At 59.9% G+C, this 48,627-nt stretch carries 34 protein-coding genes; 17 read left to right on the forward strand and 17 right to left on the reverse strand.

From position 1 onward, the window contains the following. Positions 1 to 121: 121 nt before the first annotated feature. Positions 122 to 1,000: a hypothetical protein gene (locus E3374_RS13585; protein ID WP_136689499.1), complete on the reverse strand. Its 879-nt coding sequence runs from the start codon at positions 998 to 1,000 to the stop codon at positions 122 to 124. 193 nt (positions 1,001 to 1,193) lie between these two features. Here E3374_RS13585 and E3374_RS13590 point away from each other — a divergent pair, with 193 nt between their 5' ends. Then, entirely contained in the window at positions 1,194 to 2,354 is a 1,161-nt protein-coding gene (locus E3374_RS13590) for an ABC transporter substrate-binding protein (RefSeq protein WP_211194982.1), read from the forward strand. A gap of 409 nt (positions 2,355 to 2,763) precedes the next feature. On the opposite strand, the gene E3374_RS13595 is transcribed toward E3374_RS13590, so the two are convergent. Further along, the gene (locus tag E3374_RS13595; protein ID WP_136689501.1) at positions 2,764 to 5,439 is read right to left on the reverse strand and encodes a glycoside hydrolase family 2 protein; all 2,676 of its coding nucleotides are present in this window, start codon (positions 5,437 to 5,439) and stop codon (positions 2,764 to 2,766) included. Between the two features lie 155 nt (positions 5,440 to 5,594). Here E3374_RS13595 and E3374_RS13600 point away from each other — a divergent pair, with 155 nt between their 5' ends. Then, the gene (locus tag E3374_RS13600; protein ID WP_169051853.1) at positions 5,595 to 6,413 is read left to right on the forward strand and encodes an IclR family transcriptional regulator; all 819 of its coding nucleotides are present in this window, start codon (positions 5,595 to 5,597) and stop codon (positions 6,411 to 6,413) included. Between the two features lie 94 nt (positions 6,414 to 6,507). Here E3374_RS13600 and E3374_RS13605 read toward each other — a convergent pair whose 3' ends face one another. Beyond that, positions 6,508 to 7,677 carry an ABC transporter ATP-binding protein gene (locus E3374_RS13605; RefSeq protein WP_136689503.1) on the reverse strand — a complete coding sequence of 390 codons (1,170 nt, stop codon included), beginning with the start codon at positions 7,675 to 7,677 and terminating at the stop codon, positions 6,508 to 6,510. Positions 7,678 to 8,076: 399 nt separating this feature from the next. On the opposite strand from E3374_RS13605, the gene E3374_RS13610 reads away from it, so the two are divergent. Genes E3374_RS13610 through E3374_RS13625 form a run of 4 tightly spaced genes read left to right on the forward strand, consistent with a single transcriptional unit; the run spans position 8,077 to position 12,015 of the window. Then, positions 8,077 to 9,489, forward strand: a complete 1,413-nt coding sequence (locus tag E3374_RS13610) for an extracellular solute-binding protein (RefSeq protein WP_136689504.1) — start codon at positions 8,077 to 8,079, stop codon at positions 9,487 to 9,489. Between the two features lie 36 nt (positions 9,490 to 9,525). Beyond that, positions 9,526 to 10,464, forward strand: a complete 939-nt coding sequence (locus E3374_RS13615; protein ID WP_136689505.1) for a carbohydrate ABC transporter permease — start codon at positions 9,526 to 9,528, stop codon at positions 10,462 to 10,464. Further along, positions 10,457 to 11,341, forward strand: a complete 885-nt coding sequence (locus tag E3374_RS13620) for a carbohydrate ABC transporter permease (protein ID WP_136689506.1) — start codon at positions 10,457 to 10,459, stop codon at positions 11,339 to 11,341. The genes E3374_RS13615 and E3374_RS13620 overlap by 8 nt, the downstream gene beginning before the upstream one ends. Next, a complete protein-coding gene (locus tag E3374_RS13625) occupies positions 11,338 to 12,015 on the forward strand; it encodes a YesL family protein (protein ID WP_136689507.1) in 678 nt (225 codons plus the stop codon). Before E3374_RS13620 ends, E3374_RS13625 begins: the two co-directional genes overlap by 4 nt. A gap of 22 nt (positions 12,016 to 12,037) precedes the next feature. Here the strand turns inward: E3374_RS13625 and E3374_RS13630 are convergent, their stop codons facing one another. Beyond that, a complete protein-coding gene (locus tag E3374_RS13630; protein ID WP_211194983.1) occupies positions 12,038 to 14,656 on the reverse strand; it encodes a LamG-like jellyroll fold domain-containing protein in 2,619 nt (872 codons plus the stop codon). Positions 14,657 to 15,064: 408 nt separating this feature from the next. Here E3374_RS13630 and E3374_RS13635 point away from each other — a divergent pair, with 408 nt between their 5' ends. Next, entirely contained in the window at positions 15,065 to 17,764 is a 2,700-nt protein-coding gene (locus E3374_RS13635; RefSeq protein WP_136689508.1) for a glycoside hydrolase family 2 protein, read from the forward strand. Between the two features lie 93 nt (positions 17,765 to 17,857). Here the strand turns inward: E3374_RS13635 and E3374_RS13640 are convergent, their stop codons facing one another. After that, positions 17,858 to 18,937, reverse strand: a complete 1,080-nt coding sequence (locus E3374_RS13640) for a family 43 glycosylhydrolase (RefSeq protein ID WP_136689509.1) — start codon at positions 18,935 to 18,937, stop codon at positions 17,858 to 17,860. Between the two features lie 586 nt (positions 18,938 to 19,523). Between E3374_RS13640 and E3374_RS13645 the strand changes: the two genes are divergently transcribed. Next, entirely contained in the window at positions 19,524 to 20,339 is an 816-nt protein-coding gene (locus E3374_RS13645) for an IclR family transcriptional regulator (protein WP_136689510.1), read from the forward strand. Between the two features lie 16 nt (positions 20,340 to 20,355). Here E3374_RS13645 and E3374_RS13650 read toward each other — a convergent pair whose 3' ends face one another. Next, on the reverse strand, positions 20,356 to 22,302 hold the full coding sequence (locus E3374_RS13650; protein ID WP_211194984.1) for a glycoside hydrolase family 127 protein: 1,947 nt from the start codon (positions 22,300 to 22,302) through the stop codon (positions 20,356 to 20,358). A 1,791-nt stretch (positions 22,303 to 24,093) separates the two neighbouring features. Then, positions 24,094 to 26,010 carry a glycoside hydrolase family 127 protein gene (locus E3374_RS13655; RefSeq protein WP_136689512.1) on the reverse strand — a complete coding sequence of 639 codons (1,917 nt, stop codon included), beginning with the start codon at positions 26,008 to 26,010 and terminating at the stop codon, positions 24,094 to 24,096. Between the two features lie 78 nt (positions 26,011 to 26,088). Here E3374_RS13655 and E3374_RS18030 point away from each other — a divergent pair, with 78 nt between their 5' ends. From E3374_RS18030 to E3374_RS13690, 7 genes are all read left to right on the forward strand, one after another. Further along, complete coding sequence (locus E3374_RS18030; protein ID WP_136689513.1) at positions 26,089 to 26,697, forward strand: hypothetical protein; 609 nt, start codon at positions 26,089 to 26,091, stop codon at positions 26,695 to 26,697. Positions 26,698 to 26,880: 183 nt separating this feature from the next. Continuing rightward, entirely contained in the window at positions 26,881 to 28,347 is a 1,467-nt protein-coding gene (locus tag E3374_RS13665; RefSeq protein ID WP_169051855.1) for a glycoside hydrolase family protein, read from the forward strand. Positions 28,348 to 28,547: 200 nt separating this feature from the next. Next, on the forward strand, positions 28,548 to 29,918 hold the full coding sequence (locus E3374_RS13670) for an ABC transporter substrate-binding protein (protein WP_136689515.1): 1,371 nt from the start codon (positions 28,548 to 28,550) through the stop codon (positions 29,916 to 29,918). Between the two features lie 136 nt (positions 29,919 to 30,054). After that, entirely contained in the window at positions 30,055 to 30,876 is an 822-nt protein-coding gene (locus E3374_RS13675) for a carbohydrate ABC transporter permease (protein ID WP_169051856.1), read from the forward strand. Continuing rightward, entirely contained in the window at positions 30,873 to 31,745 is an 873-nt protein-coding gene (locus tag E3374_RS13680) for a carbohydrate ABC transporter permease (protein WP_136689517.1), read from the forward strand. The genes E3374_RS13675 and E3374_RS13680 overlap by 4 nt, the downstream gene beginning before the upstream one ends. A 13-nt stretch (positions 31,746 to 31,758) precedes the next feature. Next, complete coding sequence (locus tag E3374_RS13685) at positions 31,759 to 32,841, forward strand: ABC transporter ATP-binding protein (protein WP_136689518.1); 1,083 nt, start codon at positions 31,759 to 31,761, stop codon at positions 32,839 to 32,841. Between the two features lie 155 nt (positions 32,842 to 32,996). Continuing rightward, the gene (locus tag E3374_RS13690; RefSeq protein WP_136689519.1) at positions 32,997 to 33,884 is read left to right on the forward strand and encodes an NAD-dependent epimerase/dehydratase family protein; all 888 of its coding nucleotides are present in this window, start codon (positions 32,997 to 32,999) and stop codon (positions 33,882 to 33,884) included. A 52-nt stretch (positions 33,885 to 33,936) separates the two neighbouring features. On the opposite strand, the gene E3374_RS13695 is transcribed toward E3374_RS13690, so the two are convergent. Together E3374_RS13695 and E3374_RS13700 are read right to left on the reverse strand one after the other, a co-directional pair. Next, positions 33,937 to 35,475 carry an FGGY-family carbohydrate kinase gene (locus tag E3374_RS13695; RefSeq protein WP_136689520.1) on the reverse strand — a complete coding sequence of 513 codons (1,539 nt, stop codon included), beginning with the start codon at positions 35,473 to 35,475 and terminating at the stop codon, positions 33,937 to 33,939. A gap of 5 nt (positions 35,476 to 35,480) precedes the next feature. Further along, positions 35,481 to 36,128 (reverse strand): class II aldolase/adducin family protein, encoded by a 648-nt coding sequence (locus E3374_RS13700; protein WP_136689521.1) that lies wholly within the window; start codon positions 36,126 to 36,128, stop codon positions 35,481 to 35,483. A 705-nt stretch (positions 36,129 to 36,833) separates the two neighbouring features. On the opposite strand from E3374_RS13700, the gene E3374_RS13705 reads away from it, so the two are divergent. Then, positions 36,834 to 37,505: an HAD family hydrolase gene (locus E3374_RS13705; protein ID WP_136689522.1), complete on the forward strand. Its 672-nt coding sequence runs from the start codon at positions 36,834 to 36,836 to the stop codon at positions 37,503 to 37,505. 88 nt (positions 37,506 to 37,593) lie between these two features. Here the strand turns inward: E3374_RS13705 and E3374_RS13710 are convergent, their stop codons facing one another. The 4 genes from E3374_RS13710 to E3374_RS13725 form a co-directional block, all read right to left on the reverse strand. Continuing rightward, positions 37,594 to 38,619: an ABC transporter permease gene (locus tag E3374_RS13710; protein WP_136689523.1), complete on the reverse strand. Its 1,026-nt coding sequence runs from the start codon at positions 38,617 to 38,619 to the stop codon at positions 37,594 to 37,596. Further along, entirely contained in the window at positions 38,616 to 39,425 is an 810-nt protein-coding gene (locus E3374_RS13715) for an ATP-binding cassette domain-containing protein (RefSeq protein WP_136689524.1), read from the reverse strand. Before E3374_RS13715 ends, E3374_RS13710 begins: the two co-directional genes overlap by 4 nt. A gap of 28 nt (positions 39,426 to 39,453) precedes the next feature. Beyond that, entirely contained in the window at positions 39,454 to 40,626 is a 1,173-nt protein-coding gene (locus E3374_RS13720) for a substrate-binding domain-containing protein (RefSeq protein ID WP_136689525.1), read from the reverse strand. A 190-nt stretch (positions 40,627 to 40,816) separates the two neighbouring features. Next, positions 40,817 to 41,482 carry an Sjogren's syndrome/scleroderma autoantigen 1 family protein gene (locus E3374_RS13725; protein WP_136689526.1) on the reverse strand — a complete coding sequence of 222 codons (666 nt, stop codon included), beginning with the start codon at positions 41,480 to 41,482 and terminating at the stop codon, positions 40,817 to 40,819. A gap of 178 nt (positions 41,483 to 41,660) precedes the next feature. Between E3374_RS13725 and E3374_RS13730 the strand changes: the two genes are divergently transcribed. Continuing rightward, a complete protein-coding gene (locus tag E3374_RS13730) occupies positions 41,661 to 43,238 on the forward strand; it encodes a uracil-xanthine permease family protein (protein WP_136689527.1) in 1,578 nt (525 codons plus the stop codon). 9 nt (positions 43,239 to 43,247) lie between these two features. Here E3374_RS13730 and E3374_RS13735 read toward each other — a convergent pair whose 3' ends face one another. The 4 genes from E3374_RS13735 to E3374_RS13750 all read right to left on the reverse strand — a co-directional run bounded on the left by E3374_RS13735 (position 43,248) and on the right by E3374_RS13750 (position 48,400). Next, a complete protein-coding gene (locus E3374_RS13735; protein WP_136689528.1) occupies positions 43,248 to 44,636 on the reverse strand; it encodes a sugar porter family MFS transporter in 1,389 nt (462 codons plus the stop codon). Between the two features lie 394 nt (positions 44,637 to 45,030). Further along, positions 45,031 to 46,149 carry a DUF5305 domain-containing protein gene (locus tag E3374_RS13740; RefSeq protein WP_136689529.1) on the reverse strand — a complete coding sequence of 373 codons (1,119 nt, stop codon included), beginning with the start codon at positions 46,147 to 46,149 and terminating at the stop codon, positions 45,031 to 45,033. Between the two features lie 43 nt (positions 46,150 to 46,192). Next, positions 46,193 to 47,341, reverse strand: a complete 1,149-nt coding sequence (locus E3374_RS13745; RefSeq protein WP_136689530.1) for a signal peptidase I — start codon at positions 47,339 to 47,341, stop codon at positions 46,193 to 46,195. Between the two features lie 135 nt (positions 47,342 to 47,476). Then, positions 47,477 to 48,400: a hypothetical protein gene (locus E3374_RS13750; RefSeq protein WP_136689531.1), complete on the reverse strand. Its 924-nt coding sequence runs from the start codon at positions 48,398 to 48,400 to the stop codon at positions 47,477 to 47,479. Positions 48,401 to 48,627 lie beyond the last annotated feature (227 nt).

Genomic DNA, 48,627 nt, shown 5'->3' on the forward strand with positions numbered 1-48,627 from the left:
CCGCTCCGGAAGATCACGCATACTGGGACAGTTCGGAGATCGAAGACGGAGACGACGACATCCTTCGACAACGGCGATCGGCCTCCGGTCTTCCGTTACAGTCCCCGCCCCGGGAACGACGTCAGATCCCGTCGGGTTGGACGGTGGCGGCTTGCGCCGGGTCGTCGACGTCTTCGGCCAACGTCCACGTTTCGACGTGAGTGACGGTCTCATCGGGGTCGACTGTACGGAGCGGGCCGACCGTCTCCAGTTCCAGGATCTCCGAACTCGTGTACACCTGGGCGCCGCTATCGAGGTCGGGGTAGTTACCGCCGGGAACGTACTCGAAGTCCTTCCGGAAGACGTGGCCGTCGTTGACGTACGCGACCCAGCTGTCTCCCGCGGAGGTCCCGATCTTCAGTGGCCCGTCACACCCGGTGTCCTGGCTGACGTAGACGTTGTCCTCGCCATAGGAGAGGCGGTCATCGCCGGGCCGCGTGTACGGCCAGAAGGTGATCGACCGATCGGGCAACAGCGAGTCGGCTTCCGCCTGGGGCGTCAACGGCATGACGGCCGTTCCGTCGGGTTCGAGAACGCTGAGGGCCCAGGGGGCGAATTCGATGGGCCACACTCCACGGTTGGTGAGTTCGTGAGTGATCTCGACGGACGATCCGGACCCCGTACGGACCGTCACTGCCTTTTCGATACCCGTCCGCTCGTGGGTGGAGCGGCGGAGTTCGACGCCGTCTTCGAGAAGGTCGACCTCGACGGGATCGGTGTCGGGGATGTGGGTCCGGGACTCGTCCTCGGGGGAGTGCCAGAGCCGATGGCCGCCGATCAGCGGCCACTCCTCGCGTTGGTGATCGAACAGCCGGAACTCGTTGCGATCTCCCTCGAACCCGAAGTGGACGATCCGTGGTCCGATCGACGTCGGCGCGAGGAGCTCGATCGTCCCGTTGGCGACCCGGACCACGTCCTCCCACCGTTCGTCGGAGATACGTTCGACTGTCACTCCGCTCATGGCAGATCACTGTCCGGTTTGGATTGCTGCATGACGATCAGACGTTCTCACAGATACCGTAAAATGTTTGCGGGGGAGACACCCGGACAGTGGCGACGATCACTGCGGCCTCCGACATTTGCAAATATGATAAATTGAGGGATATTATTATACACGTTCCCCGTCTACCGGACCGGTAGAAATGGCACAAACGATGCGATCGATCGAGGTCATGCACGACTGGGAGGATGGCGACGGTCGGGCAGCAATCGATGGGTTATTGGACGTTTATCGCCGGAATAGCGGGGGATCGGCGGACGAACGGACGGCTGATAGCGTCCGCCTGTCAGCGAAGACGGGGTTGTTGCGCGAGGATCCACCCGACGTGTGGTTCGATTGGCCGGGGAAGAACCTCGAACCGTACCTCGAGGCGGACGTCCTGGCCGACCTCACGGACGTCTGGCAGGAACACGACCTCGAATCACGCTACATCTCCGGTGCTCGCGATGTCGCCCGCGACGAGGACCGTTACGTCGCCCTCCCCATGAACATCCACCGGCTCAACAACCTCTTCTATGACGTCGAGACCGTCGAATCGGCCGGCGTCGATCCCTCGGACGCTGGATCGCCACGCGAATTCCTCGAAGTCTTAGAGCAGGTCGTCGACGCGACCGACGCCGTCGGTCTGATCCAGCCCTGGAAGAACCCGGTCCCGGTCCTCCAGCTGTGGGAAACGACATTGATCGGGGAGTTCGGTGCCGATACTTACCGATCCATCGTTGACGGTGACGTGAGAGCCAATCGCGGACAGATCGAGGAAGCGCTCGAACTCGTCCGGGGGATCGCCGACTTCGTGCCCGAACGATCACTGTTCCTGGATATTGCGGAAGCGCCGGTCGAGTTCGTCTCCAGTAACGCCGCCTTCTACGTCCAGGGTGACTGGTCGACTTCGGTGTTCAATGCGGCCGAGGACTTCTCCTTCCGGGCGGACTGGGGACACGCCGCGTTCCCCGGGACCGAGGGCCTCTACCAGATGAACATGGATGCCACGCTCGTCCCGAAGATGATCGGACGAACGGACGCGATGGATGCGTTTCTGGCGACTGTTGGCTCGGTCGAGGGCCAGGTTGCGTTCAACGCCCAGAAGGGTTCGATCCCGCCGCGGACGGACGTCCCCGACGACGAGTTCTCGCCGTTCCAGCGGATGCAGATGGACGCCTTCGAACACTCACGCTCCCAGCCTGCGTCAGTCGCCCACGGGCTCGCAGTGCGACCCGACCGCTACATCGAACTACTGACTACGTTCGTCTCCTTTACGGAAACCTGGGATGTCGACGCGACGACGCGGGCCGTCGTCGACGTACTCGGTAACTGATCGGTCACAAGTACGGCATATCGTTTGTTGGTTGGGCGGACTCAGCTCGAATCTGATCCGGTTGCCGGCTGATTGAGACCTGAGTTTCTTGTGAAGAAATACACGTCCTGAAAACCTTCTACCAGTTACATCACTCGATAGAACGGCCGATCGTCAGGAATTCAATGATAAAACATCCACTTTAGTTCGTCTATTGGGCCGATATTGAGATAGGGATCCTTCTCGATGCCATGAGTAGTAATAAACGGGCGCCGAATTACCGCTATCGATTGATTACTACAATAGCGAGAATAGCGGAAATGAAGGTGAGATTATTTCCCAGAAAGATACACCTTACTTGAAATGATATTTTCATGCTGCCACATCGCGAGGGGTAACACATTCGATGTCGTAACTTCGAGAGTGTGTATTATTGACTCAGCTCGGCGAGTAGTCGATCCACCACGAGTGTCGCGACCGGATGGTCGGCGTAATGATCCCGCACGCGGAAGGTGAATGCTGTAACAGAGCCATCACCGTACGAGCGGGTGACGAGCGGGCTGGCCCAGTTGGCCAGCCATCCTTCGACGTAGCCCGCGTGGATCTTGTCTGTATTTGGATCGAGATCGGTCGCAACCGCGAAGGGGTAGACGTTTTCGAAAGCCCATCCGAGACGGGATCCCGGACACAGATCCTCGAAAATCGGCGAATCAGTGTAGAGGAAACTGGCACTTTCGGACCAACTTTCGTGTTCCGGCAGGTGGTGGTAGTCGAATGGACCCTCGTTGGCCATGCGTCCGTCACCGCTCGGGGCGTGGATTACCGCTCCGCCGGCATCGGCGAAGGACTCGACATCGTCGGTGATCTGTTCGACGATCGCCAGGTCTGCGTTCTCGAGGTCGTGGGTGACTGAGACGTTCCGTCGCGTGAGGCGGGACGCGAGTGTCCCCTCCGCGAACACCGTCGCGTCCGGCGTCGGTAACGCCTGGGCCGGCACAATCGTGATCGGTTCTGTCGTCGAGACGGTACTATCAGTAGAGTCGAACGTAGTCGAGAGCGTTTCACGAGTGACTGACTCCGCTTTTGGAGACTCGAGTGTGATCGCCTCGTCCAGCGAGGCGACGGCATGAGACGGGACCGACAGTGTTGCTGATCCCGAGCGATCGGAGAGCGACCACTCGACGGTCCCAGACAACTCCTCATCAGTGTCGTTGACGACTGTCACCCCGACCGAGAGCGCGTCCTCGTCGTAAACGACGTGACTATCGAGGTCAACGACGACAGCGATCGGCGCGTTGACCGCGGCGAACTCGTCGTGGAAGTTCTTCTGTTCGCGCCGGTAGTCGAGGATCCCGTTGAATTCCCACTCGATATCGGACAATTCGGTTAGGACGTACCCGGCAACCTCCTCGTGGGTACGCACTTCTTCAAGGATGTGCTTGAGGGAAACGTACTCGCGTTGCTGCCACGCGTCAGCGAGCGCCTCGTAGTCGTCAAACACTGCCGAGAGATCGGTGGACCGGAAGCGCTCGTCGACGCCGGCCGGCCGCTTGAATTCCTCCGTGAGGTATTCATGAGTGAACCAGGGTGGATCACCTCCATAGTGGGCGCGTAACGCGGGCACGTCACAGAATCCCCACGTTCCCAGCTCCGAGAGAACTATCGGCGCGCCCTTATCGTCGAACGCCCGCGTCGCGTAGTTATCATATGGGTGGTGACAGATATGATCGAGGTCGGTTGACCATTCTTCCGCCCGGTCGGGACTGACGAAGTAGCGGTGAAAGTCGTTGATATCTGTCCCAACGTGGGCCCACCCGGAGTTGTCACAGACTAGCCGAGTCGGATCTCGTTCCCTGAGATCGCGGTACTGATCGGCGAGATACTGTTGTTTGCTCTCGTCTGTCCATAGCGTCTCCTCGCCGTTGGCGTGACCGAAGCCCCACTCCTCATTGTAAATCGACCAGACGACGACGCTGGGGTGGTTGTAGTCCCGGTCGACCATCCCGAGGAGCTGCTCGCGGACGGCTGCTCGCGAGTTCTCAGTCGATAGCGTCGGGCTTGCGGGTTCCTCCCAGACAAGCATCCCCAGACGATCAGCCGCCTCGAGGAACTCGGGGTGGGCCGGCTTGATGTGCTTGCGGATGAGGTTGAATCCCAGTTCCTTCGCGATGGCGACCTCCTGCTCGAAGGTATCGGGATCGCCAGGTCGGTAGAGTGTGTCCGGATAGTACCCCTGTTCGAGAACCCCACGCATCGTGATCGGTTCCTCGTTAAGCAGGAACTGTCGGCCGTCAGTGTCGAAACTTCGGAGCCCGAAGGGCTCTGTCAGGCTGTCGAACGTCGTTCCGTCGACCAAAAGTTCGATCTCGAGTTCGTACAGCGTCGGGTCGTCGGGCGACCAGTAGTCCGGCGAATCGAACGAGAGGACCGCCTCGACGGGACTCGTCCCTCCGGTCGTCGCCTCGGCAACGGCTTTTCCATCCTGGTTGCGCGCACGCATATGAATATCAATGTCGGCACGGTCGTGGGGTCCAGGCTGAACGTCGACCTCCACGGTAGCGGTGTCGGTCGAGAGATCAGGTGTCACCCAAACGTCCGTGACCCGGGCCGGTGGACGCAGATCGAGCCCCACCGATTGCCAGATCCCGCTGACTCGAGTGTACCAGGGGTCACCCTGCTTGCCGTGGGGAATCTCCGAGACGTCGTCGGGATCGGTGACGGCGATGACGACCGTGTTCTCGCCCTCGGTAATAGCGTCGGTGACATCGAACTCGAACGGGAGGTATCCTCCTTCGTTGGTGCCCACTTTTCGGCTGTTGACCCAGACAACGCTCTTGTAGTCGACTGCGCCGAACCGGAGAATCGCGTCGCGGTCGCCCAGCGGAGTCTCGAGGGTGAACGTCCGCCGGTACCACGCCCGCCCGGTGTACTCGCGAAACTCGTCGAGTTCCTCCCAGGCCAGGGGAACGTCGACGGTTTGAGCCTGGTCGGGCCACTCCATCGCGGGATCCATCCAACCGTCGTCGATACCGCTTTCGGTTGGATCCGTCACGAATTCCCAGCGACCATCGAGGTCGATCGATCGACGCGGACGGAACTCGGTCATTGATGAGTCACCCGGTGAGCGTCTGATCCAGTCATACTTCGGGAGTCATGACCCCAAAGCAAAAACGTCACGCCGGGTGGTTTCTCGACGGGAAATATCCCTCTCTCTGTATCCTGACGAGAAACGATTTGGGCCAGGGGTCCGTAGGACGGGTAATGACGACGCCCACACACCACGTCGACGCGGTCGTGACCTGTTTTACGATCATCGACGCGCTCGCGCGCGGCGAGCAACTCGGCGTGACGGAACTCGCAAAACGGACAGGTGTCGCCAAGAGTTCGGTGTACAAGCATCTTGATACGCTCCGGGCCGCCGGCTACGTCACAAAGACGGAGACCGGGTCGTATGGGCTCTCTCTGCGGTGGTTCGAGGCTGGGACCGCCGTCAGGGAGCGCCAGGAGGTGTATCAACTGGCGATCGAGGACCTCGATCGGTTGGCTTCCCGGACCGGAGAGACGGTGTCGTTGGTCGTCGAGGAGGACGGCGACGCAGTGTACATCTACCAGTCGACTGAGAGCGACACGGTCGATGCGCCGGTGACCGTCGGTGAACGGTTCCCTGCGCCCCTTTCCGTTGGCGGGAAGGCACTCCTCTCCCACCGGCCACGCGCCGAGATCGAGGCGCTGATGAAGGTCAACGACTTGGGGGACGAAGTCGATGAACTTCTCACGGAACTAGAGGCCATTCGATCCCAGCGGATGGTGATCGAGCGTGATAGCCCCCTGCAGGGAACGTTTAGCGCGGGTGAATTCGAGGGCCACCGCCACGTCGTCGACCACGCCGAGCCCTATCGGGACCTCCACAGCGTTGCCGTCCCTATCCGGGACCCCGACGACTACGCCGTCGCCGCCATCGAGGTCAGCGGGACCGAGTCCACCTTCTACGGGCGACGCCTCGAGGAAGAAATCGCAAGCCTGCTGGTGAGGACTGGTCGTGATATCGAAACGGCACTCATCCAGCGCTCCGGAGAGTGATCAGGCAAGGTCGGCGATCAGGGAGACCCGGTACAACGGGGACGGAAACTCCAAACCGAAACCACACGGTACAGAAAAGAGATGGCCGGTGCCGTCAGTCTTCGGCCATTGCGACCGAACTGTCTCCCGTTGTCGTCGCTTGGTCGGTCGGTTCGACGGACGTGAGGATGTTCCGTCCGGTCTGATCACGGAAGATGTGGAGGTTCGTCTCGTCGAACTGGATGTGGACGTTCGTGCCCTCGTCGGGTTTCACGTCGCCCGGAACCCGGACGCGACACTCCATATCCCCACCGAGGGTGACATAGAGGAAGTTATCGCTCCCGACAGGTTCGCGAACGTCGATGTAGGCGTCGATCGTGTTCTCTCCAGCGCTGTCTACCAATTGAATGTTCTCGGGCCGTATTCCGAGCGTGAGTGATTCACCCTCCTCGGCGTACTCGTTGATCTCTTCCAGAATGCGGTCCGAAAGGTGATACTCGAACGCCTCGCTTACGAGCGAGTTCCCGCTCAATTCGACCGGGAACATATTCATCGATGGACTCCCGATGAAGTTGGCGACAAACTTGTTCGCCGGTTCGTTGTAGATGTCGTCAGGCTCCCCGACCTGCTGGATCTGGCCCGCGTCGAGGATCACGATCCGGTCGGACATCGTCATCGCCTCTTCCTGGTCGTGGGTGACGTAGATCGATGTCGTTCCAACTTCCTCCTGGATCCGTTGCAGTTCCGTACGCATGTGCAGCCGAAGCTTCGCGTCGAGGTTCGAAAGGGGTTCGTCGAACAGGAAGACTTCAGGGTCCCGAACGATCGCGCGTCCGGTCGCGACGCGCTGTTGTTGTCCTCCCGAGAGATTCCCCGGTTTCTTATCCAGTTGATCCTCGATACCCATCATCTCTGCGGCCTCTTCGACACGTGCGTTCACCTCCTCGTCCGAGAGATCAGTCGTCAATTTAAGCCCATATGACATGTTTTTCCGGGCGGTCATATGCGGATAGAGGGCGTAGTTCTGGAAAACCATAGCTACGCCTCTGTCTTGGGGCTGGATGTCGTTGATTACTGTGTCGCCGATTTTGATCGTCCCTTCGGTGATATCCTCGAGTCCGGCGATCATCCTGAGGAGTGTCGACTTCCCCGACCCCGAGGGACCGACGATTGTCACAAACTCGCCGTCTTTGACGTCAAGACTAACGTTGTCAACGGCAAGGATCCGGCCTTCGTCGTTGTCCGAATATATTTTCGTTACGTCGTCAACGCTCACACGAGCCATATGGACCAGTATGAATGCGGCAATTGAAATATCTTTGGCCTACTCGGGAAATGCTCAACCTTCGTGTGGGGGAAGTTATCACCGAAATCGAAAAGCACTTCCAATGCGATGTCTGGATCTCGTCGGTGACCGCAGACGGCCTGTGACGGAGATTTCACGTGATGTCGTGTGGTGGTGACCGTGATTCGAGCTCGTCGAGTCCCGCTGTACACGATAGGGGGTCCGTGGTTGGCATCATCAACTGGTGTTCCGCTACGCCACGCTCCTCCTTGCACGAGAGATCTTTCTTCCCACTTCGTGTAATCATATTATTAATATTTTTATGTATTGTGGTCGTTCTCCCCTTCGTGTAATTATATTGGCAATAAGTTTATATATCGTGGTTCTAAATACCACCGTATGTCGCCAGACGACAATCGTATCAGCAAGCGTCGACGGAATTTAATCAAGACAGTCGGTCTGACAGGTGCCATCGGCCTGGCTGGCTGTAGTAGTGGCGGCGACGGTGGCGACGGTGGCGGCGGTGGTGACGGCAGTGACGGTTCCGGCGGTGATGGCGGATCCGATGGGGGGGCCGCCACTACCGAAGCCGGAACGACGACTGAGCCGACTCCCGAAGCCGATACGGTGCTGACCTACTGGACGTTGTTCGGTGGTGGTGACGGTGTCGTGATGTCCTCGATGATCGATAAGTTCAACGAGGAGCGGCCGCTGGGCGAGGAAGTCGCTATTCATCGCCAGCGTCTGCCGTGGGATCAGTATTACGACACCCTGTATACGTCGTTGGTCGGCGGTGAGGGTCCGGACTTTGCCATCATGCATGGGTCGTATCTCCGTGCGTATGACAACGTTCTCACGTCGCTCGGCGACTACATGGACTTCTCGTTGACGGACGAGTACCTGGACACGTACGAGAACTTCGTCACCATCGATGGATCGATCAACGCGCTTCCGCTGGACTACCACCCGATCGGCGTCTACTACAACAAGGACATCTTCGAGCAAGCCGGTCTCGATCCGGAGAGCCCGCCGAGCAACTACGAGGAGTTCAAGGCGGCAGGCGACGCCATCGTCGCAGAGACGGACAACGACGCTTTCGTTCCCACCCCGTACATCGACGGGGCCGGCTCGTACCGGACGTGGAGTAGTTTAGTCAAACAGGCTGGCGGCCAGCTTTGGGAGGAGGGGTACAGCGCACCGACGTTCAATAACGAGGTCGGTCAGCAGATGACCCAACTCCTCTATGACATGACCGGAGACTGGGGCTGGGCTCCCGCAACCAGTGAGGAAAACTGGGGCAATCAGCGGTTCCAGAACGGAAACCTCGGGATGGTCCCCAACGGGACGTGGTACGTCAACGTGATGAGAGAACTCGATGACTTCAACTGGGGCTTCTTCAAACCGCAGATCGCCCCCGGTCACGAACAGAACGCGACCTGGGCAGACGGCCACACGGTTATGATGCCCCGTAACCCGGACCGCAGTGAAGACCGGGCACAACTCACGGTCGACGCGATGAAATGGCTCACTACCCAGAACCCCGAGTGGGGATACGAGGCAGGGCACCTCCCTGCGGCCCAGTCGTACTACGACAGCGGTGCGCTCGAGCAGGCGTCGTTCTACGATAAAACGCTGAAAAAGTACTACGAGATGGCCCAAGACGAGTGGTACTTCTTCCACCCCCGACCGCCGTCTGGTGACCCCAACAGCGCTAATTGGTGGGACTGGCTCGTCGACGTCTGGGCGCACAACCAGGAACCCCAGGCAGCCATCGAGTCGGCACAGCAGAACATCATCAGCCTGATGGACTGAGCCGGTCACAAGAGAACTTACAATATTATAGTCATTATGTCTATAAGAAACCGTTTGGGATCAATCACGAAATCATCGGATAGCGGCCGAGCCCAATCGATCGGCCCGATCAGTCGGGAGACTATCGCGGGTATTTCCTGGACGATCCCATATCTGGCGGCGTTTTCGGTATTTCTCCTGTGGCCGCTTTTCCTGGGGCTCTGGATGAGCTTCCACAACTGGGATCCGCTGTTCCCGAGTGAGTCGGAGTGGATCGGCCTCCAGAACTACGTCGAACTCATGAGCGATCCTGCGCTGTGGAGTTCGCTGTGGAATACTTTCTATTTCGTGGTACTCACCGTCCCGACAATAGTGGTCCTGAGCCTGTTCCTCGCGCTGGGTGTTTACCGTGAGGTCAGAGGGAAACGCTTGCTACGGACGATATTTTTCAGTCCATATGTGCTGACCATCGCTGTCGTGGCATTCGTCTGGATGGAACTATTGGGCACGAACTTCGGTCCACTCAACTACTACCTCGGGTTTATCGGACTCATGCCCGAGTGGTTGACTTCGACCGGATTGGCGATGCCGTCACTGGCTGTGACGACTGTCTGGTGGCTCCTCGGATTCAACTTCATTATTCTTCTCGCATCCCGACAGGGCGTGCCTGAGCGTCTCTACGAGGCCGCTCGACTCGACGGTGCCAGTTCTTGGCGGGCATTCAAGGACATCACGCTCCCACAGATGCGAAACGCCATCCTGTTCGTCGTCATCATTCAGTTCATCTATCAGTTCCAGGTGTTCGGTCAGCCGTATATCATGACGCAGGGAGGTCCTGCAAACTCGACCCGGACGATCGTATACTACCTCTACCAGGTAGCATTCAATCAGCACAGCTACGGGTACGCCGCGGCGATCGGGTACGTCTTGTTCGCCGTCCTCGTGGGCGTCTCACTGGTGAACTACTACGTCATCGGAGGTGACTCCAATGAGTGAAGAAACCGCTCTCGACACCGAGCGTGACCTCACAACCAGGATCAACGAGTACCTGGCGAACCTCGATATCGAGAGTGTCGGCGTTCACGCCTTCCTCTATGGAGTGGCAATCCTGTTCATGGCGCCATACGTGTATATGTTTACGGCCTCCTTCCAGCCGCGTTCGTTGGCGATGGAGGCCCAGCCATACTGGATCCCGCCGGAGATCACCTTCGAGCACTACCAGTGGCTGTTAGAGAACTCGTTGATCGTCGACTGGACCATCAATACGTTCGCCATCGCAGGTGTGGCTACGGTGCTGATACTCATCGCAGACTCGATGATCGCGTACTCACTGTCCCGGCTCGACTGGCCGGGCAGAGGGATCCTCCTCAGTATCATCGTCGCGAGCTTCATGGTCCCGTATTATCTGAACATCGTGCCGCTGTTCACCATCGTCTCCGATCTGAATCTCGTCAGCAGTCCGTGGGGAGTCATCCTCCCTGCAGTCGCGAACCCGCTCGGGGTGTTCATGCTCTATCAGTTCTTCAAGGACATCCCGGAAGAATACGAGGAAGCGGCACGTCTAGACGGGTTCTCCAACTTCCAGATTTACTCTCGAATCATCCTGCCACTGTCCAAACCGATCATGACCGCGCTCGCGCTGTTCATGTTCGTCTACAACTGGAACGCGTTCCTGTGGCCACTCATCGTGCTCCAGAGCAACCAGGCCTACACGCTCCCGATCGGCCTGGTCTCGCTCCAGAACGCACAGATCTACCGGCCAGGTCGTACCCTCGCGTCGGCCGTGATTGCGGCTCTGCCGCTGCTCATCGTGTTCCTCATCCTCCAGCGGTATCTCGTACGAGCCGTGGAACTGCAGGGCGTCACGGAATGAGCGCCAGCGTCGATTTCGACTCGGTCGAAGATGCGTTGTGGCCGTCGTTCGCGTTCGTCTACCACAACGCTGTCGCCGTCGCCGTCCTCAGTCTCGCGTGGTTCGTCGCGTCGCTGCCGCTTGTCACGATAGGTCCCGCAACTATCGGACTCTACGCAGCGGTCTGGTCTATCCGCGAGCAGGGCGAACTCGACATCGGTACGATCCTCAAGACGGTTCGACGTCACTTCGTCAACGCTACCCTGCTCGGCGGCGTCGTCGTGATCATGGCGGTGACGAGTTTCGTTTACCTTGCCCGGTACGTCCGGACGGAGGGGACCCCCGCCGCGCTTCTCGGAGTCGGCGGCCTCTACGTGACGATACACCTCGTGCTGGTGTTTATCCCGACCTTCGTTGCTCTCGTCCAAGCGACGCCTTTGTCCGACGCCGTCAAGACGAGTTACCACTGGACGGTCACGCAGCCCTACGCTGCCCTTGCGACGCTGGTGGTTACCGGGGTATTGTTGGTCGTCTCGCTCGTCCTCACTGTCGCGTTCGTGCTTGTATTTCCGGCATTGATCGCCTGGTTCCACACGCAACTGCTCGAACCCCTGTTCACGCCGGAGCCCGAGCCTGTGCCTGCGGACGAATCGAGACCGTCGTCGGCCAGCTATTCGGAACCCGACCGCGAGTGATCAATGGGAACGGAGCGCGATTTCATGCTTCGTCGGCCAGCTGTCGGATTTCGTCGTTCGACAGTGGACGGTTGTACACGTGGACCTCGTCGATCGCGCCTGCCCAGTGGTCGACCAAGCGGCTGCCTTCCTGTCCGCGACCGATGATGAGCGGCCCGTCCGACACGGGAGTCGCCCTCATGCGGGCCGATCCGACCGCTTCCCCGTCGACGAACAATCGGGCCCGACAATTGACGACGGTGCCGGCAAGGTGGTACCACTGGCCCGTCTCGACGGGCGGTCCGTCGACGACGGCGGTTCCGGACACTGAAAACGCGAACCGTCCCGCATCTTCGCGGTAGCCGAGGGAGAACGCGCTCTCGCCGGTTCCGTCCTGGCTGACCGCCGTCCTGTCGGTTCCGAGTTCCGCGGGTCGTACCCAGGCGGCGACGCTGAACGGTCTCTCCGTGTCGACGATTGTCGTGCCGGTATCGAGGGTGTCACGGTTTCCGTCGAACACGACGGCACCGCCGATACGGCCGTCGGTCCAGCGGGGTGGTTCGCCGAGAAGATCGCGGAACCGGGCGTCGTTGTCGCCAGCCTCGTCGGTCGCAACCGTCCCCTCGCCCTCGTCAAGCGGCCAGTAGCCGACGCCAGTGAGGTCGCCATCGGCTGTCGGGGTCGCGTTTCGCTCGTCGATGTCGACGTTGTTGGCCGCCGTGAACAGTTCGTCGTGGGCCGCCCGGACCCGCTCGGCATCGACTTTTCTGACCTGTCGGTCGTAGGTGAACAGTCCGTTTATCTCCCGCTCGACGTCGGTCAGTTGCGTGTAAAACGCCGCGGCGAGGCCGCCACAACCCTGCGTGTACGCCCGAACCTGGTCGAGCCTGTCGACGTAGCTGTCGGTGAGTTCTTCCCCGTTTGCGGCCGATGCGTAGGAGTACTCCTCGTCGGGGTTCCAGAGATGGCCGTCGATCGGGAGCCCCACGCCTCCGTACTCCCCGAGGACCGCGGTCTGGTCGTCAGTCGGAACCACCGGGCCCGGTCCTGGATAGATATGGCGATCGACGACGTCCCCGGCCGACCTCGGCCCACAGATCCGGTCGGTGTCCCGACAGACCTCGATGCCGCTCTGTGCGTCGACAGGGCGAGTGGGGTCTGCTTTCTGGATCGATTCGACGATCCGCGGGACGTCGAATGCCCCCCAGCCTTCGTTGAACGCGACCCACAGCACGACCGAGGGATGATTGTCGAGTCCGTCGATCATGCGATCGAGTTCCGTCTCGAACTGCTCGCGCGCGGGCTCCTGCGGTGGTTCGCCGCGGACCGCCGAGGACGGCATGTCCTGCCAGACGAGGAGTCCGAGCCGGTCGGCCCAGTAGTACCATCGACGGGGCTCGACCTTCACGTGTTTGCGAACGGCGTTGAATCCCAGATCGACGTGGGCCTCCAGGTCGAACCGGAGCGCTTCGTCAGTCGGCGCTGTGTAGATGCCATCCGGCCAATACCCCTGGTCGAGTGTCCCCATATGGAAGACCACCTCGCCGTTGAGTGTGAGTCGCGGCGCCCCCTTGACCGTCTTCATCCCCACCGAACGCATGCCGAAGTAGCTGCCGACGGCGTCGACTGGGTCGTCCTCGACGAGGAGTTCGACTTCGAGGTCGTACAGGAACGGATCGTCGGGACTCCAGTGGTGCGGGTCGGGGACCGGAAGCGCGAGTTCCTCGCCCGGGTCACCGGTGACGGTTCCGACCTCACTCCCGTCGTCGAACGCCCGCGCACGGACGGTGGTTCCTGCGTCACCAACCTGCTCGACCGTCAGTCGGAGCGTCTCGGCCGCGAGGTCCGGAGTCAGGTCGAGCCTGCCGACGTGCGGGTCGGGAACGGGTTCGAGCCACACAGGCTCCCAGATCCCGGAACAGGACGTGTAGTAGATCCCGCCCGGGTCGTGACGCTGTTTTCCGAGGGGCTGTTGTCCGTCATCGGTTGGATCGAACACGCCGACGACGAGTTCTTGGTCTCCGTCCTCGTCGAGCGCGTCGGTGATGTCGAGGGCGAAGCTATCGTATCCGCCTTCGTGTTGGCCAACCGCCTGTCCGTTCACGTGGACGGTCGTCGCGAAGTCGACCGCCTCGAAATGCAACAGGACGCGTTCGTCCCACGACGACGGCACCGTGAACGTCCGTCGATACCACATGTGGGGTTCGCTCCGTCCGACGCCGGAGAGCGGGGACTCGATCGGGAACGGGACGAGGACACTCTCGTCGAGTTTCTCTCCGACGGGTGGGCGTTCTCCCTCTTCGGCGGCCCGGAACCCCCAGACGCCGTTCAACGACCGCCAGCGCTCCCGGGTCAGTTGTGGCCGCGGGTACTCGGGATGGGGGTTCGTCGGGTCGATGTCGTCGGACCAGGGCGTCTTCAGCCGCGGCGTCTGTGGTTCGAACTCGGTGGCCCTGTCGGACGCCGTCTCCGGCGACCGAGCCGGCGTCGGTTCGCCCACCCGCCGATCTGTCTCCACAAGCGCACAGCCGGCCATTCCCGTGATCACGCCGCTGGCGCCGAGTTTCAGGAGATCTCGACGGGTGGGGCGCTTCCCTGAGCCGTCTGTATCGACCGCTCCGTCTTCCGATACATCGTCGGGCCCATTGCTGTCCTCACGCATCGGTATCGCCGGGCAGGGTTCGCCCCGAAAGCGTCCAGCGTTTCGTCATCGGGTCGTCCTCGGAACGGTGTCTAGTCCCCCTGCCCACCTGCTCCGAATGGGTCCCGTGTTTCGTCGGAACTGGCCCGAGCAAACTCCGGGGCTCTCCCGTGGGCTGTCCAGGCCACCCGGATGCAGCACGGATGACGGCCGTTAGAACGACGAGTAGGTGCTTCCGAACCCAGTCAGACGCATAGCTACCATTCCACATGATGCGTGGGGGCGGCGTCTGCGACGATAAAGGTATCGGTGCCCTGGGTTCGTTGATTCGAGTATCGATCGAACTGGTAGCGCCTCTTGTCGCGACGATGGCAGTACCGGACGATGTCCGGCGATAGTATTTTAATCCCTGCTCCGGAATACGAAATCATGGACGAGTCAGCTGACCAGTTGCGGGACTCGGTATCGCTCGACGGGACGTGGCAGTTCTTGGCCGATCCTGAGGATGATGCGGGAACGCCCGATCTCGCGGATCCGGACGTCACCTGGCCCGGGGACGCCCACGAAGTGACCGTTCCCCACGCCTGGCAGGAAGACGACCGGTATCGTGACTATACTGGGACAGCGTGGTATCGAACCACCGTCGACGTCGACGGCTTCAACGAACGCGCGTTCCTCCGGTTCGGTGCCGTCGACTACGAGGCGACAGTCTACGTCGACGGCCGGGAAGTCGGCTCGAACCGCGAAGGATATCTGCCGTTCGAGGTCGAAGTGACGGAGGCCCTCTCGTCCGGCGAGACCGTCGTCGCCGTTCGGGTCACGGATCCGGAAGACCTCTCGGAGATCCCCCACGGCAAGCAGGGTGACCCCTGGTATACTCGAGTCAGTGGGATCTGGCAATCGGTCACACTGCAGACCCGCCCCGAGACGTTCGTCGATGACGTGAAAGCGACGCCGGATCTCTCCGACGATACGGTTACAGTCGATGTGACGGTTGCTGGGGGCGGTCAACCTGCTGGCGACCTCGACGCCGAAGTGACCGTCAGGAAGGACGGTCGCGACGTTGCAGCGAAGACCTGTGACGTCGCGAGTGGGGACGGGACAGTGACACTGTCGATCCCCGACGCGGACTATTGGACGCCGGATCAGCCGGAACTGTACGACGTGGTGGTTGAGCTTCTGGCGGACGATTCAGTTCTGGATCGGTACGAGGATTACTTCGGGATGCGTAGCGTCAGCACCGACGACGAACGCCTCTACCTCAATGGCGAGCCACTGTACCTCCGTGGCGCGCTCGATCAGGCCTACTACCCGGATACCCTCTATCGGCCTTTCGACGATGATCTCTTCGAGCGGGAGATCCAGATGGCGAAGGACCTCGGGTTCAATATGCTTCGTAAGCATATCAAGCCGGCCCATCCCGACTTCGTCGAGGCGGCAGACCGCCTGGGCATCCTCGTCTGGCAGGAGCCGGCGAACCCGACCATTTACACCGAGCGCTCGAAGCGTGAGGTTCGCGAACAGCTGCAGGGGCTGATAGACCGCGACTTCAACAGTCCGAGCGTGGTCGCCTGGAGCCTCTACAACGAGGAATGGGGTATCGGACTCGATCAAGAGGACTACTCCGATCACGACGGCCGCCTGTGGAACGACGAGGAGAAGCAGACGTACCTGACTGAGCTGTACCACGAGGCCAAAGAGTGGGACCCGACGCGCCTGATCTGTGACAACTCGGGGTGGGCCCACGTCGCGACGGACCTCAACGACTACCACGAGTACTACGTCAGCCCAGACCGCCACGCGGCCTGGGAGCAGGGGATCGACGAGATCATCGACGATCCCGGCGACAACTACGCGGTCGAAAACACCTCGGCCTCGGAGGCGCCGATCCTGATCTCGGAGTTCGGGACGTGGGGGTTGCCCGACCTGCCGAAACTGCGTGAACACTACGGTGGAGACCCGTCGTGGTTCGACCACGATTTCATCGACGGCCTCAAGCGACCAGCGGGCGTGGACGAACGCTACGAAGGGACGGACCTCCCGTCGGTCTTCGACGGCTACGACGATCTGGCCGAAACGTGGCAGCGCCGTGAGGCGGTGTCATTGAAGGGCGTCATCGAGCAGATGCGCATCCGCGATTCGGTTGCCGGCTACGTCGTCACGGAGTTTTCCGACATCGAGTGGGAATTCAACGGGATCCTCGACTATCTCAGGGACGCCAAGTCTTTCACCGACGAGTTCGCCAGGGTCAACGACGACCTGCTGGTCGTGGTCGAACCGGAGAGTCGAGTCGTTGGGCCGGGCGAACGGGCTTCGATCGATGTCCACGTGGTCAACGACACCGGCGATCCGATCGAGGGGCAACTCCACTGGAGAAGCGTCGACGACGGGAGTGAGACCGGGGAGGTGCTCGACGAAGGAGAACGGTCGGTGTCTGTCGACGGGTTCGGCACGACCAGCTTCGAGGCGATAACCGCGGTCGAAGCGCCGGCCGATGCCGACACAGGCCCGCGTTCTATCGAGGTGTCGTTCGAGAATGGCGATCGGCGCGTCTCGGTCGAGGAGCCGGTCGTGGTCGTCGCTCCTGAATCGACCGGTGATCGGGCGGTGTACACATCTGGCGACCTTGCCGAAGCGCTCGCGGAGAACGGACACACTGTCGTCGGGAGCGTCGACGACGCCGACATCGCTCTCGTCACCGAAGTGACCGACGACGTCTCGGCGTTCGTCGAGGCGGGCGGGACAGCGATCGTCGTCCCTGACGAAGACGGACGCATGCACTCGAACGATACGTTCGAGTATCGCAATCTCCCGGCCGGCGAGAGCTGGAACCTCGTGGCGTCGTTACTCTATCAGGACAGCGAGCTCCTGGCTGACCTCTGTCTCGACGCCCGCGTCGGCTGGGCGTTCGAAGATATCTTCCCGTACGATCTCGCCGATCCCGACGCATCGACGGACACGGTCCACGTCGGGTCTGTCGAGGGCTGGATCGCCAACTGGGGCAGCCCGCTGGTCGTCCGCAACTACGGCGACGGTCGCCTATGTAGTTGTACCTTCAGAGTAACTGACACGTATGGGAGTCATCCGACCGCCACTACGCTCCTCGACCGTCTCGTCCGTGAGCTATAGGTAGAAACCGCCGTCCCGGTCATTTATCCCCTCCAGTACCCCAGCAAACGAGTTGGTGCAGTTGTCCTGTACCACTACACTTCTCTTCTCGACTTACCGATCGACGACTGGGCGTGGTCCGCTTTCACTCGGGGTACCGTCGCCGATGATCGGCCACCCGTTCTCGTCCCATGTGATCGGGTCGATCATGAGTGTCCGTCGCCACGTTCCGTCTACAAATCCCCCATCCTCGGTGTCGTAGGCGTGATACAGGAACCACCAGGTACCGTCGTCGTCCTGGATTGCGGTGCCGTGGCCGGGTCCGACGAAGCGGTCGTTTCCTTCGAGGATCGCCACGCCGCTGTTGTGATCGTTCAGCGTCCGCAGATCCGTTCCGTTCTGGTTGAGGTACGGCCCAGTGAACGATTCCGACCGTCCGACTTCGACCTGATACGTGCTGTCGAGACCCTCACAGCACAGTCCTGTCGCGTAAAACAGGTAGTAATACCCGTCGCGTTCGATGAGCAACGGTCCTTCTCGGTGCTCCCCCGCGAGGGGGAACGTCGTCCCTTCGACGTAGTCACGGCCGTCTTCGGTCATCTCGACCCCGTGGATCCCGAACCAACTCCCCCACACCATGTAGGGGGTATCGTCGACGACGTGGTAGAACGGGTCGATGCAGTTGGTCATCCCGAGGTCTTCTTCGCGGAACACCGGCCCCTGGTCCTCGAATGGCCCGTCCGGGTTCTCTGCGGTCGCCAGTCCGATACCCGGGTTCTGGTCGCTCCCCCACACGGAGTACGAATAGTAGAGGCAGTACTCCCCGTTCTGGATGGTGATGTTCGGGGCCCACAGTGAGGAGTTGTCCTTCCAATCGGGCATCGACTCGAACGCCTCGCCCTCGTAGGTCCACTCGACGAGATCAGTCGACCGCAGGATCGGGACCAGGAGTTCGTCTTTGTCGTCGTCCTTGTCCATGTGGGAGCCGTACGCCCAGAAGACACCGTCGTCGTCCCTGATAACGGTCGGATCCGGGAACAGTGGTTCGTAGACCGGGTTCCGATACTGACCCGGCTCCGTCCGGGTGTGGTCCGTACTGTCAGCGCCTTCGCCACAGCCTGCGATCGAGATTGTCCCGATAGCCCCGGCGGATTCGAGTAACTCTCGACGCGTTATCGATACGTCGTCCGGCATATGCGCTACCGGTATTGATGGTGTATTAATGCTACTGGTTTTATCGCGGCGATACGAACGAAGACGGTCGCTATATCGATCACGTCTGGTGGTTTCCACCGGACTTCGTCATGTCGGTGCGCGGCTCTGTTGTCCTTACTGTCGAGTCGTGTTTAGTGAGTACTATATTGTTTGAAAACTGTGAGGTAAGTTTTGGATGTGTCCGATTCGGCGCAACTGAAACTATTTGGAAACGAAGAGGTATGCCGTTTCACCTCATGACCGATGCGTTCGGCGCTGATCCGATGGGCTGTGTCCAACCTGCAATCGGAGTCATGATCGTTGTCCTGACGTTTGGAGGCGAGTCACACCATCGGCCAGAAACACGGCGGTAACGGGACGCGAAGCGTTCCGTTCGCACACCGGGATCCCCTAATTCTGGAGGTTTTTTGACATCGTCTTTCTCGCGGAGTGCCTGCAGGAATATCTCAGTCAATGCGATCGTAGTCATCGAATACAGCCGACTAGGACGACACTACTACGTATCGTCCGCCGACAGAGTTTAATGAACACGTGAATCAGTAGATACTCACTAGGAGAAAAAACTATGCTCAAATCAGACGAGAAACTGTTTCGTATTCTCGAACTCCTCCTCGAGAAGGGACAAGCCGGTGTGACGGAACTGGCGGAAGAAACCCCATACCACAAGAGTACCGTGTACACGCACCTCCAGACGATGCAGGAGAAGGGACTCGTATTCAAATCCGATTCGAAATATCAGCTCTCGCTCAAGTTACTGACCATCGGCGAACGGATCAAACATCAACAGCCGGTCTACCGACATGGGTACAAAGAGATAAACAGTCTTGCCAACGAGACCGGCGAGCTAGTGTACCTCGCCGTCCCCGAGAACGACATGATTACGATCGTCGATTATGCGAAGGGAGAGAAGACGACGCTGTCCGTCACAGTCGGTTCGAGAATACCCATCGAGGAGCATTCGGTCGGGAAAGTGATACTGGCCTTTCGGTCAGGTGGCGACGGATCCGGAACTCGAACAGACCAGACTCGATCATCAGAGGTTTCGGCTGCATCAGACGTGAAGTTACCGGAGGAACTCCAACGAGCCAGGACGAGCGGATTCGTACTCTCGAAGGATCAAAGGGGGGATGGACCCTCGATCGCGGAGCCTGATCAATCGGGGCCGCGTTCGGAGTCCCATCTGACGGAGATCGAGCACAAGACCGTCGCTGCTCCTGTTCTCGAAGATGACGAACCGAGCGCAGTCGTTGCCATTACGGGACCGTCTAAACGCATTAGCGGTGACTATCAGGAAGACATCTGTCAGCAAGTCATTCGCACGGCAGCCATCATCGAGCGTAAGTTAGACGTCGGACAGATCCCGCCGGAGGTCGAAACGTGATCGTTCGAATGGACGTTCAGGCGAGTCTCATCCAGACAATCATCCGTGTCTGAGTGCGGTTATTTCGAGCATAGTACGGTATCGCGGTAAACTCGACGGAAGACGTTTCGACCGAATCCAGCGATCGATACAGCTGGTCTTGCCACTCTTCGAGGTTTTGGACGCTCCCATCCCCTTCGATCACGGTCATTCCATCCAGCATCGATTCGGTGTAGCGGGCGCTGATCGAGTCGGGATTCGAAAGTATGAGATGATGGACCGGGTATGGATTATCGATGCCTTCGAGACAGTACACGAGTGGGCCCCGACGCAATGCTGCGTGTGCCTCGTCACTCCCGACTTCTGGGTGTGCGACGACCACGTCGGGTTCGACCGCAAGTGACAGATCGATCTGATCACCATCGTTCCACGTTCGCTCGATCTTTGCGTACCCGTTTTCAGACTCGATAGCTACGGATTCGTCGTTGATTTCGATCGCTTCGCTCTCGGTCCATTCCGGAATCCGAAGATTGAGCGTGAACTTCGCCGATCCTTCCATGGACAGCCGGATCTCTATATCCCCGTCCCACGGATACTCGGTACTCTGTTCGAGGGTAATCGAACGGCCCGAGAGCGTCGTTTCCACGGTACTTCCGACGTAGAGATTGACGAACACTTCGTCGTCCGATAGGGCGTAGATATATTTCCCAAGGGACGCGAGCACCCGTGACAGATTCGGCGGGCAACATGCGACGTAAAACCACTTGTGCCGGTGATACTCTGCGTCTGTCGTGAGTGGGTTCGAGTAGCAGTATCGCGTGCCATCGAGTGAGATTCCCGACAACAGCCCGTTGTACAGGATTCGCTCCAGGATATCTACGTATTCACTTTCGCCAGTCAACTCGAACATATGGTGGCTCCAGAAGATCGCACTTGCCGAAGCACAGGTTTCAGCGAAGGCCGTATCGTTCGGAAGATCGTAGTCCTCGGTGAAGCGCTCGCCGAAGTGTTGGGACCCGATCCCGCCAGTGATATACATTCGTCGAGAAACCATGTTTCGCCACAGTCGTTTAACTGCAGCAAACAGCTCGTCGTCGTCGACCTCCTGTAGGTACGCTGCGACGGCAGCGTATAAGTTCCCCGCCCGAACAGCGTGCCCTTCGATACGCTGTTGGTCCCGGATCGGCTTGTGGTCTTGGGCCCAGATTCCATCGTACTGCCCGGCGTCGTCCCGTAGCGTGTCCTGATATCCGACGACAGACCAGCCACTTTCTTTCTGTTCTTCAGTGAACGTCTCGTCTTCCAGCTTCTGTTCGAGATCCGTGAGTTCGGCTGCAAGAGGGGAGGGATCCTGTCCGCGCCGATCGATGAAATACCCGGCGAGATCCAAATATCGGTCCGCGTTCGTCAGTCGATAGAGTCGCACGAGCGCCAATTCTATCTCCTCGTGGCCGGGTATTTTCTCAAGTCTGTTCGGGCCAAACCGCTCGTGGATGTGGTCGGCGAATTTTCGGGCAACCGCCAGCAAACGGTCGTCGCCCACTGCCCGATAGTGGGCGACTCCCGCTTCGATGAGGTGGCCGGCACAGTACAACTCGTGCATCATCGTGAAGTTCGACCATCTCCCGGTTCGTTCTCCGAACATGAAGTACGTGAACAGATACCCGTCGTCCGCCTGTGCTTCTTCGATCAACGAAATCACGTTGTTGACCTTCTCTTTGAGTGTGGGCATATCGTCGGTCGCGAGCGCATAGCTGGCTGCTTCGACCCACTTGTACACGTTTGCGTCGATGAACGGTGGTCCCTCGAAGTCACCACCGGCTTCACCGATCACCCGACGAAAGTTGTCGAGACTCCCGTTCGCTTGGAGATGGTTGTACTGATGATCCAGCGAGACGAGATTGTTCGTCCGTAGACGCGGCGACCAGAAATCATCGTGGATCGTCACATTAGCAAATCCAGGCGATCGGTATTGCTCACTCATGTTCTCCAGAACACTTCTCTGTAGCATTGTCCCGGTCAAGTATAAAGCCTTCCTGATGTATCTAAACCGATACTTGTGACCAGCGGGGAACGCGGACCAGCCGACTGTCGAAAACAGAGGGCGATAGCGTTCGTCGAGACGTGGGACGGTGCTGGACAGGACCCTGTGTAAATCGCTAGGTGATCCGGATTTCCGATACAGTCGTATAGACGGTTCTTCGGACATCGACAGAACATCGGGAAACTGATCACTATTGTCGTGTGCAGGCGACCTGATGGGATCGGCTTCTAGTGATCGCTGGTTTGAGCCCTTTTCGTACAATCGTCAAGTATCAGCGGTGTCACGGTAGCGTTTGACACGTCAACCGCCCTGTCCTGTCTGTGAAGTATGACGATTTAGCACTGTCTGTGGAAGGAAGCGTACGTTTCACAGTGACATTCCAAGATTGACTAGCGTTTGGGGCACAAGAGAATCTTCCGAACTATTGCTTGGACTGAATACTACGTCATATTTGTGGATTTCATCTTTTTCTCATCCATTACTATTACCGCATTGTGGTGTTATCAATTAATTGTGTATTATATTTTAGTAACCTTCGCAACCGATATACTGGCCCAGGACGGGCGAAAGTCGATGAGTTGCGGTCGGAATAGCTGTCATCCAACTCGATGATGCCCATATTCGCCCCACGCTGTCGTTGATCCAGAATCAACGGATTATCGCATTTCTGGCTGTTTAATGATATTTACCTATCAAAAGAGGTCTACAAAAGTTCTACAGGATATGGGCGGTAACAGAATCGTACTTCTCGAATACATTTAGTAGTGGTCACTGCCACCTTGAGACTCGAAGTGTTGCTCTTTCGCCGATGGAACACCGCATTACCAAACTGTACTGCAACGTCCGAGGTTTCAGGGAGTGCGCAGTAGCAATCTGCCCGCCACAGAAACAACCAAATCTCGTATATATGGGTACATATCTAAATTTTCAAACTATTATATGTATTCGAAACTTATCGCTTCGAACTAACTCCTGGATTTTCCAACACTATCGGATTCGCTATATTTGACGCGATTCAGGTAACTCGTACACTTCTGGAGACAGACACGGGTTGCTCACGCTGATCGATTTGCAACGGTTGACTTTCCCTTGCGTCACGCGATGGGGACGACTCTCTGACCAGTATTCAAACAACTGTACTTCTGTTATTTTTTGATCGGTCCACAATAGTGACTTTCCGAGTCCTTTTCGACCCACTGGTTGTTTCGATAGTGTCATTGAAATATCGGACCTCGAAGTGGAGATAGTATACCGGTCGTTCCATGCCTGGACAAAGTGGGAGTCGTTCTTCGGGCAGGTCGGACGGCTTTTGACTTCCTGTCACCGTGGCTTTCCAACATTGTTTATTGTTTGCTATCGCAGCCACTTGTGTTTAACCAGGGTAAACGCCCCCGAATATCCGGCTCGAATGACCTGCTAACTTCCGGTCTCGCGTATTCGAGTAGTATACCATGGAAAATTGTGCCCGTCGTTGTCCGTTCGAGTATCTTTCCGCGATAATTATTCCAATTTTTCATTAGGTATCCGCTGCCGTGGACTGGTGCATTTAGGAACTCTGGCCACCTTTGTTTATTCACAGTAAACGCGTGGCTCCGGTGGGAAGCCCCGTTGCGGAAAATTGAGAGACAATTCCGCTACGTGAAAACCAGAATGCCACGGTCTGTAACAGAAGATGGCCACGGGGAATTTATTCTGATCGGATTGTCCTCGATGGAGTGATCGTCTTGATCGTCACGCTCCGTTGAGCCAGACGCGCATCGCGCCGGGGCCGCGGTTGTTCCAGGCGTAGTACGGGACGGCGGAGATCGTCACCGGTTCGTCGTCTGTCTCCGCGGTCGGCCGGTAGAGTTTCCCGTCCCACCCGTCCATCGACGGCGCCGTCGCTTCCCCTTCGAGTGTCACGACGCCTTCCAAGAGGTCTTCTCGAAGGGTCGCATCGAAAGCGTCGTCCGGAGCGACCGTATACTGGTACAGCGGTCGGTCGTTGTCGATTTCCTCTAAGCAGTAGACGAGTGGCCCGCGCTGCAGCGCCACCCGTCCGAAGTCGTCCTCGACCGCTGGATGGGCTTCCAGTACTTCCACGGACTGCTCGAATTCGGCTGTGATCCGGTCGTTATCCCACTTGCGTTCGATCGTGACGTATCCCGCGTCCGCGTCGACGTCGATCGGCTCGCCGTTCACTTCGACCGTGGCATCCGTACACCACTCGGGGACTCGCAGTCGTACGGCGAAGGGGCTTGGCTCCGCGGCGTCGACGTCGACTTCGACGGTCCCCTCCCAGGGCATTTCGGTCGTCTGTGTTACGGTCACATCGGTCTCGCCGATCGTTGGCGTCGCCGTCCCGCCGACGTACTGGTTGATCGAGAGTCCGTCCTCGTCGACCGTATAGAGATACCGTTCCAGGGAGGCCAGCAGCCGTGCGACGTTGGGCGGACAGCAGGCACACTCGAACCAGCCCTCGCGGCTCTTGTTTCCGTCGGTCTCTAAGACGTTGTCGTAAAAGAACTGTTGGCCGTCCAGGGAGACGCCAACGAGCATCGCGTTGTACAGTTGGCGTTCGATCAGGTCGATGTACTTTGCCTCACCTGTCTCCTCGAACATGCGCTGGCTCCAGAAGATACTCCCGATCGCCGCGCAGGTTTCGGCATACGAGGTGTCGTTTGGCAGGTCGTAATCTTCCGAGAAGCGCTCGCCGAAGTGTTGAGACCCGATCCCGCCGGTGACGTACATCCGCTTTTGGGTCATGTTCTGCCACAGTCGGTCGAGGTGATCGAGCAACTCGTCGTCGCCCGTGGCGGCCGCGACGTCCGTCGCCCCCGCGTAGTAGTACACTGCACGGACAGCGTGCCCCTCGATGGTCTCCTGGTCGCGCAACGGCGCGTGAGCCTGGGCGTACTGTCCGTCGTACTCACCGTCCTCGAAGAACACGTCTCTCGCATCGGTCGCGATGCCGTCCTCGTCAGGATCGTAGCCCGCGATCTCCTCGATATTCTCGAACTCCTCGACGAACCGATCCGTGTGGCCCCGCCTGTCGACGAAGTACTGCGCGAGGTCGCGATAGCGGTCCTCGTCAGTCACTTCTGCGAGCTTCATCAGGGCGAGTTCGATCTCCTGGTGGCCGGGAACGCCGTCGATCTCTTCGCCAAAGATCTCGTCGATGTGGTCGGCGAAGTCGATCGCCACCTGGAGCAAGGTCTCCTTCCCGGTCGCCCGATAGTGGGCTACGGCTCCCTCGATCAGGTGGCCCGCACAGTACAGCTCGTGCAGCATATTGAGATTCGTCCAGCGCTTCTCGGGCTCTTCCAGGGCGAAATACGTGTTGAGGTACCCATCGTCTTCCTGGGCGGCGGCGATCAGCTCGATAGCCTCGTCGACGCGTTCTTCGAGCTCGGGGTCGTCGCGATCGGCGAGGACGTAACTCGCGGCCTCGATCCACTTGTAGGCATCCGAGTCCTGGAACCACATACCGTTGTGGTCGCCTTCCTCACCCGCACTCGCACGGCGGAAATTATCGAGCGTCCCGGCGGCCTCGAGTTGCTGATATTGGTACTCGATGGTCTGCTCGCGGTTCACCTCGCGGCGCCGCTGCCAGAACCCGTCCTCAATCGTCACCGAGTCGATTGACAACGGCTGTCGCTGTAAAGACATCGTTCCTATTCCGAAAAGGGGAAATATAAATGTTTTGATCCAAACGTACTATAGCGCTCAATTTCCGCAACGAATATAATGGGAAATTCTTACACTTGGTTGAAGATTGTGGTGAACGTAACTCACGAACGACAGAAGCCGCTGATCCAAAATCGGCCGATCACTCTTTTCGAGGCACGTATCGGTTTGTTCTCCGTTGATGGTCGTATTCGGTGTAGCGAGTGCCACTATGTTGGGGAGTTCTGGAGCCATATTTTCGTCTGTGCCCGGTTCGGCGTGACTGAAACCGTTTGCGAGCGAAGCAGTGAGATATTTTCGCTCACGAAAGACACGTTCGACGCTGTTTCGATGCCCGTGGCGTTCAATCTGCAAATCGGGGTCCACTCGTTGCAGTGCAGTTTAGAGATGCTGGGTTCCATCGACGAGAAACACGGCGCTAACGGGGCCCGAAGCGTCTCGTTCGCCCACCGGAAATCGCTGATTTCTGAAGACGTCTTCGACGTCATGGATCTCGTCAGTTGGAGATTTATCTCCGCCAATATGGTCGTTGTCATCGAATTCAGCCGATGTAGCGGTTCGTTTGATTTCGATTCGATTTGGTATACTGTCAGTCCTGTTGGTCGTCGATCCGAATTACGTTTTTGTCGAGCACGAGTTGATTCGAGTCCATTGTCGTTGACTGACTAAAGTTGATCCACGTCCATTGCCGCGGACAGACTGAGGCGTTTCCGCACCCGATCGTGCATGGCGTTTTGCGAACGCTGGACTCCGAACGTTTCAAGTTTATATACGGTCCTCAAAAGTGATGATCTCTACGAGGGTAGCGGTACCGACATTTATATATGCTGGAAGAAAAACTCCAAGGTGTTAATGAAAAAGGAGCTGGTAGATGGAGCGGGTGGCATCGATCGCCGAGCGTTCCTCAGGGGCATCACTGCCGGCGCTGGTGGGTTTACAGTTGCTGGTTGCAGCACGGCCGAATCGAATACGACCAGCGAGTCGGTTACGACAACGGACGTGACTCCTGCTAGTGAGCCTGCGGACGTCGTGGTCGATTTCGGCGCGACACGAGAATCCGCCACGCATAACGCGAACGGTTTCCTGTACGGATTGAGCTACGATGGACAAGATCCCTCGGACAAGTGGTTGGCGGCCTTACAACCCGGGCTGTTCGTCGGCGGTGGGGCCAGGGTCGAAGGCGGCGCCTGGGCCTTGGACGGTGAGACGGGATATGAGAAACGCTGGCGGATGGTCGAACAACAGTACGAACGGATACGTACGCTTCCAGGCGATCCCGAATACGTCATCCGGATCAGCGACCTCTGGGGCGCCGACGCTGTCAGGGTCGTCGATGAGGATCATCCGTGGCCGGGCGACGGGGGGAACTGGGACCAGTGGGACGCACTGCTCGAGCGGATCGTTTCGGACGTCACCGACGCGGGTATGGAGCCGAACGCAATTCAATTCGAGATCTGGAACGAACCGAACTACGAGTTGTTCTGGAAGCGATCACAGGAGCGGTTCCGCGAGCTATGGCGACGCGGGGTCCGAACCCTCCGTGATCTCTATCCCCGTGCACGGATCGTCGGCCCGAATTATACGCATCTGCTTCCTGACCTGCGAAACCGGTTCGAGGAGTGGCTCGAAATGACGATCGACACCGGGACGGTCCCCGACATCGTCAATTGGCACGACCTTCAGGAATGGAACGATCCGGTCGCGGACGCCACGGTCGTCCGTGAGATACTCGACGAACACGACCTTGATCTTCCCCTCGAAATCAACGAGTATCTCCCGCGATCACAGCTGAACGCTGGATACGACGCGTGGGACCTCGTTCGTATCGACAAAGCCGACGTCCAGTACGCGGCACTGGGTGTCTGGACGGAGTGTTGCTCGAACCCTCGACTCGTCGGGTTGCTCACTCCCACGGACGATGGTCTTCGTCCTTCGGGAAGATGGTGGGTTCACAGGCGGTACGCGTCGATGACTGGAGACCTCGTCGAGACGAGTGGGACGAGCCGCGTCGATGCGGTCGCCGGCACGTGTCCGACCGAACCGGAGTCCGTCACGGCGCGCACCCTGCTCGGAACGAACAGCCGACCCGAGACCGTGACTGTCGACCTTCGTGGTCTCGGGGCCCGCCTGGCCGCTGAGTCGCGTGCCGAAATCGCTATCGAACGGATTCCGGACGCCCCGGTCGTCGATGAACCGGAGATTATACGGCAACGGACGATCACCGCACCGCAGGACATTCAGAGGGTGTCGATCCCGTGGAACGACAGGCTCGATGCGTATGCGATCTCGATTGGCACGGATCCGGACGACGATCAGTGAGCGAAACCGGGAGTTACAAACGGGACACTGAGTGATCCGGCGGGTGGTCGACCAGTGTCGTGGTTCACAACGGTACAGCGCGCAAGTACATGGCTTTAGAGATAGATGGTTGATGAGTATATTGGAATGCATTCTCCTCCGTCACGATGCCCCAAATACCAAAAATTATTTACGCTATAACTCTAATCACCTAAACTGCAATGCAAGAGATTGAACGGCGCCGATTACTCCAGGGTATCGCAGCGGCGGGAACAATCGGTCTGGCCGGTTGTGGGGGTGGTGGCGGTAATGGAGACGGTAGCAGCGACGGTAACGGAGGTACCGGCGGTGACGGAGGCGGTACCGGAGACACCCAAACCGCGAACGGAGGGGGATCCGGATCCAGCCCCATCCAGATCACCCTTCGAGAGCGTGACGACCCGATGGCGGCCTACGCGCCGGCATTCAACGAGGGCCACGACGACATCGAAGTGAAGGCGAGTATTCAGCCGCCGGAGGAAAAATACCGCTCGCTCATTTCGGAGATCAACGCGGGCAATGCTCCTGAAGTGGTCGGTCTCGACGTGATTTACCTTCCCCGGTTCGTCGAGCTCGGGGCGCTGGCGGACCTCGGGCCCCTCTACAACGAAATGGGTCATGACGACTACTTCGATCCGTTGTTCCCTGATTTCACCACGTGGAACGATACGATCCACGGACTGCCATTCTGGATCGACTGTAGTGTCTACGTTTACAACAAAGCCCACTTCGAGGAGGCCGGGCTCGACCCAGAGAGTCCGCCAGAGACGTTCCAGGAATTCCTCGACGCGTCCAGAGCGATCAAGGAGAACACGGACTACACGCCTCTGGCGCTCAACTTGGCGGGTTCGGGCTCTCTCGGGCTGGAACTGTTCTTCTTCATGCCCCACGTCTGGGCCGGTGGCGGGAAACTGTTCAACGAGGAGATGACGGAGTCTCTGATCGATCAACAGCCCGCGATCGACGCCCTCAAATTCTTCAAGACGATGTACGAGGAAGATCTGAGTACGGACCCGACGTCCAACGACACGTGGACGTTGCCGCCGTTCATAAACCAGAGCACGTCGATGGCATTTTCCGCGGGCTACATCTCACACATCGCAGACCAGGCGCCGGAGGTCTGGGAGAACATGGGTACTGCGATGTTCCCCAAACCAGAAGGGGGTACCCAGTCGAGTTTCCTCGGGGGCAACGCCGTCGTCATTCCCGAACAGATCAAACAACAGAGCCCGGAGAAGTTCGAAGCGGCCAAGGAGTTCATTCGTTGGTCACAGTCCGAAGACGGCATGCGGACGACAGTCGAAGACATCGGCTACCTGCCCCCGCGACAGAGCGGGCTCGAAACTGACTACGTCGAGGAGCAGAGTCACCTCTACGACGAGTTCACACGGGCGATGGAACAGGGTCACGCCCCGCCGATGCACCCGAAAATCATCCAGATGCAGGATCCGCTCAACGGCGCATTAGCCCGGGCGTTGCTGGGCGAACAGACACCGGAAGAAGCCCTGTCACAGGCGAAGTCGGAGATCGACTCCATCCTGCAGCAGGGTTGACAATACGTCGCGGATTCATAATTCAATACACACCATGAGTATAACGGGATTACAAAACAGGATAGTACGTCGACTGCGGTTCGATCGGAGTGAAATAGACTGGAAGCCGTATCTCTATTTACTCCCCGCGTTCGTGATGATCGCCGTCTTTCTCGCGTATCCGCTCGTGGATACCTTCATCCTGAGCTTTCAGGAAGTCGTGACTCTCGGCATCCAGGGGGAGAAACGATGGGTCGGGCTAGCGAATTACGAGGCGGTACTGACAGATCCGTTGTTCTGGAGATCAGCCAAGAACACGATCATTTTCAGTTTCGGGATGCTCGTCATCCCGCTGTTTCTCGGTCTCGGACTGGCAATGGTGATCAACCGCGGCATCAAGGGAAAGTCGTCCCTTCGGGCACTGATCTTCGTCCCTGTTGTCGTTCCCATCGTCGTCGCTGGCATCGTTTTCAGTTGGATTCTGAGTCCTAACGGACTATTGAATTGGGGACTGACGGCGGTTGGTCTCATCGAACGACCGATTCGATTCTTGAACTCGATTGAACTCTCACTTCCGAGTGTGATGTTGATGGTCGTCTGGAAACGAACGGGCTACTACATGGTTATTCTTCTCGCTGGTTTGCAAGGGTTGCCCAACGACGTCTATGAGGCTGCGAAAATCATGGGGAAATCCAGATGGGCGATGTTCAGGTATATCACGCTCCCGTTACTCAAACCGGCGATCCTGATCGTCGTCGTCCTCGGGATCATCGATAGTCTCCGGGCGTTCGCTCACGTCTACGTCATGACTGGCGGTGGTCCCTCCAACGCCAGTGAAATCCTTTCGACGCACTTCTACAAAGTCGCGTTCAGTTACTTCAACTTCGGAAAGGGTGCCGCGTACGGATTCATCCTGTTCGGCATGGCCCTCGTCTTATCAGTCATCGCGATCAAGCTATCGGGAGGGTCTGAGATATGAGCGTCGCTGATCGTCTCACTGGATTCCTCGACACAGATCAGGGCGGTCTGACGTTGGCACAGGTCCTTCGCTATATTGCGGTCCTGATAGCCGTCCTCTTCGTGTTGATTCCGCTCTACTGGATGGTCGCGACGAGTCTGAAAGACGCCGCACAGATCGGGGTGTTCCCACCGAACCTCGTTCCGGATCCGGCGACGTTAGAACCGTACTTTGAGGCATGGGATACGGGACCCTGGGGACAGTATTTCATCAACACTGTCATCGTCAGTAGTGGCGCGACCATAGGGGCACTCGCCATCGCGACCCCGGCAGCCTATGCACTCGCGAGGTTCGACTTCCCGGGTTCGAATCCTATCTATCTGCTGTTCATGGGGCTGTTGATGATCCCTGCCCAGATCCTCCTCATCCCGCTGTACAACCTTCTCGCGAACCTCGGCTTGGTGGACACGCGGCTGGGACTGATCCTCGTATACAGTACCTTCTTCCTCGCGTTCTCCGTCTTCTTGTTGCATAGCTTCATGACAAACCTCCCCGAGAGCCTCGAAGAGGCGGCCAGGATCGGCGGTGTCCCGGAGTGGAAAATCTTCGGCAAGGTAATTCTCCCGCTGGTGAAACCGGGTTTGACCGCGACGGGGATGCTCATCTTCGTCTTCACGTGGAACGAATTCCTGTTCGCGTTGACGATCCTCCAGTCGGAGGAGTTGTACACTATCAGCGTCGGTTTGCAGTCGTTCCAGGGAATTCACGGCGCGACGATGTACAACCAGCTCTTTGCGATGAGTACGCTGGCGACTCTCCCAGTCGTCATCTTGTTCGCGTTGTTCTCGGACAAGTTCATCGAAGGAATCGCAGGGCTCGAAATGCAATGATCGAGGTGACACAATGAATATTGAATTAAACAACATCACGAAACGGTTCGGCGATCTAGTAGCGGTGAATGACCTATCGATGAGCATTCAGGACGGAGAGTTCATCACCCTGGTCGGCCCATCGGGCTGTGGGAAAACGACGACCCTCCGGATGATCGCAGGGTTGGAAACGCCCACGGAAGGAACGATCGAATTCGATGGGAAAGACGTGACGAACGCATCTCCCCAGGAACGTAAGATAGCGTTCGTCTTCCAGGCCTACGCGCTGTATCCGCACATGACGGCGCGGAAAAACATGTCCTTCGCTCTGGAACACACCGACGTCCCGGAGGATGAAATCGACCAGCGGATCAACGAGGCTGCCTCCATGCTCGGCATCGAGGGCCATCTCGACAAACGGCCGCCGTCCCTCAGTGGCGGACAGCAACAGCGTGTTGCGCTGGGACGGAGTATCGTGAGGGATCCCGAAATATTCCTGCTGGACGAACCGCTTTCGAACCTGGATGCGAAGTTGCGGGTACAGATGCGTGCGGAACTGCAGCAACTCCATCAGGAGATCAAGACGACGACGGTCTACGTCACCCACGATCAGGAGGAGGCGATGACGATGTCCGATCGCGTCGCGATCCTCAACGACGGGAAATTACAGCAGATCGACACTCCGGGGGTCGTCTACTCGCAACCGGCAAACCAGTTCGTCGCCGGGTTTATCGGGAGCCCCTCGATGAACTTCCTCGATTGTCAACTGGACGGATCGTCCAAGACGTTGCGGACGTCCGCGTTCTCCCTCCAGGCTCCCGAAGAAGCGTCCGAAGACGTCGAAACACTGGGAGTCAGGCCGGAAGAGCTGACTATCGCCCCCTCCGGAGAAGGGGATCTGTCGGCGGAAGTATCCGTATTCGAACAGATCGGCTCGTACAATATATTATACCTCGAAAACGACGACCTGGACGAGGAACTCGTGGCACAGGTCGAGGGCTCGAACCACTTTGATCCGGGTGAACGCGTCGACATCCAGATCGACCCAACGCACATCCATCTATTTGACAGGGACGGCGACGCCGTGTATAATCCACCGTTGCCTTCCAAAGAGTAGTTCCAGCGCTAACCTATCAGGCGTCGGTTCGTTTGTGGGTTATTCTGTTTGAACTCCCCCGTCGATTCTTATCGGATTCTATATGGCTTGTTGTGGTATCGTTTGACGAGCGTAACTTGGTAAGGACTTTTATGAGTACGGATCCTTCCACAGTTATGAGAGATACTGTTGTCGTTACAGGCGCGCTTGGCGGATCGGGTAGCTGGATCGTCGACGAGTTCCGGGACGAGTACGACGTGGTCGCAATCGACCGGACGCTCCCGGAGTCGCTCGATGTCGATGGAGTCAGTTTTCAAGCGGTGGAGTTGACCGACCAGGGATCGATCTTCGAGACGATCTTGGATGCTGATCCGGCCACAGTTGTTCACTTCGGGAACATCCCTCACGAGGAGAATCACGCGGGTGGCGACGTGTACGAGAATAACGTATTGAGTACCTTTCATACACTCGAGGCCGCGGGACGGGCCGGAGCCGACATCGTCTGGGCCTCCAGTGAGACGGTTTACGGGACCCACTGGCCCGAACCGGAACTTCCTGAATCCTTCCCCGTGACCGAGGAGCATCCGGTCAAACCGTGGAACGGATACGAGACCTCGAAACTCGCCGGCGAAGCGGCTGCTGAACGCGTTACGAACGCCTTCGATGTTTCGGCCGTCTCGATCCGTTCGTCCTGGATCCAGTACCCCGGCCGGTACGAGATCACGTCGATCCGGGAACAGTTCGACTTCCAGAACGCAGGTCGGTTCGGCAATCTCTGGTCCTACATCGACGTTCGAGACGTCGTTTCACTCGTGCGAAAGGCGATCGAGGAAGCTATCGACGGTCACGAGGTAGTCAACGCGTTCGGCCCGGACAATTTCCTCGGTGTCGAAACGGCTGAAGCGATCGAGGCTGGGTTCGGACACCTTCCCGACGATTGCGATTTGTCAGGCGAAGAATCTGCCTACTCGACCACCAAAGCCGAGTCAATTCTCGGCTGGGAGCCCACTCATTCCTGGAAAAGTGCCGAGAACGACTCGCCCCGACGTCCGAGTTTCGTCTGATTTCGAAGACGCAAGTGACGAAATACGTCGCCACTCTCGAAAACGAAGTGCGCTACAATCGGGCCAGTCGGTGCATGTCTTCCTTGGCGTTCTGATAGAGGCTCTTGTAGATCTCGTAATACTCGCTGTAGGTCTCGTGGGTGTCCGCGTCGGGCGTGTAGACCTCGCCGGTGGCGGTCCAGTCGGTGATGGCATCGTAATCCTCTATCAGGCCGGTGCCGACGCCGACCAGCAACGCGTCACCGAGCGGTGCGCCGACGCCGCCGGCCGGGACGATCATCTCCCGGCCGGTGACGTCCGCGAGGATCTCCATCCACAACTCGGAGTTCGAAACGCCGCCGACGACGTGGGTCTCGTCGTTCAACGGGAGACCGAGGTTCTCGACGACCTCGACGTTGTGCAGGAGGCTGTAGCCGCCGGCCTCCATGAGCGCACGGTACATGTGAGCCTTCTCGTGATACAGTGTCAGGCCCATGAACGTCCCACGAGCCTCGGGGTCCCAGATAGGAGAACGCTCGCCCTTGAAGTACGGGAGCGCGATCAGCCCTTCCGAACCTGCCGGGATCTCCTCGGCTTTCATGTTCAACAGTTCGAAGGGGTCGATGTCGGCGAGTTCGCCGGCCTGTTCCTCCGGGCCACCGAACTCGTCTTTGAACCACTCGATGAGCCCGCCGGTCGTCGCCGACCCGCCGAAGGTGTAGACCTTCTCCTCGGAGTCGGCGACGTGGGGCATCGAGACGAGCTTCTCCGAGAAGCCGTCCCCGGAGTGGATGGTCCCCCAGCACGTCGAGGTGCCCATCATGCTGACGTTGTCGCCACCCTCGAAGGCACCCGCTGCCAGCGTCGCCATCGGCGCGTCGACGCCGCCGGCCAGGACGGGCGTCCCTTCCTCTAGACCGCTCTTTTCGGCCGCCTCGGCGGTCATCTCGCCGACGATCTCCTCGGAGGGCACCAGCCGGTCGGGGAACTTCTCGGTCGTGATCCCCAGCATCTCGCAGGCCTCCTCGGACCACTCCAGGGCGTCGATGTCGAAGACGCCGCCGATGTTGCCGGCCGAGGAGTAATCGACGGCCAGCTCGTCGGTCATGACGTACTCGACGTAGTTGTTCGGCGGGACGAAGTTCTCCGTCTGCTCGAAGACCTCGGGTTCGTTCTCCTTGAGCCAGAGGATCTTCGTGTAGCCGAAGTACGAATCGACGTAGTTGCCGGTGATCTCGAAGAGTTCGTCGAGGTCGACGTTCTCTTTGACCCACTCGACCTGGTCGGTCGCCCGGCGATCCATCCAGATTAGACAGGGGTAGAGCGGTTCGCCCTCGGCGTCGATCGGGACGCCAGCACCACCGTAGAGACTGGAGATGCTGATCCCGCGGACCTCGGCGGGATCGACGTCGGCGTCGTCGATGGCTTGCCTGATCGAGTCGTAGGTCGCTTCGACCCAGACGTCGGGCCACTGCTGGGCCCAGGAGGGTTCCGGTTGCTCGACCTCGTAGTCGGCCTGGCCGGAGCCCAGCACCTCGCCCTCGGGGGAGACGAGGACCGTCTTCGTTCCGTGCGTCCCGATGTCCGTACCCATGAGGTAAGTGCCGTCCATCGTAATCACTCCTGTCCGTACCCTTCGAGGTACTCTCGGTTGAGACGCTCGGCCTCATCGGCTGGGATCTCTTCGGGCGTGCTCAGGTCCTCCGCGATCGCGGAGATCTTCGCACTGTGTTCGATGTGCAGGGCGGCCTTCAGCGCGTCACCCGGCTCCGTCCCGGCCGCAAACAGGCCGTGATTTTTCATCAACAGCCCCTGGAACTTCCCATCGCCGGTGTGTTTCGCGAACTCCTCGCCGATCGCCTCGGTCCCGGGTGGGACGTACGAAGAGACGGGGATCGACTCGCCGAAGGTGTCGGCGAGTTCCGTGACGTAGACGGGGATCTCCCGTCCGGCGGCCGCGAAGGCGGTCGCGTACGTCGAGTGGGTATGGATGATCCCGCCGAGTTCGTCGTTTTCCCGGTAGATGTGGAGGTGGGCTCCGGTATCAACTGAGGGCTTGAGGTCGCCCTCGACGACCTCGCCGTCCATGTCGACGACGACGAGGTTCTCCGGCGAGAGTTCGTCGTAGGCGACGCCGCTCGGTTTGATTACGACATGCTCACCCTCCCGACCACTTACGTTCCCGCTAGTCCCCCTGACCAGGTCGTTCTCCGGCAGTGCCATCAACGTCTCGTACACCTCGGTCCGCAAATCTTCGAGCAACATGAGTTGGCACCTATCGATTCTCTCCCTCACCTAAAATTTCTTTGGGGTGGGACCGTGCCCGTTGTGACCGATTATCACATCTGTCTCACTTTCGTCCAGTACCATATATAGTAATAAATATTATATTCATTTGGAATTGGTAAGTAGGATGATCGTGTACATGCCTGTGGATCCACCGAACCGTGATGCTCCCGGGTCGTCCAACAGTGAGATCACCGGGCTTGAGAAGCGGGATATCGACGTCTCGTGACGACAGGTCTTCGCGACGGGATCGATACCGGTTGCCGGATCAGCACTCGGCGTCGGGAATGACGTCGCTTCCGCACAGTCGTCAGAACCGACCGAGAGCACCATGGCCGTAGACACTGACGGGCGACGGTCGCGGTTCCGACGACGTTCCAGGACCACTGACGTGATACCACGGTGGGTGATACGTTACTGCGTCCGGCAATCAGTCGTCCGTTTTCGGAGCGCACAACTCTTGACTCCTCGGAAATCAGTCATCGGCTTTACCACTATCAATCGTAACCCTCACGACGAAGATAATATATCTTATCTGTCTAATTATGGAAGTCATAAAAATACAGTTATTTTATACGGCCACCGATCTATCCCTTGCATTCGAATAGTGGTGTGCACTGTGTCTCTTCGACGCAGCGGCTTTCACAACACCTACTTTCGCTGCGGTCTCAGAGGATTGTATCCGTGTACGATGCGATCGCATTCGATTTGGACGGGGTGTTGCTCACCGGCTATCACACGGCGCCCGCCGTCTACCGACGGGCGACTGTCGAAGCCCTCACCGACTTCGAGGCGGGGGTCGAGGAGCCGCCTGCCGCCCTCGTCGACCCGGACGATGCGGCGACGGCTCGCCGACTGTGTGAGCGGTTCGACGTTCCGGCCGAACCCTACTGGGGGTACCGGGAACACGCCGCGACAGTACTCGAAAACGATCAGATCCGCGAGGGTGAACGCGAGCCCTTCGCGGACGTCGACGTCCTCGAAACCCTGGCTGGGTCGTCCGCTCTCGCGATTGTTAGCAACAACCGCCACGGCACCGTCCGTTTCGTTCGGGAGTACTTCGAGTGGGATGAGCACGTCGGTGCCGCCTACGGTCGAGCGCCGACGCTGGCGGGATACGACCGGATGAAGCCCGATCCCCACTACTTGCGGACTGCCCTGGATACCCTGGAGGTCGATCCAGCCGACGCACTGTTCGTCGGCGATCGACTCTCGGACATCGAGACGGCCGACCGACTTGGGGCCGATTCAGCACTGCTGGTCAGGGAGGGTGAGCGACCGGATGGCGACGCGCAACCGACGTTCGAGATCGCATCGCTCGAAGATCTTCTGGCGGTCGAACCGCCAGCAGAGTGAATTTCGACAGACCTCTCTAATATATTTCACTTAATGAATTGTTGATAAGTGGTGCCACAAAACAAACCGTGGAAACAGACCGGGAGTTTCAATCCCGGAGGAAGATGTCGACCATCACGGCGCCGATGATGACCGCGCCGGTCAGCGTCTCCTGGAACGCGACGGAGACGCCGTTTAACACCAGCAGGACCGGGATGACCGCGATGACGAGAGAGCCGAGGAACATCCCGGAGATACTCCCTTCGCCGCCGAAGAGGTTCGTCCCGCCGATGACGACCGCGGCGATGATCAACAGCTCGAAGCCGCGGCCAGCAGAGCCGAACATCGAGCTGAAGTACGAGATCGCGAGCACGCCCGCGACGGCGGTGACGACGCCGGTGATGACGAAGTTCGCGATCTTGACGCGGTCGGTGTCGATGCCGCTCCGGTCGGCGGCCGATTCGTCGTCGCCCGTCGCGTAGACGTGGTGACCGAAGCGGGTCTTCTGGAGGACAAGTCCGAAGACGACGATCAGGGCGAGCATCCAGAACACCATGTAGGCGATCTCGACCTTCGCGACCGTGATCGATCCGCCGAACAGTTCGAGCAGCCCGAGATCGTCGGGGAGCTGTCGCGATCCACCGGTCGTCAGCCAGTAGGCAAACCCCCGCAAGATACTCATCATCCCGATGGTCGTGATGAGAGAGGGGATGCCGACCTTGGTCACGATCACGCCGTTTGTCAGTCCGACGACTGCCCCGAGGAGGAGGACTACCGCCAGTGCCGCCGGGACGGTGAGCTGGAAGTCGGTCAGCAACATCGCGAACGTGAGGCCGGCGACGGCGTACATCGACCCGACCGAGAGGTCGAACTCGCCGCCGATCATCAGGTAGGTCATCCCGATCCCGATGATCACGTAGGGGGCCGCCTGGCGGAGCAACTGCGAGAGGATCCCGCTGAAGTCGTCCCAGGAGAAGAACAGCTCCGGTCGCGTCACGCCGATGAGCCCGAACAGGAGCAGAAAACCGATGAAGACACCGATCTGGCGCCGCTGGAGGAGCCGGCGGAGTCGTGATTCCGCGCCGCGACTGACGGCCGCCTCCGTCGCTTCGTCATCTTGCATTTCGGTGCTCATACGGTGGCCCCCTCCTCGGCGCCCGAGAGGTCGAACTCTTCGACATCCCCTTCCTCGTCGGCGCCCATCATCAGCGAGATGATCTCGTCACGCGTCGCCGAATCGGCGTCCCGGACGCCCGTCAGCCGGCCCTGGGCGAGCACCGAAATCCGGTCGGCGATCGTGAGGACCTGCCGGATGTTGTGGCTGATGAGGATGATCGACAGCCCCTGTTCGCGGAGGTCGTCGATCACTCGCAGGACGTTGCGCGCCCCCTCGATCGAGAGGGCGCTGGTCGGCTCGTCGAGGATGAGGATGTCCGGATCGGACTGCAGGGCGCGCGCGACCGCGACCGCCTGTTGCTGGCCACCGGAGAGATCCCGGACTTTCGCGTCCGGATCGACGGGGATCTGGACGCGGTCGAGGCTTTCTCGGGCCCGGTCGCGCATCGCCGCTTTGTCGACGATGCCGAGGAACCGGCCGAGGAAGTCCGGGCGAACCGGCTCGTGGCCGAGAAAGACGTTCGCGGCGACCGTCTGCTGTTCGGCCAGCGCCAGATCCTGGTAGACTGTCTCGATGCCCTTCTCGCGGGCGTCGCTGTAGTCTTCGAACTCGACCGCTTCGTCGCGGACGTATATCTCCCCGCTCGTGGGTTCGTGGACACCACAGAGGGTTTTGATCAGCGTCGACTTGCCGGCGCCGTTGTCGCCGACCACGGCCATGACTTCACCCTCGCGCAGCGAGAAGTCGACGTCTTCGACTGCGACGATGTTCCCGAAGTGTTTCGTCAGTCCGACCGTCCGCAGTATGGAGTCGTCTTCCGACATGGTTGTCTTTCTGATCGTGCTCGGTGATCTAAACGCCGTGGTAGCTCAGGAGTTCGCCCCAGTTGCGTCGCTTGAGAGCGAAACCGATCGACTCCTGATCGATTATCTCTGCACCCGTCAGGTACTCCTTGGGTGGCATCCCCCGCTCCATGTACGCGAACGCCTGATGGACGGGGAAGTACCCCTGACTGTAGGGGTCCTGTCCGGTGGTGTAGTTCATCACGCCCTGATCGATGTAATCAAGCGTCTGCTGGGGGAGGTCGAACCCCCCGATGATCATGTCCTGGGCCCTGCCCTCCTGTTCGGCGGCCTGGCCGATGAACCACGAGTAGACGTCGCTACCGACCATCCCGTCCAGTTCGGGGTTCGACTGGAGATGGTTCGAAATTCGCGTCACCCCCTCACTGGCCGCGTCCGTGTAGTTGACTCGCTCGGTGATCTCGATGTCGGAGTTCTGTCGGACGGCTGCCTCCGCGCCACTGGCACGGGCTGCCTGGCCGCTGTGGCCGGGATCTGCGAGTCCGACCGTGACTTTGCTCGCTCCGTCCGGGAGCTTCCCCAGCAATGCCATCCCGTTGGCGTATCCCGAGGAGAACTGGTCCTGGCCGACGAACGGCAGGGCCCGGCCGAACTCCTCGCGCATGTGCTGGCGACCCTCTGCACGGAGGCTGTTCGTGTTGAAGGTCAAGACCGGGATGTCGTTGTCCAGTGCGTCGTTGATGACCTGGTTGTACGCGCTCGGGTCCGCGACGGTGGTGATGATGAGGTCCGGATTCGACGTGACGATATTCTCCAGGATATTGACCTGTTCTTCGATACTGAATCCGCCGGACGGCCCCGTGAAGCTGGCGTTCCAGCCGAGTTGGCTGGCAGCATCGTGTAGCCCACCGATCGACGGATTCCAGAACGAGATCGCCCCGTTGTGACAGACCATCCTGACGTCCCGTTCGGGGGGCTCGGAGGAGAAGTCTAACTCCGTCGGCGGCGGGACCAAGTCCACGCGCTGATACGACGGTGCGGAGCCTCCGGATCCGCCGTCTCCACCGTCGTCGCCTCCACCGCCTTCTGTCGTCGTGTCGCTCTGTTGAAGGCATCCGGCCAGTCCTCCGACTGCCGTCAATGCCCCGAGCTGTTTCATCACGTCTCGACGTGAGACGCCCTTGCCGACTCGTACGCTGAACCGGCTGTCATTATCTCCCATACAACACTGAGTTTATGATTCCACACTATAATAACTTTTCATCATGTGGTATGTACTATGGGTAGAACTACGTGACGTGGTATGCACCTCCTGTAAATTGAGTTATTTATATTATCGACGAGATGGGGTCTGGGAGCCGCCTCGATCGGCAATCGTCGACCCTGGAGCCGTCTGAAATCTGTACAGTCGTTTAGCGGATCCGGTCGATCGCAGCGAGCGCGTCGGCGGCCTCGTGGGCCGCCTCGAGTGCGTCGCGGGCGCGGCGGGGGTCATCAATCGATTCGGCCTGCCGGGCGAACGAAAGGAGGGTCCGCTGTAGCGAGTCGCGAGCCTCGGCCAGATCGCCCGCGATCCCCGACCCTGATCGTGAGGGGTCCCGTCCGCTCTCGGGATCGACTGCGGGTATCTCGACGCGTTCCGTGGCGATCGCCGGATCGTCATCCGCCGGGCCGGACTGGGTAACAGCACCCTCACGCTCGTCAACGGCCGCCGGAGACGTACTGGCCTCGTTACCCGTCGAATCCGTGGTGTCGGACGTCGCTGCACTTTCCAGGTCCCTGTCGTCCCGGCCCTCGGCGGATTCCCCGGGGCTGGCTTCGCCGGACGACGTGGCTGGCGAGTCGGTCGCATTCCCGCCTTCGGCATCGAAGTCGACCTCACGTTGACAGGTCGGACAGAATGTCTGGCCGTCGTACCGGAAGATGGGGTCGCCACACTCATCGCAGTGGGCGTCGGTCATCGTCGCGCCTTTCAGGAGGAGTTCGCTCATGTGCTCGGTCGCCTCGCGTTTCTGTTGTTCGCGCTCGTACTGTTCGCGCAGACGCTCGCGCTCGGCTTCCTCGTCGAAGTCACTCATGTGTATACCTAAGACCGATCAACGGGCATAGACGTTGCGACCCGTGACGATCGACTGGCCGGCCGACGGGGGCCGTCGTCGGACGGAGTGGCCGTCCCTCCAGCGATCGTTCCCCCACCCGAAAGAAGCGCGTGTTTCGATGGATTTTCAATCCAGTTCCTACAGGTGGGTCTCAGGCATGGGCGAAACCGAGAACGCGGACGATCGTGATGCGCTCGTCGAGTACGGGATCGAGGACCGCCCGCCGCTTTCTCGCTCGATCCTGCTGGGGGTCCAGCACTACCTGACGATGATCGGGGCGAACATCGCCGTCCCGCTCATCCTGGCGGACTTGATGGGAATGCCCGCCGACGTGACCGCGAAGTTCGTCGGGACGTTCTTCGTCGTCAGCGGGATCGCGACGCTTGCCCAGACCACGTTCGGCAATCGCTACCCGATCGTCCAGGGCGCGCCGTTCTCGATGCTCGCGCCTGCGATCGCGATCGTCACCACCGAAGTGACAGTGCAGGGTCTGCCCTCCTGGAACGCCAAACTGCTCTTCCTGCAAGGGGCGATCATCAGCGCCGCACTCGTCGAGGTGGGGATCGGATACTTCGGCCTCGTGGGGAAGATCCGGGAATACCTCTCGCCGGTCGTCGTCGCCCCGGTGGTCGCGCTGATCGGGCTGTCGCTGTTCTCGGCCGGGGACATCACTTCCGCGACGAACAACTGGTATCTGCTGGGATTGACGCTGCTGTTGATCGTCGTCTTCTCGCAGTACCTCGACCGTGTCTCTCGCGTGTTCGACCTGTTCCCGATCCTGCTCGGCATCGCCGTCGCGTGGCTCGTCGCGGCGGTCGGCTCGGCGGCCGGCGTCATCCCGGCTGGTGATCCCGCGTATCTGGACTTCGGCGAACTGGCGACCGGGACGCTGGTCTACGTCCCCTATCCGCTCCAGTGGGGGATGCCCGAGTTCCGGATTTCCTTCGCGATCGGGATGTTCGCGGGCGTGCTCGCCTCGATCATCGAGTCCTTCGCCGACTACCACGCTGTCGCGCGGATCTCGGGCGTCGGCGCACCCTCCAGACGGCGGATCAACCACGGTATCGGCATGGAGGGGCTGGCGAACGTCTTCTCCGGGCTGATGGGAACCGGCGGGTCGACCTCTTACTCGGAGAACATCGGTGCGATCGGACTGACGGGCGTCGCTTCGCGCTTTGTCGTCCAGATCGGCGCGATCGCGATGCTGATCGTCGGCGTGATCCCACTCTTTGGTCGCGTGATCGCGACGATCCCCGGACCGATCGTCGGCGGGCTGTACATCGCCATGTTCGGTCAGATCGTCGCCGTCGGACTCTCGAACCTGAAGTACGTCGACCTTGACTCCTCGCGGAACCTCTTCATCGTCGGGATCGCGCTGTTCGCGGGCATGGCGATCCCCGCGTACATGGGTAACATCGACGCCGCGGCCGCCGAGATGGACGCCGTCGGGAGCGGATACGAACTCCTCCGACAGGGGATGACTGACGTCCCGCTGCTCGGCCCGATCCTCGGTACCGAAATCGTCTCTCAGACGGTCTACATCGTCGGCGGCGTCCAGATGGCTGTCGGCGGTATCGTGGCGTTCGTCCTCGACAACACTGTTCCGGGCACTCGAGAGGAACGGGGTCTGGCCGACTGGGCGGCGATCACCGAAAGTGACGACGAGTTCCGGTCGGCCGTCCAGCGTGCGTCGGACCGCATCGGGGACGACCAGCCCCCGTTCTCGGGCGATTGAGGCCCGCAATCAGTCGCCGACCCCGACGTTCTCCCGCAGGTCGTTCTCGATGGCTTCCAGGGTCCGGCCTTTCGTCTCGGGGACGAGCTTGAAGGTGAACGCGAACGCGACGGCACTGAAGACCCCGAACAGCCAGAACGTCGAGGACGGGCCGATGTTCGCCGTCAGGATCGGGAACGACAGCGCGACGGCGAGGTTCGCCAGCCAGTTGGTGACGGTCGCGACGCCCTCGGCCGACCCGCGGACGGCGAGCGGGTAGATTTCGGAGATGAGCAGCCAGAAGACCGGGCCCAGCCCGATCGCGAAGAACGAAATGTACAGCATCAGGCAGACGGTCGCGGTGATGCTGAGCACGCCCGAGAGGCCGGGCAGGTAGAAGATCACGCCCAGGATGGCCAGCGTGACGGTCATCCCGGCGGTCCCGACGAGCAGGAGCGCCCGCCGGCCGACGCGGTCGATGTAGGCGATCGCGACGACGGTCATTACCACGTTGACGACGCCGATGCCGACGGTCGCGAGGATCGAGGCCGCGCTCCCGAAGCCGGTCGATTCGAGGATCGTCGGCGCGTAGTACATCACCGCGTTGATACCGGTGATCTGCTGGAGGATCGCCAGCCCGACCCCGACGACCAGGGCGGGGCGGAGCCAGGGTTCGAGCAGTTTCGTGAGGCTCGTTCCGGACTCGCGCTCGACAGTTTCCTTGATCTCTCCGAGTTCCTGTTCGATGTCGCCCTGTCGCGTCCGACGAAGCACCGCCCGTGCGCGATCGGGCTTGCCGTGGCTGTAGAGCCACCGCGGGCTCTCGGGCATCTTCAGGACGCCGATGCCGAGCACGACGGCGGGGATCATCCCCGCGCCGAGCATCCAGCGCCAGGCACCGCTCCCGGAGAAGGCGTAGTTGACGAAGTACGACGAGAGGATGCCGATCGTGACCATCAGCTGGTGCATCGAGGTGAGTCCACCGCGGATGCGCGGGGGCGCGATCTCGGAGATGTATAGCGGCCCGACGACCGAGGCGAAACCGATCGCGACGCCGTCGATCAGTCGGCCGGCCACGAGGATCTCGACTGTCGGCGCGACCGCCATCAGGAACGATCCCAGGAAGAACACGACCGCCGACAACATGATCAGCCGTCGGCGTCCGATGCGGTCGGCGAGTCGCCCGCCGAGTGCCGCACCGGTCGCGGCACCGGCCATTGCCCCGCTGACGACGATCCCCTCGATGAGTGCCGAGTTCTCCACTGCCGGGAAGGTGTCGTTGATGAATAGGATCGCCCCGGAAATGATCCCGGTGTCGAAGCCGAACAACAGGCCGTTCAGCGCGGCCATCGCCGACACCAAATAGACGAATCGATCACCGCCGCCACGCAACACGTCGTTCACAATGGTCGTAGACATTCGTTCGGGCATCGAAAATTGGCACGGAAAAACGCTCCGGGAATTCTCGACGAATACTACGGGAAACAATTCTTGCGGACTTCTATACGGTAAAGATATTCAAAAATAACGCTCCAGTCGATCTATTTCTGGAAATTCATCCATTCGTGTGGGAGATTCACAGTGTCGGTCGTTCCGGGATTCACGCCGGGTACGCGCGTATGATCCCCGGGTCTGTCCCGTTCCGTTTTCCAACCGTCTGTTCGGACAGCCGTCGACTCGCTGGACCAGGGGGGTCGTCGATGAACGGCCGGGCCAGCGGCGAGACCAGTCAGTTCGGACGGCCGTCGACTCACTGGATCACAGGTGATCGACATCCGTGTATCGGACCATCGGCCACATTACATTCTCTGGTTCACTCATCACCGTCTTCGCTCTCCAGTGGCTCTCCCCGACGCTGGTTCGGCTCGGGTGGCCGTTCGAAGTGGTACCGCCGGTCGTCATCGAGGACGACAAACGTGTGCCGGCGTTCGTCCTCGATGACGCGGCCGTTCGTATCGATCGCGACGTCGACCAGTCCTTCCAGCGAATCGACCCTGATCACCTCGTCGGCGTCCTCGTCATCGACGCGGCCGGTCGTGATCCACTCGTCGTAGGCGTCCCGATCCGACCGGTAGGCCAGCCAGTCGCGCTCCCTTGCGGTGACCGTGAGCCGGTCGGTCCACCTGCCGTACGCCAATCCGGCGACGGCGGCCAGCGACAGCACCAGCAGTACCGGCCCGCCCATCCGGCGAAGCGACCCGTGGGTCGCCGGCACCGTGACCTGCGTCGTTTGGTCCCCCGACTTCGTGACAACGCCGGGATCCTGAACGCGGTAGACACTGTCGCCCGGGTCGATCGGCAGGCGGTACGTCCTGGTGACGTCGACGGGCTCACCGTTCCTCGTGCCCGTGATCGCCGTCTCGGCGACGATCGCGACCTCTAGCTGACCCGGGGTCCCGCCGTGTTGCTCGTCGATGCGACTCACTTCGTTGGCGGCCGCACTGACGTTCGTCGAGAATGAGGACGTCACCCGGTCGCCCGGTGACACGCCCTCGTTTCGCTCTCGTGTCAGCACCCGGCTATCCCGCCAGAACACGGTCGCGTCGTCCTGCTCTTCCTGGGCTTGTTCGATCGACCGGAAGACCAGTGAGACGGTCGTCTCGACCGTGAGATCGCCGCCGTCCGAAGCGCGGTAGGCGTAGGCGAACGAGCCGTTCAGTCTGGGAGTTATCTCCCGGAAGTACACCGATCGGTTCCGTAGCGTACTCCCCTCGGCGAAGGCGGCCGTTCCGTTCATCACAGTCGCCCGGTGTGTGAACTCGCCGCTGGACTCCCAGGAGGACACTTCCCGCGTCTCGGCGCTGGTCCCAGGATCGACGTGGGTCGTGTACGTCAGAAATCCGCCGAGGAGGCCGAGGAGTACCGCGACGGCGAGGAGCAGTTCGTAGTTGTCGACGACTCGCGCGCGGACCCGAAGGTCCCACCTACTCATGCGAGTTCGGGTACTCGCCATCGCGTCATAATGGTTGGGGCCCTCAGGGCAGGAACCGTGCGAGCAACCGCCGGACGCGCGAGGGACTCTCGCGGGTTCGCGACCTGACCTGCCCGGACCCGACCAGCACCGTCCCGACGAGATAGAACCCGCCGCCGAGTACCAGATCGATGACGACGATCGGTGCCCACGGGTGCAGTCGGTAGAGGGCGTCGATCGCCGGCCGTGGCAGGACGTAGAGGTAGCGGTGTTCGGTAACGTAGTACCGGTAGTAACCGGTCTCCGGCGGTGCGGTGATCGACAATGTCGCGTTCACGCTCGCGTGGCCGGGGATAACCGTCTCGCGCGGCTCGACGTCGATGCTGTCAGTCACCGGATCGAAGTAGGCGATCGTCGGGACGAAGCCACCGTTCCCGAGGACGTACTGTGCTGTCTCGGTCGTCCCGCGCTCGACGACCCGGATCCCCGGCGCGTCGCTCTCGGCACTGACGACTCCGAACTCCTGGGACCCCGCCGGGATCGCCATCGTCGCCGTCGCCGACAGCACCAGCGCCGCAGCGAAGATCCCGACGTACACTCGGGCGTCGATTCCCGTCCCGCGGGATGTGTCCCTCCCTCTGGATCGATCGCCACTCGCCACCACGTCGGCTACGTATCCCAGGACCGAGACCGCGAGCAGGAGGTACGCGATCCCCTGGACGCCGAGCAGCGATCGCGTTCCCAGCAGAGCCGCCAGCTGTCGCTGGACGGTCCGGAACACGTCCTGTATCCCGGTGACAGCCGTTCCCAGTTCCGGGATCGCGAGCACGTCACTCCCGGGTCCCCAGGCGACGGCGACGACCTGGGCGTCGCTGACCAGGGGTTCACCACCGTCCTGATCTGTGAAGGGGTTGGCGTCCCCCCGTGTGATGTATCCCCGATCGGTCTCCTCGACGACGCGGTGGGTCGTGAGGCCACCACCCTGGACGTTCTCCGCCCGGTACGTGATCACGTCGCCCGTTTCGATCGGCCCGGCGATGGCCGCCGGGATCGCCACGAACCCGTCCCCGGCGTTCAGGGTGGGTTCCATACTCCCCGTCGTGACGTAGCCCAGCAGCACTGGCTGGCCGAGTATCTGACTTGTGACCATCGCGACCAGAAAGATCACGATGGCTGCCTTCCCGAGTACCCCCAGCACCCTCCGGAGTGCCATCACCCGTTGGTTCGTCCTGGCTCGATAAAATAGTTGGTCTGCTCTGTCGAACCGTATGCCCAATTCATCGATAATCAGGAGATGACGTCTCCGATATTTTTAATTAAGTTGTGTATTTTTGTTGCTTCTATATATTCATTCTACAGTATCGAACAGTCGGTCTTCGACCGTCGCCGTGACGTACGTGGCGATGAATCCCAGTCCGTATCCCACGAGGTGAGAGTAGAGGTTCAACACGCCGCCGTTGACGACGGGATCGAGCGGAAACGTGACGAACGGCACGGCGAGGAAGGTGACTAAGGCGACGACTGTTAGTTCAGCACGGCCCGATCGACTCAGCGCAGCACTGGCTACAGATCGAGCGTTCCTTTCCCCGTCTGTCACAGACAGGACGTACAGCGTGACGACGAGCGTGAGTGCCAGAAAGAGACTCAAGAGCGTTCCCGCCAGCACCGACGTGACGGGGACTGTCACGCCTCGAACCGGGACTGTTACCGGGTTCGTGAGGACGGCCCCGAGAGTCAACACCGTGATCAGGGATAGCCCGACGAAGAACAAAAGCGGGCCAGTCCGTCGACTGTCACCCAGATCGAGTTGCTCCTGGAGGAAGGCGCCCAGCGCGAGCGGGAGATAGCCGTACAGTGCCATCAGGACACCGGAGAATCCGATGGCGGCGCTGCGCCGGACGATCGTCAGGTTCAGGTACGACAGCAGGATCGGACTGGCGAGTACGAGCGAGACGAACGTGACGCGAAAGCGGCGACGACGACCGCTCAGCACGCTCAGTACGTACGCGAGCGCGACCACGAGGGTGTAGCCCACGAGATTCACGGCGGCGTGTGTCTCGGTGGCGTGGACGAACGACGACACGAACGCGGTGCCGATCGACGGATCGGTGTACTCGAAGGCGAGAGCTGTCCGAGTAGCCTGTGGGAGGGCCATCGTCCCGAGGAGCGTAGCGGGTACCGCCCCCAGAAGCACGAGGTCGAATATGGTAGCCGGTTCCCTGAGCGTCAGCCACAGGTCGTCCCCCTTACTCGGCCGATCGTCCCGCGTCATCGGTCTGTTCCTCTTCGATCGCTCGTGGGGCCAGCCTCTTCAGCGTACTGCGTCGATGGCTCCCACGACCGTCACTGGCCGTCGCGGGACCCTCACAGCGGTGATGACATCCTCCCCGCCGTGAACAGAGAGGGACTACGTCCCTCAGGCAGTCAGGCGAAGCCCGACGACGGCGGGGTTTCCTCCGTGGGAGTCTCAGCCGGTCTATGAATCCCCGGAAGCAATAT

Origin of the sequence: Halorhabdus amylolytica, assembly GCF_004944975.1 — an archaeon.
GTDB classification, from domain to species: Archaea; Halobacteriota; Halobacteria; order Halobacteriales; family Haloarculaceae; genus Halorhabdus; species Halorhabdus amylolytica.

Excerpts from the sequence above, each read along its gene's own strand:
- E3374_RS13675 (WP_169051856.1), top strand. The coding sequence starts at position 30,055 with ATGATCGCCGTCTTTCTCGCGTATCCGCTCGTGGATACCTTCATCCTG.
- E3374_RS13585 (WP_136689499.1), bottom strand. The coding sequence starts at position 1,000 with ATGAGCGGAGTGACAGTCGAACGTATCTCCGACGAACGGTGGGAGGAC.
- E3374_RS13700 (WP_136689521.1), bottom strand. The coding sequence starts at position 36,128 with ATGTTGCTCGAAGATTTGCGGACCGAGGTGTACGAGACGTTGATGGCA.
- E3374_RS13680 (WP_136689517.1), top strand. The coding sequence starts at position 30,873 with ATGAGCGTCGCTGATCGTCTCACTGGATTCCTCGACACAGATCAGGGC.
- E3374_RS13670 (WP_136689515.1), top strand. The coding sequence starts at position 28,548 with ATGCAAGAGATTGAACGGCGCCGATTACTCCAGGGTATCGCAGCGGCG.
- E3374_RS13725 (WP_136689526.1), bottom strand. The coding sequence starts at position 41,482 with ATGAGTGACTTCGACGAGGAAGCCGAGCGCGAGCGTCTGCGCGAACAG.
- E3374_RS13655 (WP_136689512.1), bottom strand. The coding sequence starts at position 26,010 with ATGTCTTTACAGCGACAGCCGTTGTCAATCGACTCGGTGACGATTGAG.
- E3374_RS13590 (WP_211194982.1), top strand. The coding sequence starts at position 1,194 with ATGCGATCGATCGAGGTCATGCACGACTGGGAGGATGGCGACGGTCGG.
- E3374_RS13645 (WP_136689510.1), top strand. The coding sequence starts at position 19,524 with ATGCTCAAATCAGACGAGAAACTGTTTCGTATTCTCGAACTCCTCCTC.
- E3374_RS13615 (WP_136689505.1), top strand. The coding sequence starts at position 9,526 with ATGTCTATAAGAAACCGTTTGGGATCAATCACGAAATCATCGGATAGC.
- E3374_RS13650 (WP_211194984.1), bottom strand. The coding sequence starts at position 22,302 with ATGAGTGAGCAATACCGATCGCCTGGATTTGCTAATGTGACGATCCAC.
- E3374_RS13730 (WP_136689527.1), top strand. The coding sequence starts at position 41,661 with ATGGGCGAAACCGAGAACGCGGACGATCGTGATGCGCTCGTCGAGTAC.
- E3374_RS13625 (WP_136689507.1), top strand. The coding sequence starts at position 11,338 with ATGAGCGCCAGCGTCGATTTCGACTCGGTCGAAGATGCGTTGTGGCCG.
- E3374_RS13630 (WP_211194983.1), bottom strand. The coding sequence starts at position 14,656 with ATGCGTGAGGACAGCAATGGGCCCGACGATGTATCGGAAGACGGAGCG.
- E3374_RS13695 (WP_136689520.1), bottom strand. The coding sequence starts at position 35,475 with ATGGACGGCACTTACCTCATGGGTACGGACATCGGGACGCACGGAACG.
- E3374_RS13750 (WP_136689531.1), bottom strand. The coding sequence starts at position 48,400 with ATGACGCGGGACGATCGGCCGAGTAAGGGGGACGACCTGTGGCTGACG.
- E3374_RS13595 (WP_136689501.1), bottom strand. The coding sequence starts at position 5,439 with ATGACCGAGTTCCGTCCGCGTCGATCGATCGACCTCGATGGTCGCTGG.
- E3374_RS13600 (WP_169051853.1), top strand. The coding sequence starts at position 5,595 with ATGACGACGCCCACACACCACGTCGACGCGGTCGTGACCTGTTTTACG.
- E3374_RS13635 (WP_136689508.1), top strand. The coding sequence starts at position 15,065 with ATGGACGAGTCAGCTGACCAGTTGCGGGACTCGGTATCGCTCGACGGG.
- E3374_RS13740 (WP_136689529.1), bottom strand. The coding sequence starts at position 46,149 with ATGAGTAGGTGGGACCTTCGGGTCCGCGCGCGAGTCGTCGACAACTAC.
- E3374_RS13735 (WP_136689528.1), bottom strand. The coding sequence starts at position 44,636 with ATGTCTACGACCATTGTGAACGACGTGTTGCGTGGCGGCGGTGATCGA.
- E3374_RS13720 (WP_136689525.1), bottom strand. The coding sequence starts at position 40,626 with ATGGGAGATAATGACAGCCGGTTCAGCGTACGAGTCGGCAAGGGCGTC.
- E3374_RS13710 (WP_136689523.1), bottom strand. The coding sequence starts at position 38,619 with ATGAGCACCGAAATGCAAGATGACGAAGCGACGGAGGCGGCCGTCAGT.
- E3374_RS13715 (WP_136689524.1), bottom strand. The coding sequence starts at position 39,425 with ATGTCGGAAGACGACTCCATACTGCGGACGGTCGGACTGACGAAACAC.
- E3374_RS13620 (WP_136689506.1), top strand. The coding sequence starts at position 10,457 with ATGAGTGAAGAAACCGCTCTCGACACCGAGCGTGACCTCACAACCAGG.
- E3374_RS13665 (WP_169051855.1), top strand. The coding sequence starts at position 26,881 with ATGAAAAAGGAGCTGGTAGATGGAGCGGGTGGCATCGATCGCCGAGCG.
- E3374_RS13690 (WP_136689519.1), top strand. The coding sequence starts at position 32,997 with ATGAGAGATACTGTTGTCGTTACAGGCGCGCTTGGCGGATCGGGTAGC.
- E3374_RS13745 (WP_136689530.1), bottom strand. The coding sequence starts at position 47,341 with ATGGCACTCCGGAGGGTGCTGGGGGTACTCGGGAAGGCAGCCATCGTG.
- E3374_RS13640 (WP_136689509.1), bottom strand. The coding sequence starts at position 18,937 with ATGCCGGACGACGTATCGATAACGCGTCGAGAGTTACTCGAATCCGCC.
- E3374_RS13685 (WP_136689518.1), top strand. The coding sequence starts at position 31,759 with ATGAATATTGAATTAAACAACATCACGAAACGGTTCGGCGATCTAGTA.
- E3374_RS13605 (WP_136689503.1), bottom strand. The coding sequence starts at position 7,677 with ATGGCTCGTGTGAGCGTTGACGACGTAACGAAAATATATTCGGACAAC.
- E3374_RS13610 (WP_136689504.1), top strand. The coding sequence starts at position 8,077 with ATGTCGCCAGACGACAATCGTATCAGCAAGCGTCGACGGAATTTAATC.
- E3374_RS18030 (WP_136689513.1), top strand. The coding sequence starts at position 26,089 with ATGGGAAATTCTTACACTTGGTTGAAGATTGTGGTGAACGTAACTCAC.